General features: G+C 66.7%; 49 protein-coding genes and 1 pseudogene (2 of these 50 cut by a window edge). 22 read left to right on the forward strand and 28 right to left on the reverse strand.

Translation table 11 applies throughout. From position 1 onward, the window contains the following. The 6 genes from C7R54_RS24790 to C7R54_RS24815 all read left to right on the forward strand — a co-directional run. A protein-coding gene (locus C7R54_RS24790) for an ABC transporter ATP-binding protein (RefSeq protein WP_129153410.1) crosses the window boundary here: on the forward strand, window positions 1–462 show its final stretch. It extends 624 nt beyond the left edge of the window; the window shows 462 of its 1,086 coding nt (coding positions 625–1,086); its start codon lies off the left edge, out of view; the stop codon is at window positions 460–462. Window positions 463–528: 66 nt separating this feature from the next. Further along, entirely contained in the window at window positions 529–1,425 is an 897-nt protein-coding gene (locus tag C7R54_RS24795) for a TonB family protein (RefSeq protein WP_129153412.1), read from the forward strand. Continuing rightward, the gene (gene aroE / locus C7R54_RS24800) at window positions 1,422–2,291 is read left to right on the forward strand and encodes a shikimate dehydrogenase (protein WP_129153414.1); all 870 of its coding nucleotides are present in this window, start codon (window positions 1,422–1,424) and stop codon (window positions 2,289–2,291) included. The genes C7R54_RS24795 and aroE overlap by 4 nt, the downstream gene beginning before the upstream one ends. 6 nt (window positions 2,292–2,297) lie before the next feature. After that, window positions 2,298–3,032, forward strand: coding sequence for a monofunctional biosynthetic peptidoglycan transglycosylase (gene mtgA / locus C7R54_RS24805; RefSeq protein ID WP_129153416.1), 735 nt, complete (start codon window positions 2,298–2,300; stop codon window positions 3,030–3,032). A gap of 192 nt (window positions 3,033–3,224) precedes the next feature. After that, window positions 3,225–4,403, forward strand: a complete 1,179-nt coding sequence (gene lptG / locus C7R54_RS24810; protein ID WP_129153418.1) for an LPS export ABC transporter permease LptG — start codon at window positions 3,225–3,227, stop codon at window positions 4,401–4,403. Further along, window positions 4,400–5,239: a symmetrical bis(5'-nucleosyl)-tetraphosphatase gene (locus C7R54_RS24815; protein WP_129153420.1), complete on the forward strand. Its 840-nt coding sequence runs from the start codon at window positions 4,400–4,402 to the stop codon at window positions 5,237–5,239. Before lptG ends, C7R54_RS24815 begins: the two co-directional genes overlap by 4 nt. A 25-nt stretch (window positions 5,240–5,264) precedes the next feature. Here C7R54_RS24815 and C7R54_RS24820 read toward each other — a convergent pair whose 3' ends face one another. From C7R54_RS24820 to C7R54_RS24835, 4 genes are all read right to left on the reverse strand, one after another. After that, entirely contained in the window at window positions 5,265–6,008 is a 744-nt protein-coding gene (locus tag C7R54_RS24820; RefSeq protein ID WP_129153694.1) for a lysophospholipid acyltransferase family protein, read from the reverse strand. A gap of 205 nt (window positions 6,009–6,213) precedes the next feature. Next, window positions 6,214–6,612 (reverse strand): Holliday junction resolvase RuvX, encoded by a 399-nt coding sequence (ruvX, locus tag C7R54_RS24825; RefSeq protein ID WP_129153422.1) that lies wholly within the window; start codon window positions 6,610–6,612, stop codon window positions 6,214–6,216. Then, a complete protein-coding gene (locus C7R54_RS24830) occupies window positions 6,605–7,198 on the reverse strand; it encodes a YqgE/AlgH family protein (RefSeq protein ID WP_129153424.1) in 594 nt (197 codons plus the stop codon). Before C7R54_RS24830 ends, ruvX begins: the two co-directional genes overlap by 8 nt. Before the next feature lie 79 nt (window positions 7,199–7,277). Next, entirely contained in the window at window positions 7,278–7,442 is a 165-nt protein-coding gene (locus C7R54_RS24835; protein WP_094856060.1) for a rubredoxin, read from the reverse strand. A 199-nt stretch (window positions 7,443–7,641) separates the two neighbouring features. On the opposite strand from C7R54_RS24835, the gene thiD reads away from it, so the two are divergent. The 3 genes from thiD (at window position 7,642) to hemL (ending at window position 10,480) form a co-directional block, all read left to right on the forward strand. Continuing rightward, window positions 7,642–8,451 carry a bifunctional hydroxymethylpyrimidine kinase/phosphomethylpyrimidine kinase gene (gene thiD / locus C7R54_RS24840; protein ID WP_129153425.1) on the forward strand — a complete coding sequence of 270 codons (810 nt, stop codon included), beginning with the start codon at window positions 7,642–7,644 and terminating at the stop codon, window positions 8,449–8,451. Beyond that, window positions 8,448–9,110: a thiamine phosphate synthase gene (gene thiE / locus C7R54_RS24845; RefSeq protein WP_129153427.1), complete on the forward strand. Its 663-nt coding sequence runs from the start codon at window positions 8,448–8,450 to the stop codon at window positions 9,108–9,110. The genes thiD and thiE overlap by 4 nt, the downstream gene beginning before the upstream one ends. Window positions 9,111–9,178: 68 nt before the next feature. Then, window positions 9,179–10,480 (forward strand): glutamate-1-semialdehyde 2,1-aminomutase, encoded by a 1,302-nt coding sequence (gene hemL, locus C7R54_RS24850; protein WP_129153429.1) that lies wholly within the window; start codon window positions 9,179–9,181, stop codon window positions 10,478–10,480. Between the two features lie 93 nt (window positions 10,481–10,573). On the opposite strand, the gene siaD is transcribed toward hemL, so the two are convergent. Genes siaD through siaA form a run of 4 tightly spaced genes read right to left on the reverse strand, consistent with a single transcriptional unit; the run spans window position 10,574 to window position 14,346 of the window. Further along, window positions 10,574–11,368 (reverse strand): biofilm regulation diguanylate cyclase SiaD, encoded by a 795-nt coding sequence (siaD, locus tag C7R54_RS24855; RefSeq protein ID WP_129153431.1) that lies wholly within the window; start codon window positions 11,366–11,368, stop codon window positions 10,574–10,576. Beyond that, complete coding sequence (siaC, locus tag C7R54_RS24860) at window positions 11,368–11,742, reverse strand: biofilm regulation phosphoprotein SiaC (RefSeq protein WP_129153433.1); 375 nt, start codon at window positions 11,740–11,742, stop codon at window positions 11,368–11,370. Before siaC ends, siaD begins: the two co-directional genes overlap by 1 nt. 31 nt (window positions 11,743–11,773) lie before the next feature. After that, window positions 11,774–12,316, reverse strand: a complete 543-nt coding sequence (gene siaB / locus C7R54_RS24865) for a biofilm regulation protein kinase SiaB (protein ID WP_129153435.1) — start codon at window positions 12,314–12,316, stop codon at window positions 11,774–11,776. 41 nt (window positions 12,317–12,357) lie between these two features. Continuing rightward, the gene (siaA, locus tag C7R54_RS24870; protein WP_129153437.1) at window positions 12,358–14,346 is read right to left on the reverse strand and encodes a biofilm regulation protein phosphatase SiaA; all 1,989 of its coding nucleotides are present in this window, start codon (window positions 14,344–14,346) and stop codon (window positions 12,358–12,360) included. A gap of 411 nt (window positions 14,347–14,757) precedes the next feature. Here siaA and C7R54_RS24875 point away from each other — a divergent pair, with 411 nt between their 5' ends. From C7R54_RS24875 to C7R54_RS24890, 4 genes are all read left to right on the forward strand, one after another. Beyond that, window positions 14,758–15,801: a hypothetical protein gene (locus tag C7R54_RS24875; protein WP_129153439.1), complete on the forward strand. Its 1,044-nt coding sequence runs from the start codon at window positions 14,758–14,760 to the stop codon at window positions 15,799–15,801. 263 nt (window positions 15,802–16,064) lie between these two features. Further along, window positions 16,065–17,291, forward strand: a complete 1,227-nt coding sequence (gene argJ / locus C7R54_RS24880; RefSeq protein WP_129153441.1) for a bifunctional glutamate N-acetyltransferase/amino-acid acetyltransferase ArgJ — start codon at window positions 16,065–16,067, stop codon at window positions 17,289–17,291. Between the two features lie 81 nt (window positions 17,292–17,372). Next, on the forward strand, window positions 17,373–18,239 hold the full coding sequence (locus tag C7R54_RS24885; RefSeq protein ID WP_129153443.1) for an ATP-binding protein: 867 nt from the start codon (window positions 17,373–17,375) through the stop codon (window positions 18,237–18,239). After that, a complete protein-coding gene (locus tag C7R54_RS24890) occupies window positions 18,232–19,227 on the forward strand; it encodes a Nudix family hydrolase (RefSeq protein ID WP_129153445.1) in 996 nt (331 codons plus the stop codon). Before C7R54_RS24885 ends, C7R54_RS24890 begins: the two co-directional genes overlap by 8 nt. A gap of 65 nt (window positions 19,228–19,292) precedes the next feature. Here the strand turns inward: C7R54_RS24890 and C7R54_RS24895 are convergent, their stop codons facing one another. From C7R54_RS24895 to C7R54_RS24925, 7 genes are all read right to left on the reverse strand, one after another. Continuing rightward, window positions 19,293–20,765 carry an efflux transporter outer membrane subunit gene (locus C7R54_RS24895; protein WP_240039716.1) on the reverse strand — a complete coding sequence of 491 codons (1,473 nt, stop codon included), beginning with the start codon at window positions 20,763–20,765 and terminating at the stop codon, window positions 19,293–19,295. Then, window positions 20,765–23,881, reverse strand: a complete 3,117-nt coding sequence (locus tag C7R54_RS24900) for a multidrug efflux RND transporter permease subunit (protein ID WP_129153448.1) — start codon at window positions 23,879–23,881, stop codon at window positions 20,765–20,767. The genes C7R54_RS24895 and C7R54_RS24900 overlap by 1 nt, the downstream gene beginning before the upstream one ends. Next, window positions 23,878–26,988, reverse strand: a complete 3,111-nt coding sequence (locus C7R54_RS24905) for an MdtB/MuxB family multidrug efflux RND transporter permease subunit (protein WP_129153450.1) — start codon at window positions 26,986–26,988, stop codon at window positions 23,878–23,880. The genes C7R54_RS24900 and C7R54_RS24905 overlap by 4 nt, the downstream gene beginning before the upstream one ends. After that, window positions 26,985–28,391 (reverse strand): MdtA/MuxA family multidrug efflux RND transporter periplasmic adaptor subunit, encoded by a 1,407-nt coding sequence (locus C7R54_RS24910; protein WP_129153452.1) that lies wholly within the window; start codon window positions 28,389–28,391, stop codon window positions 26,985–26,987. The genes C7R54_RS24905 and C7R54_RS24910 overlap by 4 nt, the downstream gene beginning before the upstream one ends. Before the next feature lie 261 nt (window positions 28,392–28,652). Beyond that, entirely contained in the window at window positions 28,653–29,405 is a 753-nt protein-coding gene (zapD, locus tag C7R54_RS24915) for a cell division protein ZapD (RefSeq protein WP_129153454.1), read from the reverse strand. 55 nt (window positions 29,406–29,460) lie between these two features. Beyond that, the gene (gene coaE / locus C7R54_RS24920) at window positions 29,461–30,105 is read right to left on the reverse strand and encodes a dephospho-CoA kinase (protein ID WP_129153456.1); all 645 of its coding nucleotides are present in this window, start codon (window positions 30,103–30,105) and stop codon (window positions 29,461–29,463) included. Window positions 30,106–30,165: 60 nt separating this feature from the next. Continuing rightward, window positions 30,166–31,014 (reverse strand): prepilin peptidase, encoded by an 849-nt coding sequence (locus C7R54_RS24925; protein WP_129153458.1) that lies wholly within the window; start codon window positions 31,012–31,014, stop codon window positions 30,166–30,168. 217 nt (window positions 31,015–31,231) lie between these two features. Here C7R54_RS24925 and C7R54_RS24930 point away from each other — a divergent pair, with 217 nt between their 5' ends. After that, window positions 31,232–32,011, forward strand: coding sequence for a copper resistance protein NlpE N-terminal domain-containing protein (locus C7R54_RS24930; protein WP_129153460.1), 780 nt, complete (start codon window positions 31,232–31,234; stop codon window positions 32,009–32,011). Window positions 32,012–32,029: 18 nt separating this feature from the next. Here C7R54_RS24930 and C7R54_RS29080 read toward each other — a convergent pair whose 3' ends face one another. From C7R54_RS29080 to C7R54_RS24950, 4 genes are all read right to left on the reverse strand, one after another. Further along, window positions 32,030–32,419, reverse strand: coding sequence for a LuxR family transcriptional regulator (locus C7R54_RS29080; protein ID WP_240039700.1), 390 nt, complete (start codon window positions 32,417–32,419; stop codon window positions 32,030–32,032). Between the two features lie 93 nt (window positions 32,420–32,512). Then, entirely contained in the window at window positions 32,513–33,355 is an 843-nt protein-coding gene (gene panC / locus C7R54_RS24940; RefSeq protein WP_129153461.1) for a pantoate--beta-alanine ligase, read from the reverse strand. A gap of 36 nt (window positions 33,356–33,391) precedes the next feature. Next, window positions 33,392–34,279: a segregation and condensation protein A gene (locus tag C7R54_RS24945; RefSeq protein WP_129153463.1), complete on the reverse strand. Its 888-nt coding sequence runs from the start codon at window positions 34,277–34,279 to the stop codon at window positions 33,392–33,394. Window positions 34,280–34,296: 17 nt separating this feature from the next. Beyond that, the gene (locus C7R54_RS24950) at window positions 34,297–34,485 is read right to left on the reverse strand and encodes a DUF3460 family protein (protein ID WP_129153465.1); all 189 of its coding nucleotides are present in this window, start codon (window positions 34,483–34,485) and stop codon (window positions 34,297–34,299) included. A gap of 373 nt (window positions 34,486–34,858) precedes the next feature. On the opposite strand from C7R54_RS24950, the gene C7R54_RS24955 reads away from it, so the two are divergent. From C7R54_RS24955 to C7R54_RS24965, 3 genes are read left to right on the forward strand one after another with little or no spacing between them, the layout of a single operon-like run. Further along, window positions 34,859–36,265, forward strand: coding sequence for a DHA2 family efflux MFS transporter permease subunit (locus C7R54_RS24955; RefSeq protein WP_192903739.1), 1,407 nt, complete (start codon window positions 34,859–34,861; stop codon window positions 36,263–36,265). Beyond that, window positions 36,255–37,775, forward strand: a complete 1,521-nt coding sequence (gene glpK / locus C7R54_RS24960; RefSeq protein WP_129153469.1) for a glycerol kinase GlpK — start codon at window positions 36,255–36,257, stop codon at window positions 37,773–37,775. The genes C7R54_RS24955 and glpK overlap by 11 nt, the downstream gene beginning before the upstream one ends. After that, the gene (locus C7R54_RS24965; RefSeq protein ID WP_377815416.1) at window positions 37,772–39,178 is read left to right on the forward strand and encodes an MFS transporter; all 1,407 of its coding nucleotides are present in this window, start codon (window positions 37,772–37,774) and stop codon (window positions 39,176–39,178) included. The genes glpK and C7R54_RS24965 overlap by 4 nt, the downstream gene beginning before the upstream one ends. A gap of 9 nt (window positions 39,179–39,187) precedes the next feature. Here C7R54_RS24965 and C7R54_RS24970 read toward each other — a convergent pair whose 3' ends face one another. Further along, complete coding sequence (locus C7R54_RS24970; protein ID WP_129153470.1) at window positions 39,188–40,078, reverse strand: LysR family transcriptional regulator; 891 nt, start codon at window positions 40,076–40,078, stop codon at window positions 39,188–39,190. A gap of 222 nt (window positions 40,079–40,300) precedes the next feature. Between C7R54_RS24970 and C7R54_RS24975 the strand changes: the two genes are divergently transcribed. Next, window positions 40,301–40,966, forward strand: a complete 666-nt coding sequence (locus C7R54_RS24975) for a peroxiredoxin-like family protein (protein WP_129153472.1) — start codon at window positions 40,301–40,303, stop codon at window positions 40,964–40,966. An 11-nt stretch (window positions 40,967–40,977) separates the two neighbouring features. Here C7R54_RS24975 and C7R54_RS24980 read toward each other — a convergent pair whose 3' ends face one another. From C7R54_RS24980 to C7R54_RS25000, 5 genes are all read right to left on the reverse strand, one after another. Further along, window positions 40,978–41,982: a Bug family tripartite tricarboxylate transporter substrate binding protein gene (locus C7R54_RS24980; RefSeq protein ID WP_129153474.1), complete on the reverse strand. Its 1,005-nt coding sequence runs from the start codon at window positions 41,980–41,982 to the stop codon at window positions 40,978–40,980. 278 nt (window positions 41,983–42,260) lie between these two features. After that, window positions 42,261–43,001 (reverse strand): amino acid ABC transporter ATP-binding protein, encoded by a 741-nt coding sequence (locus C7R54_RS24985; RefSeq protein WP_129153476.1) that lies wholly within the window; start codon window positions 42,999–43,001, stop codon window positions 42,261–42,263. A gap of 59 nt (window positions 43,002–43,060) precedes the next feature. Further along, window positions 43,061–44,158, reverse strand: coding sequence for an amino acid ABC transporter permease (locus tag C7R54_RS24990; protein WP_129153478.1), 1,098 nt, complete (start codon window positions 44,156–44,158; stop codon window positions 43,061–43,063). Window position 44,159: 1 nt separating this feature from the next. Beyond that, window positions 44,160–45,350 carry an amino acid ABC transporter permease gene (locus tag C7R54_RS24995; RefSeq protein WP_129153480.1) on the reverse strand — a complete coding sequence of 397 codons (1,191 nt, stop codon included), beginning with the start codon at window positions 45,348–45,350 and terminating at the stop codon, window positions 44,160–44,162. Between the two features lie 158 nt (window positions 45,351–45,508). Next, on the reverse strand, window positions 45,509–46,525 hold the full coding sequence (locus C7R54_RS25000) for an amino acid ABC transporter substrate-binding protein (protein WP_129153482.1): 1,017 nt from the start codon (window positions 46,523–46,525) through the stop codon (window positions 45,509–45,511). Between the two features lie 174 nt (window positions 46,526–46,699). Between C7R54_RS25000 and C7R54_RS25005 the strand changes: the two genes are divergently transcribed. The 3 genes from C7R54_RS25005 to cheD all read left to right on the forward strand — a co-directional run bounded on the left by C7R54_RS25005 (window position 46,700) and on the right by cheD (window position 49,176). Further along, entirely contained in the window at window positions 46,700–47,416 is a 717-nt protein-coding gene (locus C7R54_RS25005) for a cell division ATP-binding protein FtsE (protein ID WP_129153484.1), read from the forward strand. After that, complete coding sequence (locus C7R54_RS25010; protein WP_129153486.1) at window positions 47,413–48,321, forward strand: cell division protein FtsX; 909 nt, start codon at window positions 47,413–47,415, stop codon at window positions 48,319–48,321. The genes C7R54_RS25005 and C7R54_RS25010 overlap by 4 nt, the downstream gene beginning before the upstream one ends. A gap of 207 nt (window positions 48,322–48,528) precedes the next feature. After that, the gene (cheD, locus tag C7R54_RS25015; protein WP_129153488.1) at window positions 48,529–49,176 is read left to right on the forward strand and encodes a chemoreceptor glutamine deamidase CheD; all 648 of its coding nucleotides are present in this window, start codon (window positions 48,529–48,531) and stop codon (window positions 49,174–49,176) included. A gap of 100 nt (window positions 49,177–49,276) precedes the next feature. Here cheD and C7R54_RS25020 read toward each other — a convergent pair whose 3' ends face one another. Further along, window positions 49,277–52,942 (reverse strand): indolepyruvate ferredoxin oxidoreductase family protein, encoded by a 3,666-nt coding sequence (locus C7R54_RS25020; protein ID WP_129153490.1) that lies wholly within the window; start codon window positions 52,940–52,942, stop codon window positions 49,277–49,279. Window positions 52,943–53,160: 218 nt separating this feature from the next. Between C7R54_RS25020 and C7R54_RS25025 the strand changes: the two genes are divergently transcribed. Continuing rightward, complete coding sequence (locus C7R54_RS25025; protein WP_129153492.1) at window positions 53,161–54,303, forward strand: A/G-specific adenine glycosylase; 1,143 nt, start codon at window positions 53,161–53,163, stop codon at window positions 54,301–54,303. A gap of 38 nt (window positions 54,304–54,341) precedes the next feature. Here C7R54_RS25025 and rodA read toward each other — a convergent pair whose 3' ends face one another. Both rodA and mrdA read right to left on the reverse strand, forming a co-directional pair. Beyond that, window positions 54,342–55,478 carry a rod shape-determining protein RodA gene (rodA, locus tag C7R54_RS25030; protein WP_129153494.1) on the reverse strand — a complete coding sequence of 379 codons (1,137 nt, stop codon included), beginning with the start codon at window positions 55,476–55,478 and terminating at the stop codon, window positions 54,342–54,344. A 554-nt stretch (window positions 55,479–56,032) separates the two neighbouring features. Continuing rightward, window positions 56,033–57,671 (reverse strand): annotated as a pseudogene (gene mrdA / locus C7R54_RS25040) (penicillin-binding protein 2) (its annotated part continues 257 nt past the right edge of the window); the annotation flags it as partial.

Here is a 57,671-nt window from a genome sequence, read left to right on the forward strand (position 1 = left end):
ATCCTGCTGCTGAACAACGGCCGTATCGAGCAGCAGGGCACGCCTCAGCAGATGTACGGCGCGCCGCGGACGCTGTTCTGCGCCGAGTTCATGGGCAGCAACAACCGCATGAACGGCCGCGTCGCCGAAGTCCGCGACGGCCAGGCGCGTATCGAAGGACAGGGCTGGAAACTATGGGGCAAGGCCGCGGAGGGGTTGAGCGTCGGCCAGGACGCGACCGCCGTCATCCGGGTGGAACAGGTGCGCCTGGCCGATGACCCGGAAGGCAATCATCTGGACATGCAGCTGATGACCGGGATGTACCTGGGCGACCGCTGGGAGTATCTTTTCCGGACCCCTGGCGACGAGTCGGTGAACGCCATGGCCCTGCGCGCCTACGGCCACGAAAGCCGCTCGTCCGGGACCTGCCGCCTGGCGCTGCCGGCATCGCAAGTCTGGGTATTCCCGCAAGCATCGAAATAGGCGGGGAGGACGCCGGCCCGGCGGGCAGCGGTCCGTAAATCCGCAAAACGGGCCTAAAATGCCCGCGTGCAACAGACTCTGCCCTCCTCCTCCCTGACCCGATCCGCGCGCTGGCTGAGCGCGCGGGCGCAGCATTACCTGTGGATCGGATTGGCGATCTCGCTTTTCATCCACGCGCTCGCGCTGGCGTTGCGGTTCGCGCCGCCGCGCCCCTCGCATCCGCCCGCCGAGTCGCTGGAAGTCATCCTGGTCAATACGCGCACGGAGAACGCGCCGGCGCATGCCGACGCGCGCGCCCAGGCCAATGTCGAGGGGGGCGGCGATGCGGACAAGGGCATGGCGCAATCGCCGCTGCCGCAATCGGGCGACGCGCCCAACGCCATCGTGCTGGAAGCCATGCGCAAGCGGCAGACGGAACTGGAAGCCGAACAGCAGCAATTGCTGACCCAATTGATGGCGCGGACGCAGGCCGGCCCTGCCCACCAGCAGGGCGAACCCACGCGGCAGCCGGCCGCGCCGGGCCGCGATGACCTCGACCAGGACAGCGTGCTGCAGAACGCCCAGGTGGCGGCGCTGTCCCAGCGCGTGCAGGCCTACAACAAAAAACCGCGCCGCGCCTTCGTGGCGCCCGCGGCGGAAGCCTCGCGTTTCGCGCCCTACCTGGACGCCTGGCGCAACCGGGTCGAAACCATAGGCACCCAGTACTATCCCGATGAAGCGCGCGGCAAGATCTATGGCTCGCTGCGCATGACAGTCTATGTGCGCGCGGACGGCAGCGTGGCGGATGTCGAGATCGACAATCCCTCGCCGCAGGCGGTGCTCAACCAGGCGGCACGCCGCATCGTGCAATTGTCCGCGCCGTTCCCGCCGTTCCCGCCCGAGATCGCCCGTGACACCGATGTCCTGGCCATCACGCGCACCTGGAACTTCGTCAACGACACCTTGGAAACCCACGCGCCATGATCGCCCCGTCCTCCCAACCCGGCCGCTACGCCGTCATCGGCAATCCGGTGGCGCACAGCCGCTCGCCGCAGATCCATGCCCTGTTCGCGCGACAGACCGGCATCGACCTGGAGTACGGTCTGCTACCGGCGCCGCTGGACGGGTTCACCGCCGCCGTGCGGGATTTCTTTGCCCAGGGCGGACGCGGCCTGAATGTGACCGTGCCCTTCAAGCAGGAAGCCTGGCAGCTGGCCGCGGCCAACCTGAGCGACCGCGCCCGCCTGGCCGGCGCGGTCAACACGCTGTGGCAACGCGATGGCACGCTCCATGGGTGCAATACCGATGGCGTCGGCCTGGTACAGGACCTGCGCCGCCTCGGCGCGGACCTGCAGGGTGCCCGCCTGCTGCTGCTGGGGGCCGGCGGCGCCGCGCGCGGCGTGCTGCAACCCCTGGCGCTGGCCGGCTGCGCCCGCCTGCACATCGTCAACCGCACCGCCGACCGTGCGCGCGAGCTAGCCAGCGACTGGCTGCGTGCCAGCGGGTCGACCAGCCCGGCCGTCAGCGCGGGCGGCCTGGACGAAGCGGCGTTGGGCGGCCCCTGGGACGTCGTCATCAATGCCACTTCCAGCAGCCTGTCCGACGCGCCGCCCGACCTGCCCGCCGGCCTGTATGCGCCCGGCGCGCTGGCCTACGACATGATGTACGGCGCCCAGCCGACTGCCTATATGCGGCAGGCTGCCGCCGACGGCGCCGCGCAGTGCGCCGACGGCCTGGGCATGCTGGTGGGCCAGGCCGCCGAAAGCTTCTACATCTGGCACAACGTGCGCCCCGATCCGGAGCCGGTACTGCAAACCCTGCGCGCGGCCCTCGCCGCCCCGGCTCGCTGAACACGCATGGCGACGCGCCGCCCCGCAACCGGCCACTGGACCATCAAGCGCATCATCCTGGCGTCGCTAATGGCCCTGCTGTGCCTCGCGATCCTGTACGAGCTGTGGCTGTTTTGCATGGTGGTCTGGTATGCCCACCATAACCCGGGCAGCAGTGCGGTCATGCGCGAACAGCTGGCCGAACTGCGCAAGGACGACCCGCGCGCCACGCTGAAATTCACCTGGGCCGACTATGACCGGATCAGCGCCAACCTCAAGCGCGCCGTGGTGGGGTCCGAGGATGCCAATTTCCTCGAACACGACGGCGTCGAATGGGAAGCCATGCGCAAGGCCTGGGAATACAACCAGAAGCAGGCGGAACTGGGACGCGCCAAGATGCGCGGCGGGTCGACCATTACCCAGCAGCTGGCCAAGAACCTGTTCCTGTCGGGGTCGCGCACCTATCTGCGCAAGGGCCAGGAGCTGATCCTCACGTTCATGATCGAACGGGTCATGACCAAGCAGCGCATCCTGGAACTCTATTTGAATATCGCCGAATGGGGCGTGGGCGTCTTCGGCGCCGAGGCGGCTTCCCAGCATTATTTCAACACCAGCGCGGCGCGGCTGGGCACGGCCCAGGCAGCGCGCCTGGCCGCCATGCTGCCCAACCCCCGCTATTACGACAAGCATCGCGGCACGGCCTACCTGAACTCCCGCACGGGCATCCTGCAACGCCGCATGCCCCAGGTCGAAATACCGTAACAGGCGATGGGCGCGACCGTGCATACAGCGCCTGGGCGTTTTGCATAAACGCCGTCCAGGCGGATATCACTGTCCCGGTCCATGCCGGCCGGCCCATAAGCCCTGCATATTTGTTAAGCTTCCCGCTTTGGCGGCTCGTCTGCGTGTGCGGCGACCGTCCGGCTGAGATTATTCCCGCGATACCCGTTTCCGATGCGCACCGCCCGCCGTTACCTGGCTCGTGAAATCTACCGCTCCTGCACCGTCGTGCTGCTGGCGCTGATCGGTTTGTTCACATTCTTCGCGCTCGTGGACGACCTGGACAACCTGGGTGGCAAGTTCACCATCTGGGCCCTCTTCTACATCCAGGCGCTGGCCTTGCCCACACGGCTCTATGACCTGCTGCCGATAGGCTTGCTGATAGGCGCCATCCTGGCGCTCGCAAGCCTGGCCCAGCGCAACGAGCTGGTCATCCTGCGGGTCTCGGGCGTCAGCGGCATGCGCCTGCTGGGCATGTTGTGGATCGTCACCATCCCCCTGGTCATCGGCGCCACCATGCTGTCGGAATGGGTAACGCCGGCCGCCGAAATCAGGGGCGGCGAGGCCAACCTCGTCTATCGCGGCAAGGCCGGCAACGGCCGGCTGGAAAGCGGCTATTGGTTCAAGGAGCCGACCCCGGACGGCGGCAGCCGGACCATCAATATCCAATCGCTGGGCGGCAGTGGCGAAGTCACGGACATCACCCTGTACGAGTTCCGCAAGGACCAGGAACTGATCGCCCTGTCCAAGGCCGAACGCGGCGTGTTCTCCAACGGCACCCTGGTCATGGAAAACGTGACCGAGAACCGCATCTCGGCGGATGCCGTGGACGCGCTGGACAAGGCCGAGCCGCCCAAGGAGCCGATACAGCAGGTCATCAAGCTGCCGCGCCGCGTCCTGTCCACCACCTTGACGGCGGAGCGCCTGCTGGCGCGCGTGCTGACGCCGGAACGGATGTCGGTGGCCACCTTGCTCGATTACATCGATTACCTGCGCCACAACAACCTGCAATACGACCGCCAGGTCGTCGCGCTCTGGCGCAAGGCCGTCTACCCCTTCACCCTGCTGGTGATGATGACCATCGCTGCTCCCGTGGCGTTCATGCAAACGCGGCGTGGCGGCGTCGGCGCCAAGGTCTTCATCGGCATCCTGGTGGGCGTGGCCTTCTTCATGGTCAACCAGCTGGCCCTGAACGTCGGCATGCTCAGCCATTGGCCGCCCTGGCTCACCGCGCTGGGCCCCAATGCGGCGGCCCTGCTGCTCGCCTTCGGCGCCCTGACGATGATGGAATACCGGCATGCGATCTCGCGCAATTTCGCGCAGCGAGCGCCCTGGAGCAAGTCGCCGGTATGAAGGGCCATGACATCTGGATGATCGGCGACTTGCAGGGATGCTGCGAGCCGCTGGGCAACCTGCTGTCGCAGGCGGAGCTCAGGGAAGATCCGCAAGCGCAGTACTGGTTCGCCGGCGACCTCATCAACCGCGGTCCGAAGTCGCTGGCGACGCTGCGGCGCGTGATGGCGCTGGAAGAGCGCGCCGTGGCGGTGCTGGGCAACCACGACCTGCACCTGCTCGCGGCGGCGGCCGGCGTGCGCAAGCCGGGCAAATCGGACACCATCGACGAAATCCTGTCGGCCCCGGACGCCAAGCAGCTGATCGACTGGGTGCGCCATCGTCCGTTGGCGCACTTCGCCTACGACCACCTGATGGTGCACGCCGGCACGCTGGCGAAATGGGATGTGGCCAAGACCCTGTCCCTGGCCAGCGAAGTGCAGGACGCCCTGCGCGGCCCCAACTGGCAACGCGCGCTGCAGAAGATGTACGGGAATCAGCCGGTGCGCTGGGACGACCAGTATCGCGGCGGCAAGCGCATGCGGGTGATCATCAACGCCTTGACGCGCATGCGCCTGTGCACGATGTCGGGCCATATGGAATTCGCCACCAAGGTGGCGCCCGGCGCGTGGCCGCCTGGCCTGATACCCTGGTTCGACGTGCCCAAGCGCGCCACCAGCGACATCACCGTGGTATTCGGCCACTGGTCCACGCTGGGCCTGCTGCTGCGCAAGGACGTCATCTGCCTGGATACGGGCTGCGTATGGGGCGGCAAGCTGACGGCGCTGCGCATGCGCGATCGCAAGCTGGTGCAGGTGGCTTGCGGCAAGGGCCTGGATCCGTTGGCCGACGGTTGACCCGCCCCGCGGGTCCGCCCCGGCGTCAGAGCAGGTGCGAACGTATGCCCTCGCGGGCGCGGCGCGACAGCTCCAGGCGCGACACGGGCGTCCCGTCGGGATTCTCCTGCGCCAACGGCGGCAGATAGACCACTTCCACCGCCAGCCCCCTTGTGCCCAGCACGCGCCAGAGATTGGCGACCAGCGATTCCTCGCCGACGAAGGCGGCAAAATGATCCCGCTGGCCATTGCGCAGAAAGCGCAGGGCCAGGGGCTGTATCGTCACGTTGGCCTGGCGCGCCGGCTCGAACAGGCTGGCGTGGAAAGGCAGCAGGTCGTATCCCTCGGTGGTGGTGCCCTCCGGGAACAGGCCCACGGCCTCCTTGCGCGCAAAGCGCCGCTGCATCGCCGCGCCCACCGTCTGCACCGCGTGCCGCTGGCCGCGTTGGATGAACAAGGTGCCGGCGCCGGCCACCAGCCAGCCCACCACCGGCCAGCGCCGGATTTCGGCCTTGGCCACGAAGGCGGTGGGCCGCACGGCATTGATCACGAAGATGTCGATCCATGACACATGGTTGGCCACCAACAGCACCGCCTCGTGCAAGCGCGGCGTGCCGCGCACCATCAGGCGGATGCCACAGGTGCGCATGAGGCAACGCGACCAGGTCCGATTGAGCAAAGCCCGGCCTGCCACGCCGATGAAGGGATAAACCGTGCCGACCAACACCAGCCCCACCAGGACCAGCAGGATCACCACCACGCAGCGGGGAATGAATCGCAACAACCGCATCGTCATGGCTGGGCGTCCCGGCGCGCAGCCTGCCGGCGCAAGGCGCTCGGCGCAAGTCGGTCGGGAGGGGTATACAGGCAGCCGGGGTCCAGGACGGTCATGGGGTGAATAAAGAAATATGGGGCGGCCGAGCCGGCGGCTCGCCGGGCGCAACCATAACACGACGCGGCGTCATCAAGACGGCGCGGGCCGTGGCCGGCCCCCCTTACCCTGGCAGGGCGTCCAGATAGCGTTGCAGAATCACCGCGGCTGCCATGGCATCGTCGTCGGCATGAGTGCCCAGGAGGGCCTGGGCCTGCATGCTGGATCCCCGCTCGTCGACCAGTTCCACCGCCACGCCGTAACGGCCGTTGAGCTGGTTGGCGAAACGGCGGCAACGCGCGGTCGCCTCCTGCTCGCCCCCGTCCGCCGTCAAGGCCAGGCCCACCACCACGCGCTGCGGCTGCCATTCCCGCAGCAGGGCCTCGATACGGGCAAAACGCGGCGCGCGCGCCTCGCCATAGATGATTTCCAGGGGGCGCGCCTGCCGCGTCAGGGTATTGCCGATGGCAATGCCGATCTTCTTGGTGCCGTAGTCGAACGCCAGCAGGGTTTCGTCAGGCATGGCCGGCATCGCCCGCCAGCATGACGGGATCGATACCCAGCAGCTTGAGGGCCGCGGGGTAACGCTCTTCCGGCGGCACGTCGAAGATGATATGGGGATCGGCCGACACGCTAAGCCAGGCGTTGCGCGCCATTTCGCTTTCCAGCTGGCCGGCGCCCCAGCCGGCATAGCCCAGCGTGACCAGCATCTGCTCGGGGCCGTTGCCGTCGGCCACGGCCTGGAGGACGTCGCGCGAGGTGGTCAGGGCCAGCCCTCCCAGCTTGATGCTGGAGTTGTAGTCGCCCGGCGGCATATGCAGCACGAAGCCGCGGTCGGTCTGCACGGGACCGCCGAAGAACACCGGCGTCTCCTTGACAGGGCCGATTTCCAGCGTCAACTCGATACGCTCGAAGAGCGTGCCCAGGGTGAGATCGGTGGGACGGTTGATCACCAGGCCCAGCGCGCCCTTGGTCGTGTGCTCGCAGACATAGATGACGGAACCCGCCAGGCTGCCTTCGACCATGTTGGGCATGGCCATCAGGAATTGATTGGAGAAGTCGACCGACGGAGAATCGCCGGGAACATCGGAGTGGCTGTCGTCAGTCATGGCGTATTCCTAAAAGGTGACGCACCGCGCCGGGACGCGCAGGGCTGCCGGAGCGAACCGGCGCAACGCGGATGCCCAATCAGATTTCCATCAGTTCGAAATCTTCCTTGCGCGCGCCACATTCGGGACAGACCCAGTTGGGCGGGACGTCTTCCCAGCGCGTGCCGGGGGCGATACCCTCTTCAGGCAGGCCGGTAGCCTCGTCGTACACCCATCCACAGATCAGACACATCCAGGTTCTCATAGTTCTCTCAGGCTTCCAAATCGTTTTCAGTCATGCGTGCCGGTCATACTTGCCCGTCCGAGTCCCCATTTTCGGATGGGCATCGGCAACGCGGCTGGCACGATCAATTAGAATGGGGTCGATCTTACCGAAACCCAATAGGCATTAGTCTGACTCAGCAGAAAAAATCCCAGGCCTGCCTTTTTGATTCGCTGTACACGTGACTGCCGCAACTCCTCCCATCGTTCTCATTTTTGGCCCCGCCGACCCCACGGGATCCGACGGCCTGCCGGCTGACGCCGTGACGTGCGCCCGCATGGGTTGCCACGGGCTGGCGGCGATTACCGCCATTACCGTGCAGGACACCGCGGTCATGGAGGAAGTCCACCCCATTTCCCCGGAATTGCTGGACGACCAGGCGCGCTGCCTGCTGGAAGACATGCCGGTGCAAGCCATCAAGGTGGGCGGCCTCTACAGCGCCGAATGCGCCAGCGCGGTCGCGCAGATCGCGGCCGACTACAGCCAGGTGCCGCTGGTCCTGCACCTGGGACAGCGCACGCCGCCCCCGGCCGACGCCGCCGACCAGGACGATGCCGACGACCTGCTGGCCGCGACCCTGGAGCTGGTGTTGCCGCAGGCCGACGTGGTCGTGGTCGAGCATGCCCGGCTGGCCCAATGGCTCAGCGACGGCACCCTGGAAATCGGCGAAGCCACGTCGGCTGCCCATGCCATGGTGGGCGCGGGCGCCAAGTGGGTGCTCGCTCTGGGTGCGCCGCTGCGACCGGGCCATGCCGTCAACCTGCTGGTCGGGCCGGAAGGCGCAACCACCAATTGGCCCTGGCAAGCGCCCCCCGACCGCGGCAGCGACAGCGGCGGCCTGCTGGCCACCACGCTGGCGGCCTGCCTGGCGCAGGGCATGGAAGTGCCCGACGCCGTGGAAAAATCCCTTGAGCTGGCCGATGCGGCGATCGCGGCCAGTTTCCTGCCCGGCATGGGCCGGCGCATTGCCAACCGGACACTCGCCCGATGAAAGCCCAACGCTTCCCCAGCGGCCTGTACGGCGTGACGCCGGAATGGGACGACACTGCACGCCTGCTGCGCGCGGTCCAGCAAGCCGCCGCCGGCGGCATGCGCGCGCTGCAATTGCGGCGCAAGGACATCCCCGCCGCGCAGCGGCGCGAGCAGGCGCAGGCCCTGGCGCCCCTGTGCCGCGAACTGGGCATCATTTTCCTGATCAACGACCATTGGGAACTGGCGCTGGAGATCGGCGCCGACGGCGTGCACGTCGGCCGCGATGACGCCGCCGTTGCCCAGGTGCGGGCGCAGGCGCCCGACCTCATCATCGGCGCATCCTGCTACAACGACATCCAGCGCGGGCACGACCTGCTGGCGGCGGGCGCCGACTACATCGCCTTTGGCGCCGTCTTCCCTTCCCCGACCAAGCCGCACGCCGTGCGCGCGCCCCTGGCCTTGTTGACGGAGGCACGCGCGCTGGCCGAGGAACAGCCCGCGCCGCGGCCCGCCGTGGTGGCCATCGGCGGCATTACCCCGGAGAACGCGCCGCTGCTGGCGCAGGCGGGCGCGGACGCCATCGCGGCGGTCAGCGGCCTGTTCGAGGCGGCCGACGTCGCGGGCACGGCTGCCGCCTATGCCCGGCCCTTCCTGCCCAAGGGCAGGCCGCAGCCCTAGTCCATTTACATTGCAGGCCCGGGCGGCGCGTCCGCCTGGCCGCCCATCATTCAGCGAGATTCACCGCCATGGCCACCAACGCCGAACTTTTCGAACGCGCCTCCCGCAGCATTCCCGGCGGCGTCAACTCGCCGGTCCGCGCTTTCCGCTCGGTCGGCGGCACGCCGCGCTTCATCGCCCGCGCCGTTGGACCCTATGTCTGGGACGCGGAAGGCAAGCGCTATATCGACTACGTCGGGTCCTGGGGCCCGGCCATCCTGGGGCACGCCCATCCGGACGTGGTGCGCGCGGTGCAGGAAGCGGCGGTGCATGGCCTGTCCTTCGGCGCGCCCACCGAAGCGGAAATCGAATTGGCCGAATTGCTGATCCAGCGCTTGCCGTCCATGGAACAGGTGCGCCTGGTCAGCTCCGGCACCGAAGCGACCATGACGGCCATACGCCTGGCCCGGGGCGCCACCGGCCGCAAGAAGATCATCAAGTTCGAAGGCTGCTACCACGGCCACGCCGACAGCCTGCTGGTGAAGGCCGGGTCCGGCCTGCTGACGTTCGGCAATCCCACCTCGGCCGGCGTGCCGGCGGAATTCGTCGAACACACGCTGGTCCTGGACTACAACGATCTCGACGGCGTCGGGGCGGCCTTCGAGGAATATGGCGAGGATATCGCCTGCATCATCGTCGAGCCGGTGGCCGGCAACATGAACCTGGTGAAGCCGCGCGCCGGCTTCCTGGAGGGTTTGCGCGAACTCTGCACCCGCCACGGCGCGCTCCTGATCTTCGACGAGGTCATGACCGGTTTTCGCGTCGGCCCGCAAGGCGTGCAAGGGCTGACCGGCATCAAGCCCGACCTCACCACGCTGGCCAAGGTGATCGGCGGCGGCATGCCCGTGGGCGCCTTCGGCGGCAGCGCGGACGTCATGCGCCATATCGCGCCGCTGGGCGGTGTCTACCAGGCGGGTACCCTGTCCGGCAACCCGGTGGCGGTGGCGGCCGGCCTCGCCACGATGCGCCTGATTGCCGCGCCCGGTTTCTACGAGCACTTGACCGCGCAAACGCGCAAGCTGGCCGAAGGCCTGCAGTCCCGCGCCCGCGCGGCCGGCCTGGCCTTCAGCGCCGACGCCATCGGCGGGATGTTCGGGATGTATTTCTCGGCCCACGTGCCGGCGTCCTTGGCCGAGGTATCGGCGGCCGACGTCAACGCCTTCAAGCACTTCTTCCACGCCATGCTGGACCGCGGCGTGCATTTCGCGCCGTCGGCGTTCGAAGCCGGCTTCGTTTCGGCCACGCACGATGACGCCGTGATCGAGGAAACGCTGGACGCGGCGGAGGCGGTATTCAAGGATATGAAGCAGGTGCCTGAAATAGGTGCCTGAAGCAGGTTCCTGAAGTAGGTGCCTGAAGCAGGTTCCTGCAGTAGCGCCTGGAGCAGGCCTGGACTGGCCTGCCCGGCTCCGGGCTGACGGCCCCTAGTTCTCGGTTTCCAGGGCCACGCGATCGCGCCCGGCCTGCTTGGCCAGGTACAGGGCCCGATCCGCGCGGCTCAGCACGGTGGAGATATTCTCGCCCTGCTGGTAGCGCGCCATGCCGACGCTGACCGTCAACGTCAGCGCTTCGCCGTCCATGTCCAGCTTCTTGCGGCGGACCGCGTCCAGCATGCGGTCGATGATGGCCTCGCCCTCGCTCAGCTTGACGCCGGGCAAGAGCACCAGGAATTCCTCGCCGCCCCAGCGCGCCACATCGTCGGTATCGCGCACGCTGGTGCGCATGATTTCCGCCAGCTCTATCAGCGCGCGGTCTCCCGCCTCGTGGCCATAGCGGTCATTGATGCGCTTGAAATGGTCCACATCTAGCATCGCCACCACGAAACCGCCGTCATACTCGGAGGAGGGATCGGCCAGGTCCTTCAGGCGCTCCATCAGGGCGCGGCGATTCAGCAGGTTGGTCAGCGGATCGCGGCTGGAGGACTCCTTCAACGAGGCATTCATGTCGCGCATGAGTTCCTGGTAGCCGTCGGAAATACGCACGATCTTGGCCAGCCGGCGCAATTCGCGATCGAAGCGATCGACCAGGCCCCGCTCGCGCTGGCGCGCCATCGACTGGAATGCGTCGGACAGATACGAAATACGCTCCAGCCGATCGAGCTGGTCGTTCGTATGCTGCCAGAGATCGGCCAGTGCCTCGCGCAGGGGATGTTCCTCATAGGCCGGATCGGCCAGGAGAATTTGTATCCGCCTTTCGAGGTCCTGGTAGCGTTTCTTCATCACCGGCTTACGACATCAAAGGGAAAGCTGCAATCCTCCTTGAACTCCTCGGCCAGTTCGCCGACGCGCTCGTTACGCGCATCGTAATACCAGGTGACCGACACCGGACGATCCTGAGCGTGAGCCGCTTCGAGCAGGTCGAAGATATCCATCACGGCCTTGACGCTGCTGGTGTTCAGGTACTGCAATTCGAGCGACAGGGCCAGCGGCGACTGGCTCGCGGCGAGATAGTCGTCGACCCATTGGATAACGGGGCCGAACAGTTCGAACGAATTCTCGGGATAGGAATCTCCACGCAATACGAGCACACCGCGGGAAGCGTCCGTCTCGATCGCGGGCGTCGACTGCGTGGCGGGGATATTCAAGTCATTCATGTGGGTAGTCTTCGAGAGTAGCCGGTACGAATCAGATGACAACGCTCAGGCTGAAAAAACCGCGACCATCGCCATGCGGGCTCAGGGTGGCTTCGATGCCGGCGGTCGCCCGGCGCGCCAGGTCGATCAGTCCCAGCCCGGCGCCGGTGGCCGCCGATGGATCGCGCGGCTGGCGCAGCTGTGTCTTGTAGACAGCCTTCAATTCGGCCTTGTCCATGCTCGCAAGTTCCGCGACGCGCCGCACCAGGCGCTCGCCATCGGCCAGCTCCACGCGGTTGCCGACCGTCACCGTATATCGCCCTTCGGGGTCCCGCGCGATGACGACCGTGGCCGCCGCGTCCGTATCGCCGTAGCCGTTTTTCAGGGCGTAATTACGGATGTTCTGCGTCATTTCGATGTACGCGGAGAAGACATCCATGGCCTCCGCCGGGCGCGCCTGGTCGATTTCGAGGTAGTTTTTCAGCGCATTGCCGATTTCCTCGATAAGGCTGCGCGAGATCGGACCATTGAAGCACAACAGGGTACGGTCCTGGTTGAATCGCTCGCGCAGCGCGTAGAGGTCCGAAGCATTCATAAGAGGTAGAGATCCGTGGCTGGATTGTTTCGAGTTATTCGCTATTCGAACCGGAAAGACAATATCGTAATGTCATCGCGTTGCGGCAGATTGCCCCGATATTCGGCCAAAGCCTGCTCGAAGGCATCGCACTGCTGCGACAAGGGCAAGCGGGCATTTTGCCGCAGCATTTCCGCGAAGCGCGTGCCGCCGAACCCGTAGCCCAGCTCGCCGCCCGCCTGGTCGAGGAAACCGTCGGTGGTCAGGTAGAAGGTCGAGCCCTGCGTCAGCGGCAATTCAAGGTTCGTATAGTCTCCCTGGCGCTTTTCACCCAGGGCGCGGCGCACTCCCTTGTGTTCGCGGCAGACATCGCCATTGCTTTCGTACAACGAAATCTTGGCGCCGGCGAACAGCAAACGGCCATGCGTGCGATCAATATAAACCAGACCGGCGTCGGTGCTGGTCGCCACGCTGTCGGGGAACTGGGCATCGCGCAACATCGCGCGGATCGCCCGGTCGGTGCGGACCAGCACCGCGGCCGGATCGGCCGGGCCGACCTCGGCCAGCGCGACATCGACGGCGGCGCGCACCAGCATCGTCATCAGCGCGCCGGGAACGCCATGTCCGGCGCAGTCCATCACACCCAGCAGGAAGTTCTCGCCATCGGCGCGGAAGACATAGAAATCGCCCCCCACGACGTCGCGCGGCTTCCACATCACGAAGTGCCGCAAGCCCATCGATTGCGCCATCTGGCGGTCGGGCAGGATGGCTTGCTGGATCAGGCTGGCGTAGTCGATGGAGTCGCCCAGCTTCTTGTTGACGGCGGCCATCGCACGGTTGGCGGCTTCCAGCTCGACCGTGCGCTCGCGCACCTTGCTTTCCAGTTCGGCGGTATGGCTGCGCACCTTCGCCGCCATGACGCCGAAGGCGCGGCTGAGATCGCCGACCTCGTCGGCGCCGCCCGCCGGCAAGGTCACGTCGTAGCGGCCGTCGGCGATGGCCCGGGCCGATTGCTGCAGGTTGCGAATGGGCCGCAGCACCAGGCGGTTGACCGCCAGGCCGAAGGCCAGCAGCAGGCCCCCCACCAGCAGCAACAGCGCCACCATCGCCGGCCAGACCCAGGTCATGTCGACGACACGGGCCGCGTGCAGGTCGACCGCCCCCAGCACATACCAATTCAGTTCCGGCACATAGGCCACCGAGACCAGCTGCCGCTTGCCTTGCAGGCGCAGCCATAGCGTGTGCGCGTGCGCCGGCTCGCGGCGGGCCGTGTCCATCGCCTGCTGCAATGCCGTCTTGTCGGCGGCGCCGCCGATCATGCTGTAGATCTTCGCGTTGTCGCCGGCCGCTATGGCGCCCGAGTTGTAGGCAATGCGCGCGGGATCAGGGTGCGCCTGGATGGCGCCCTGCGCGTCGATGATCATGGGGGTCACGCCAGGCTCGCCGCTGCCGACGAACTCACGCAGGAAATCGCTCAGGTCCAGGCCGGCGCCTGTAATGGCCACCGGCTTGCCGGCCTCGCGCACGATGATGTTGAACCACACCCGCGTGACATGCAGCTTGGCGTCCGGATTGACGTTGATGTTGTAGGCCGCATCCGACTTGATACTGCTGTAGAACCAGTTGTCGTTGGGATCCTGCGCGCTAAGCGTGTAGCGAGGCTGGTCCGAGTACGGCTTGTCGTCGTCGTTGAAATAGTAGTTGCCGCTCTTGGCGACGATGAGGAAATACGAGTGGGAACGGAAGTCACGCCGATAGCCTTCCGCCTCGCGGAAGAACATCGCGCGGCGCGCCGGATCGTCCTCGTCCTGCAGCCATAACCGCGTCACCTCTGAATAGGCCAGGCGCTGCGACAGCGCCAGTTCGCGCGACACCGGGGCCAGGATGCGCTGGCGGCTCAGCAGGGCGAAGTTGTCGGCATAGGCGCGGCCGAAGTGCTCGCGCACCTGCTCCATCGCGTGCCATCCCAGGAAAACCGTGGGTATGAGAGCCAGCAGACATGCCAATATCAGCGCGAGCAAGGACTTTGCCCGCAACCCCAACTTCGCCATTGTGGAAATTCTCCGTGTGCCGCCACACAGGATGCATACCCGCCGTGACCGCACCGCCCGGGCGTCAGTTACAAATATCGGCTTGACTGTCCTGTGATTGACAAATCGCCAGTGCCAGCCGGTCCATAGCCCGCACACAGATTGTCATAAAAGCGCATAGTGTAGAAGGGCCTAGTCCGAAATACCACTTGAAAAGGGGGCAAGGTCTGCGCTGAATCAAAGATTTCGCAAAGTGCGACGCCGCGAGCGCCCACGGATCACAATATTTCAAATTGAAACTTTTGTATTTCTTCCCATGATCGGGGTACTGTATCGCCAGTGCCCTGCGCGGCGGCCGGAACGCTTACACTGCTGTCCATGGCCCGCCCGCGTCGCGGACTGTTCATTCAACCGACTTTTTCGCCCCTTCCGATGATTCCGGTCGCGCTGCCCGGCGGCAACTTCTATCCGATGCTCATTGCGTCGTTGATATGCCTTGCCACGCTGCTGACCTGGATCGCCATCCTCTGTACCACCCCCTCGGCACGGCTGCGGGTACGTGAACACCCGCGCAAGAGCCTGGCCGTCATGGGGCTGCTGGCCCTGGTGGGCGCCGTTTTCCCCGCCGGCCAGGCGCAGCGCTGGCTGGTGGCGCGCGCCGCGGCGGAAGACGAGACGCGCCGCACGCTGGTGCTGGACCACGGCGCCGAACTGGACGGCATCGCCATGCCCGCCAACACCCGCCTGCTGCTGAAGACGCCCGGGCAGCTGGCCACCTTCGAACAGGCCAGCTTCCCCACCGCGGTCACCATGGACGGCGCCCGTATCAAGCAGCTGCGCCGCTATGTGCGCGGCGACGGCGCGGCGGCCACGGTCATCGGCGCCTCGGCCGCCATTTCCCAGGATCAGGACATCCACGGCTGGCGTTGCAGCCACGGGCATCTGGTCGAATTCCGCGTATCGGCGACCGACAAGCGCCTGCATTTCAGCAGTTGCCACCTGGCGAGCGGCAATCAACTCGACAAGCAGGCCATTCCGGCAGGCACCTGGGCCAGCCTGCGCACCGGTACCGCCGCGGCGGGCGACCCCAGCCTGGCCGAGGGCTGGCTGCTGCGCACGGACGGCAGCGAAGCCATGCTGGTCCAGGGCCTGCCCCTGCTCAAGGTCGAGTTGCGGCTGGACCCCCAGCGCAAACTGCAGTCTTTTGAAGGCGCGCTATCGCAGCCTTTCATCCTGGGCCCCATGACCTACCCGCCAGGCACGCGGGTGGCGACGGCGGGTCCGTCGCTGGTGGGCGCGCAGGCTGGCGACCTGGTCTTCAGCCCGTCGCGCGGCCGTTCAGCCCGGCGAGACGGCGGCCAGGACGTTGCGGCGGGCAACTCCGTGCTGCAGGCGCCGGACGGCAAGTTGCGGGCCGTACTGAGCAATCGGGCCGCTGGCGTGCTGGACTACGCCTCGATCGGCCTGACGCCTTGACGACGCCCTGACGCCCCCTTGACGAGGTCTTGTCGGTGGCCTTGTCGGTGGCCTTGTCGGTGGCCTTGTCGGTGGCCTTGTCGAAGCCCCCGACGGAGGCTTTGACGGACCTTTGTCGCGGCCCAGGACCCGGCGTTCCATGCGCTGCGCGACAAAGCGGGCGTAGGTCGCGACGATGGCCGCCGCAAAACACTGGGATAATAGGCGTTTTCCCTGCGACAGCCGGACCGCCGCGCGCGGCCCGCCAACTCGAGACTAGCGACATGGCCGTCAACCTGCAAATCCCCACGGAATCCGACATTTATCCCGTTCCCGGCATTGAAATCGGCGTTACCGAAGCCGGTATCCGCAAGGCCGGCCGACGCGACCTGACGGTATTCCGCCTGGCCCCGGGCACCAGCGTGGCGGGCGTGTTCACCCGCAATCGCTTCCGCGCGGCGCCGGTGCAGGTGTGCGAAGCCCATCTCGCGGCGGGCAAGCAGATCGCCGCCCTGGTGATCAACACCGGCAATGCCAACGCCGGCACGGGTAGCGACGGCATGCAGCGCTGCAACGACACCTGCGCCGAACTGGCCAGGCTGCTGAACGTGCAGGCCGACCAGATCCTGCCCTTCTCCACCGGCGTCATCCTGGAGCCGCTGCCCGTCGACCGCCTGGTGGCCGGCCTGCCCGCCGCCATCGCCAATCTGGGCCCCAACAATTGGTTCAGCGCCGCCCACGGCATCATGACCACCGATACGCTGCCGAAGGTCGCGTCGGCACGCCGCCAGATCGGCGGCAAGACCGTCACGTTCACGGGCATCAGCAAGGGCGCCGGCATGATCCGGCCGAACATGGCGACCATGCTTGGCTTCCTGGCCACCGACGCCGGCATCGCCCCTGACCTGCTGAAGCGGATGGCCCGCGAGATCGCCGACGTGTCCTTCAACCGCATCACCGTCGATGGCGACACGTCCACCAACGACTCCTTCATCATCATGGCGAGCGGCCAATCGGGGCTGCAGGTCGACAGCGCCAGCGACGCCGCCTACGCCGAGCTGCACCAGGCCCTGTCGGCCGCCGCCGCCGAGCTGGCGCAGAAGATCGTGCGCGACGCCGAAGGCGCCACCAAGTTCATGACCATCCGCGTGGAAGAAGCGGGCAACACCGAGGAAGCCCTGAAGGTGGCTTATTCCGTAGCCCATTCGCCGCTGGTCAAGACCGCCTTCTATGCTTCCGACCCCAACCTGGGCCGCATCCTGGCGGCGATCGGCTATGCCGGCATCGACGACCTGGACACCTCGAAGCTGCGCCTGTGGCTGGACGATGTCCTGGTCGCCACCGCCGGTGGCCGCAACCCCGCGTATCGCGAGGAAGACGGCCAGCGCGTGATGAAGCAAGCCGAGATCCTGGTGCGCATCGCGCTGGGCCGCGGCTCGGTGACGGACACGGTCTACACCTGCGACTTCTCGCACGACTACGTCAGCATCAACGCCGATTACCGCTCCTGAACGACGTCTCCCCGGGGGCGGTTCGGGAACCGCTTCCGGGGTCGACCTGCCCCCGGACCTGCCCCGACCCTGGACATCGAAGTGACCGTCACCGATTTCACCACGCTGATCTCCCGCGCCGAACGTGTGTTGGCGCAACTTGAAGCCTACCTGCCGCCGGCCCCGCCGGAAATCGACTGGTCCGCCCGCGCCTTTCGCTGGCGCCGGCGCGGTTCGCGCGGCTGGCTGGACGCGGTGCGCCATGTGGCCCGCATCGACATGGCCGACCTGCAGCATATCGAGCGGCAGAAGGACATCATCGACCGCAATACCCGGCACTTCATCGACAAGAAGCCGGCCAACAACGTGCTGATGACCGGCGCGCGGGGCACGGGCAAGAGCTCCCTGGTGAAAGCCATGCTGGCCGCCTACGGTGACCGCGGCCTGCGCCTGATCGAGGTGGACAAATCCGACCTGGGGGACCTGGCCGACATCGTCGAACTCGTCGGCGCGCGCCCGGAACGCTTCATCGTCTTCTGCGACGACCTGTCCTTCGAGGAAGGCGAAGCCGGCTACAAGGCGCTGAAGTCGGTGCTGGACGGCTCGGTGGCCGCGTCGGGCGACAACGTGCTGATCTACGCAACGTCCAATCGCCGCCACCTCATGCCCGAATACATGAGCGAGAACCTGCAGGCCAGGCATCAACCCGACGGCGAAATCCACCCCGGTGAAACGGTCGAGGAAAAAATCTCCCTGTCCGAGCGCTTCGGCCTGTGGCTGTCGTTCTACCCTTTCCGCCAGGACGACTACCTGGACATCGTCTACCACTGGCTGCGCGAACTGGGCTGCCCGGAAGAACATGTCGTGCCCTCGCGCACCGAGGCCCTGCAATGGAGCATCGAACGCGGTTCGCGTTCGGGCCGCGTGGCGTTCCAGTTCGCGCGCGACTGGGCGGCCCGCCATGCCTGAGCAGACCCACGCCGACAACGTCCTCGATGTGGCGGCGGGCCTGATCCTGCGCCCCGATGGCCAACTGCTCCTGGGCCAGCGTCCCGAAGGCAAACCCTGGTCGGGTTGGTGGGAATTGCCAGGCGGCAAGCTGGAACCGGGGGAAACCGTGTTGCAGGCCCTCGCGCGCGAGCTCGATGAGGAATTGGGCATCCAGGTCACCGAGGCCACCCGCTGGGTCACCTACGTGCATGCCTATCCGCATACGACCGTGCGCCTGGCTTTTTGCCGCGTGACGAAATGGGAAGGCGAACCTCGCGGCCGGGAAAACCAGCGCCTGGAATGGGTGGATCCTGCCCACGCCACGGAAGTCGGCGACGTGCTGCCGGCCACATTACCGCCCTTGCGCTGGTTGCAGTTGCCCGGGACCTACGGCATCAGCAATATCGGCCGTCCGCAAGACCTGCCCGCCTTCCTGCAGCGCCTGGACGCCGCCCTGGCGGACGGACTGCGCCTGGTGCAACTGCGCGAGCCGGGTTGGCCTGACGGGCCGGACGCGGCGTCCCTGCAAGGCGCGCTGCAAGCCGTCCTGCAACGCTGCCGGCGCGCAGGCGCCCAGGTGCTGGTCAACAGCGCGCACCCCCGCGCCTGGTGGGCCCAGGCCGACGGCGTGCACCTGCGCAGCGCCGATGCCGCCGCCATGGTGGGACAGGCGGCGGCGTTGCGTGCCGCGCTGAGTCCGCAGGCCAGGATAGGCGTGTCCACGCACGACCGTGGCCAGGTCGCCATCGCACGCGAACTGGGCGCGGACTTCGTGGTCGCCGGCCCGGTTGCCGCCACCGCCAGCCATCCCGGGGAGGCCGGCGTGGGCTGGGACGGTTTCGAAGCCATCATCGCCGATGCCGGCGTACCGGCCTATGCCATCGGCGGCCAGGGGCCGGAAACGCTGGCAAGTGCGCGGGAACACGGCGCCCACGGCGTGGCCGCGATACGGGCGGTGTTTAGATAACAAAAGGCCACATAAAAAAGCCACATGAAAAAAGCCACCCCGGGGTGGCTTTTTGCTGCTATCCATCATTTTTCCGCCGCCAGCTTGGGCTGGACATTGCCGTCCCAGCCGCCGCCCAAGGCGGCGGCAAGCTGCACGCTGGCAATCAGGCGGTCGCCCACCAGGCTGATGGCATTGCGCTCGGTCGACAACGCGGTAGCCTGCACGGTGGCGACGCTGAGATAGTCGATCAAGCCCTGCTCGTACTGGTTGCGCGTGTACAGCAGCGACTGCCGCGCGGACTCCAGGGCGCGCCGCTGCACCACCTGCTCGTTCGCCAGCACGCGCAACTGGATAAGATAATCCTCCACTTCGCGCAATGCGCCCAGCACGATCTGGCGATACGCGGCGGCTTGCGCGTCGTAGGCCGCGCGCGCCGAATCGATCTGCGCGTTGCGCAAGCCGCCGTCGAACAAGGTGGCCGCCAGGGCGGGACCGATGGACCAGTAGCGCGCCGGCGCCGTCAGCCATTGCGCGAATTCGCCACTGCGAAAGCCGCCGGTGGCCGACAGCGTCAGGTCGGGGAACCAGGCCGCCACGGCGACGCCGATCTGCGCATTGGCCTGCGCCGTGCGACGCTCGGCTCCCGCCACATCGGGACGACGCTCCAGCAGCTGCGAGGGCAGGCCCATGGGAATATCCGGCACAGGCTGCTTGAAGGGCTGCGCCTGCAGCGCGAACGTGGAAGGCGCCACGCCCATCAACACGGCGATGGCATGCTCATACTGGCCGCGCTGCCATTCGAGGTCGACCAGGTTGGCGCGCGTGTTCTCCAGCTGCGTCTGCGCCACCGCCACGTCGGCCTTGCCCGCCACTCCGACGTTGAAGCGGTTCTGCGTCAGGGTCAGGGACCGTTCGTAGGCGACCACGGTCTCCTCCAGCAGGCGCTTCTGTTCATCCAGTATGCGCAGCCGGAAGTAGTCCTGCGCCAATGTGCTCTGCGCGCTCAGTCGGGCGGCGGCGAGATCGGCGGCGCTGGCCTGGGCGCCGGCCTGGCTGGCCTCGACATTGCGGCGTATGGAACCCCACAGGTCGGCCTCCCAATTGACCGTACCGCCCAAGGAAAACGTATTGCTCACCGAACCGGTGCCCGTACTGCCGCTGCCGGTGCCGCCGCCACTGCCGGCGCGGCTGACGCCGGCGTTCGCGCCCACGGTCGGGAAAAAGGACGCGCGCGCGCCGCGCACCAGCGCCTGCGCCTGGCGGTAGTTCGCCTCGGCCTGCACGATGTCCAGGTTCGCCGCGTTCAGGCGGTCCATCAACCCATCCAGCACCGGGTCGCCGTAGACGTGCCACCACGCGCTGTCCAGCGCGATGCCGGGCCGCGCGGGCGTCCAGCCGGGCGCACCGGCCTGGGTTTCCTTGAACGCCGCGCCGACCTCCACGCCGGGACGCACGTAGTCCGGGCCCACCGCGCACGCGCCCAGCGCGCCACACAGGACCAGCGCGGGCAGCAGGCGCGCGGCGCGCGTATACGAAGGAGGAAAGGAAAGGCGCATCATGAATAATCGGAAGTGATCGCCACGGCGCGGGAAGCCTGGCGGCGCCGCGCCCAATGGCGCAGCCGGTCGAGATACAGGTAGATCACGGGCGTGGTGTACAGCGTAAGCAGTTGGCTGACCACCAGCCCGCCGACGATGGTCACGCCCAGCGGCTGGCGGAACTCGGCGCCGGTACCCGTGGCCAGCACCAGGGGCAAGGCGCCGAAGATGGCCGCCATCGAGGTCATCAGGATGGGCCGGAACCGGGTCAGGCAGGCCTGGAAAATGGCGTCGCGCGGGTTCAGGCCATGGCGCCGCTCGGCGTCCAGCGCGAAGTCGACCATCATGATGGCGTTCTTCTTGACGATGCCGATCAGCAGGAAGACGCCGATCAACGCGATGATGGAGAATTCCATGCGCACCAGCAGCAGCGCCAGCAAGGCGCCGATGCCGGCCGACGGCAGCGTCGACAGGATGGTCAGCGGATGCACGAAGCTTTCATAGAGCATGCCCAGCACGATATACATCGTGACCAGCGCCGCCAGGATCAACCAGGGCTGTTGCGCCAGCGTCTGCTGCAAGGCCGCCGCCGTGCCCTGGAAGCTGGCCTGGATCTGGTCCGACGGCAGGCCGATGCGCGCCACGGCAGCGTCGACCGCCGCGCTGGCCTGCCCCAGGGAAACGCCCGGCGCCAGGCTGAAGGAGATGGTGTCCGCCACGAACAAGCCCTGGTGCTGCACGCTCAACGGCGCGGATCCGACCTGGAAACGGGCGAAGGCGGCCAGCGGCACGCGCGCGCCGCTGCTGGTGACGACGTCGATGTTCTTCAGGGACTCGGCGTTTTGCGCAAAACGCTGCTCCACGCCCATCACCACATGGTATTGGTTCAGCGGGCCATACATCACGGAAACCTGCCGCTGGCTGAAGGAGTTGTTCAGCACCGCGGAGATATCGGCCATGTCCACGCCCAGCCGCGTGGCGGCATCGCGATCGATGACCAGGTCGACTTCCTGCCCCTTGTCCTCGACGTCCGTATCGACGTCGACCAGTTCCGGCAGGGAGGCCAGGGCCTGCTGGACGCGCGGCATCCAGGTTCGCAGCAGCTGCAGGTCGCCCGCCATCAGGGCATAGTCGTAGGACCCGGTGCTGCTGGAACGGCCGCCGATGCGGATGTCCTGCTGCGCCACCAGGAACATGCGCGCGCCGGGAATGCTCTGCAAGCGTCCGCGCAGGCGGTCGATCACCGTGTCCGAGGACACGCCGCGTTCGGCCAGCGGCTTGAGCTGGATCTGCATGAAACTGCTGTTGCTGCCCCCGCGCCCGCCCGCATAGCCCGTCATGCTCTGCACGGCGGGGTCCGCCTGCACCACCTTGCGCATGTATTCCAGCTTGGGCAGCGTGGCCTGGAAGGACGTCCCCTGGTCCACGCGGAAAAAGCCCAGCAATTGGCCGGTATCCTGCTGCGGAAAAAAGCCCTTGGGCACGTGCACGTACAGATAGACGTTCAGGCTGATCGTGACGAGCAGCACGAACACCATCAGCAAGCTGTGCTGCAGCGTCCAGGCCAGCGTGTCCTCGTACAGCTTGCCCAGCCAGGCGAAGCCCCGCTCGGACCAGCGCGCCAGCCGTCCCGGCGGACGCTCCTCGCGGCCGGCTTCCGGGCGCAGCATGCGCGCGCACATCATGGGCGTCAGCGTCAACGACGTCACCAGCGACACCATGATGGACGCCGACAGCGTGACGGCGAACTCGCGGAACAGGCGCCCCACCACCCCGCCCATCAACAGGATGGGAATGAAAACCGCGACCAGCGACAGGCTCATCGACAGGACGGTGAAACCCACTTCGCGCGCGCCCCGCAGCGCCGCCCGCATCGGCGTCATGCCGCGCTCCACATGGCGCATGACGTTTTCCACCACCACGATGGCGTCGTCGACGACGAAACCGGTAGCCACGATCAGCGCCATCAGCGAGATGGTGTTCAGCGTGTAGCCGCACAGGTACATGATGGAGAACGTGCCAACCAGCGACACCGGCACGGCGATGCTGGGGATCAGCGCCGCGCGCCAGCTGCGCAGGAATACCAGCACCACCATCATGACCAGCAGCACGGCGATGATCAGCGTCATCTCCGCCTCGTGCAGCGAACTGCGGATGCTGGGCGTGCGGTCCTGCGCCACGCGCAGGTCGACGCCACCCGGCATCTGGGCCGCCAGCTGCGGCAGCTGGGCGCGCACCGCGTCCACCACGTCGATGATGTTGGCGTCCGCCTGGCGCCGCACGATCAGCAGGATGGACTTGTCGTTGTTGTAGAACCCCGTCTGGAACAGGTCCTCCACCGAATCGGTGACGTTGGCGACGTCCGAGAGGCGCACCGCCGCGCCATTCTTCCACGACACGATCAGCGGCTTGTACTGGTCGGCCTTGCTTAGCTGGTCGCTGGCCATGATGACCCAGTGCTTGTCGTCGGTCTCGACGAAGCCCTTGGGGCGGTTGGCATTGGCGTTGGCGAGCGTGGTGCGCACCTCGTCCAGCGAAACGCCCTGGTTGCTGAGCGCGCCGGGCAGCAGTTCCACCCGCACCGCGGGCAGCGAGCTGCCGCCCACGGTCACGTCGCCGACGCCATCCACCTGCGACAGCTTCTGCGCCAGGATGGTGGACGCCAGGTCGTACAGCTCGCCCTGGGTGTGGGTGGGCGAGGTCAGCGCCAGCGTCATGATGGGCGCGTCCGAGGGATTGGCCTTGCGGTACGTCGGATTGCTCTTCAGGCTGGTGGGCAGCAAGGTGCGCGAGGCATTGATGGCGGCCTGCACGTCGCGCGCGGCGCCGTTGATATCGCGCTTGAGGTCGAACTGCAGCGTCACGCGGGTGGTGCCCTGGGTGCTGCTGGACGTCATTTCCGTGACGCCGGCGATCGATCCCAGGGCGCGCTCCAGCGGCGTCGCGACACTGGATGCCATCGTTTCCGGACTGGCGCCCGGCAGCTGCGCCGTCACCGAAATGGTGGGAATGTCCACCTGCGGCAGCGGCGCCACCGGCAACAGCGCGAAGGCCAGCGCGCCAGCCAGCACCACCGCCAGGGAGAGCAGCGTGGTGGCCACCGGCCGGACGATGAAGGGCGCCGACAGGATCATCGCGGCACCTCGGCCGCGTCGCTACCGCGGCGCGCGCGACGGGCGCGCCAGCGCTGGCCCATGCGATCGAACATCAGGTAGATGACCGGCGTGGTGAACAGGGTCAGCAGCTGGCTGAACAGCAAGCCGCCCACCATCACCAGCCCCAGCGGCTGGCGCAGTTCAGAGCCGGTTCCCGTCGACAGCATCAAGGGCACGGCGCCGAACAGTGCCGCCAGCGTGGTCATGAGGATGGGTCGGAAACGCAACAAGGCGGCCTCGTGGATGGCCTCGCGCGGGGCCAGGCCGCGCTTGCGTTCGACATCCAGCGCGAAGTCGATCATCATGATGGCGTTCTTCTTGACGATGCCGATCAGCAGGATGATCCCGATGATGCCTATCATGTCCAGTTCCTTGCCGGTCAGCAGCAGCGCCAGCAAGGCGCCCACGCCGGCCGACGGCAGCGTCGACAGGATGGTGACCGGGTGGATGAAGCTTTCGTACAGCACGCCCAGCACGATATACATCGTGACGATGGCCGCGAGCACCAGCCACAGCGTGCTGGTCAACGAAGACTGGAACGCCGCCGCCGCGCCCTGGAACCGGGTCTCGATGCCGGCCGGCAGGCCCAGTTCCTGCTCGGCGGCCTGGATGGCCTTGACCGCGCCCGACAGCGACGCGCCCCGCGCCAGGTTGAAGGACACGGTCACCATCGGGAACTGGTCGAGCCGGTTGACGGCCAGCACCGTGTGGCTTTCGGAGATGTGCGCGACGCTGGAAAGCGGCACCTGGGCGCCGCCCGCCGTAGGAACGTAGATCTGCGACAGGGCATCCGGGCCGCGGCTGAACTGCGGCATGACCTCGAGGACGACACGGTATTGCGCCGACTGCGTGAAGATGGTGGAAATCAGCCGCTGCCCGAAAGCGTCGTACAAGGCCTCGTCTATCGTCGCCGCCGTAATGCCCAGGCGGGACGCGGCGTCGCGGTCGATATCGACATAGGTTTGCAGCCCCTCGTCCTGCAGATCGTCGGTGACGTCGGCCAGCTCCGGCAGGCGCGACAGGCGCTCGATCACCTTGGGCGTCCACTCGCTGAGCACCTTCAGGTCCGGGTTGGACAGCGTCATCTGGTACTGCGTGCGGCTGACGCGGTCCTCGATCGTCAGGTCCTGGACCGGCTGCATATAGGTGGTCATGCCCTGCATGCCGGCCAGCGACTCGCCCAGGCGCGCGATCACGTCGGCCATGGCGTCGCGGCGCGATTCGCGCGGCTTCAGCACGATCTGCATGCGTCCCGCGCTGACGGTGGAATTGCTGCCATCCACGCCGATGAAGGACGATATGGTGGCCACATCCGGGTCGGCCAGGATGATCTTGGCCGCTTCCTGCTGGCGCTGGGCCATGGCCGAGAACGAAATGCTTTGCGGCGCCTGGGTGATTGCCTGGATGATGCCCGTGTCCTGCGGCGGGAAGAAGCCCTTGGGCACCATCAGGTAAAGCAGCGCGGTCAGGACGAAGGTTCCCAGCGCCACCAGCAGCGTCAGCGGCTGGTGATTGAGCACGACCTTGAGCAGGCGGTCATAGCCGGCGATCAGCTTGTCTATCATGGCGCCGGTGGCCCGGTGGAAGCGGCCATGGCGGCTTTCGGACTCGGGTCGCAGCAGGCGCGCGCACATCATCGGCGTCAAGGACAGCGACACCACCAGCGATATCAGGATGGACACCGCCAGCGTGATGGCGAACTCGCGGAACAGCCGTCCCACCACTTCCGTCATGAAGAGCAGGGGAATCAGCACGGCGATCAGCGAGAATGTCAGCGAGATCAGCGTGAAGCCGATCTGCCCCGCGCCCTTGAGCGCCGCCTGCAAGGGCGTCTCGCCCTCTTCCAGGTGGCGCGCGATGTTCTCGATCATGACGATGGCGTCGTCGACCACGAAACCGGTGGCGATGGTCAGCGCCATCAGCGTCAGGTTGTTCACCGTGAAGCCAGCCAGGTACATGATGCCGAACGTGCCCACCAACGAGAGCGGCACCACCACGCTGGGAATGAAGGTGGCCGTCAGGCTGCGCAGGAACACGAACGTCACCATCACCACCAGCGCGATGGACAGGAGCAGTTCGAATCGCACGTCGCTGATGGAATCGCGGATGGTCTGGGTACGGTCCGCCACCACGCTCACGTCCAGCGTGGCCGGCAGGGCCAGGCGCAGCTGCGGCATCAAGGCCTGGATGCGGTCGACCACGTCGATCACATTGGCGTCCGGCTGGCGCTGCACGTTCAGCAGGATGGCCGGCTTGTCGCCCGCCCAGGCGGCCTGCCGGATATCCTCGGCGCCCTGCACGGTCTGCGCGACGTCCGACAGGCGCAGGGGGGCGTTGTTGCGATAGGCGATGATCAGGTCGTTGTAGTCGAGCGGCGTCTTCAGCTGGTCATTGGCGTTGATGGTGGTCGAGCGCATCGGCCCGTCCAGGTTGCCCTTGGGCTGGTTGACGTTGGCGCCGACGATCGCGGTGCGCAGGTCCGACAGCGACAGGCCATTGCCCGCCAGCGCCTGTGGATTGACGCGCACGCGCACGGCCGGCCGCTGCCCGCCGGCGATGCTGACCAGGCCCACGCCCGGCACCTGGGACAGCTTCTGCGCCATGCGCGTTTCGACCAGGTCGCGCACCTGCGGCAGCGGCATGGTGGGCGAACTGATCGCCAGCGTCAGCACGGGCGCGTCGGCGGGGTTGACCTTGTTGTAGGTCGGCGGCACCGGCAGGTCGTTGGGCAACAGGTTGGACGCCGCGTTGATGGCGGCCTGCACCTCCTGCTCGGCCACGTCCAGCGATAGATTCAGGCTGAACTGCAGGGTGATCACGGAAGCGCCGCCCGAACTGGTGGACGACATCTGGTTCAACCCCGGCATCTGGCCGAACTGGCGCTCCAGCGGCGATGTCACCAGCGAGGTCATGACGTCCGGGCTGGCGCCCGGATACAGGGTCACTACCTGGATGGTCGGATAATCGACCTCGGGCAGCGCCGCCACCGGCAGCAGCCGATAGGCGATCACGCCCGCGATCAGGATGGCCACCATCAACAGGGTGGTGGCCACCGGCCGCAGGATGAAGATGCGTGACGGACTCACGGCGTGGTCCTGGCCGGCACGGCGGTGCTGGCGCCCGGCTCCGCGCCCAGCGCGGCGCCGGGCGTGGCGGGAATGGTGCTGGTGGGATCGGTGACCACTTCCACCTTGGCGCCGGCACGCAGGCGGTCGGTGCCTTCGGTGACCACGCGGTCGCCCGGCTTCAGGCCGTCTTCGATGGCGACCATATCGTTGTTGACGGGGCCCAGCTTCAGCTGGCGCACCACGACGGTGTTGTCGGGTTGCGCGACGAACACGAACGGTCCCTTGGAACCCCGCTGGACGGCGCCATTGGGAATGACGGTCACGCCCTTGCGCGTCTCGACATGCAGGCGCACGTTGACGAACTGGTTGGGGAAGAGGATGTCGTCGGTGTTATCGAAGCGCGCCTTCAGTTTCAGCGTGCCGGTGGTCACGTCTATCTGGTTGTCCAGGGTCTCCAGCGTACCGGAGGACAGCAGCTTGGTATTGGCCCGGTCGTAGGCGAAAACTTCCATGGCATGCCCGGCGCGCAACTGCTCGCGTACCGCCGGCAGCTGCGTTTCGGGCAGGGTGAAGACCACCGCGATGGGCTGCGTCTGCGTGATCACCACCAGGCCGTTGGTATCGCCCGAGGACACGAGGTTGCCCTGGTCCACCTGGCGCAGCCCCAGGCGTCCGGTAAGGGGCGCGGTGATACGCGCATAGGTCAGCTGCAAGCGGGCCGAATCGACGTTGGCCTGGTCGGTCTTGGCCGTGCCCTCGTATTGGCGCACCAGCGCGGCCTGGGTGTCGACCTGCTGCTTGGCGATGGATTCCTGCTTCAACAGGGCCTGGTAGCGCGCGAGATCGCGGCGGGCGTTGTCCAGCTGCGCCAGGTTCTGGGTCTGCGTGCCGAGGGCCTGGGCCAATTGGACCTCATAAGGCCGGGGATCGACCTGCGCCAGGACGTCGCCCGCCTTCACATACTGGCCTTCCTTGAAATTCACCTTGACCAGTTCGCCGTCGACCCGGCTGCGCACGGTCACGGTGTTGTAGGCGGTGACGGTGCCCAGGGCAGGCAGCGAAATATCCATGTCCTGGGTGGCGGCGGTAAAGACACGCACGGGTACCGCGGCTTCGCCCATGCCGGCGCCGGCCGGGCCGGCGGCCCGGCCGCCCGGGCGCGGGCCTCGGCCCGCGCCACCCTGGGCACCCTGCTGCTGCCCCTGGGCCCCGGCCGCCTGGGGCGTCCCGCCCGTGGGTGCGCCCGTGGCGCCCGGGGCGCTGGCGGCTGCATGCTGGCCATTGCGCGGCCCCCTTCCCCCCTGGTTGGCCGGTCGCAGGACCAGCCATGCGATACCGGCCACGATCAGGACGACTATCGTCCAGCCGATCACGCGGCGGCGTGTGCGGGCGGACTTGGTGGCGGCAGTAGGTTCAACCATTTGATGGGCATCCGACGTCTATTCGGCAAAAAGAGCCGCTATTGTCCATCAATGCCCCGGGTTTTTATATGTAGGGGTCTGAGATTTGAAATCGACCGCAACAGGATTTGGGCGCGAAATGGGGCGCCATCAGCAATCCGACAGTCTTTTCACTATTAATTTACGAAATCCGGGGCGATTCCAGGGTCAAGGTGCGCCTGCCCGCAGCGGAAGACGCCAGCCCGATCGCGCCCTGAACAAGGCGCCGCGGCCGGCCGCGGCTCAGGTGCTGCAAAGCGACATCTGGAACGTGACGTCGCGGTTTACCTGCTGTGGCTTCAATTCGCCGCCCTGGGTAGAAAACCTTATCCAAATCATGTACTTATTGGCGCTTATCTCGGGAAAGACGCCAACCTCGTCCGCGACCCAGACGCGCAGCAGCTGGTGGGAACGACCACCGAGCATTTGCTGGAACGCGCCTTGTTCGGCCGTCGCTTCCTGCTTGCGGCCGGACTCGCGCAGCAGGCGCAAGCCTATGGTCACGCCTTCGCTCAGGGGCTTGAGGGGAGCGATCCAGGCCTGCAGGTCGGCGCAGCGTGCCTCTTCGGGCTTGTGCTGCCAGGCATGGTAGGAGGGCATTTCGATCTGCGTGGCCCCGCCCGGCACCGCCAGGCGGCCACGCAGGCTCACCAGCCATTCGTTTTCGCGCAGCGGCTGGCCCGCCTTGCCCTGGGTGGACAAGGCGCTGGTCGTCCTTTCCATTTCGCGCAGCATGCCCTCGAGCGCATCTTGGGACACGCCCGGATGATCGCGCAAGGCCGCCAATTGCAGACGCTGACGCTCCATGTCCTGCAATACCGAAGTCTTGATGTCGGTACGCTCGATGGCATCGAGAATATCGAATATGGTCGCGACTGCGATCTGATGATTCTTGGCGTCGCCGGGCCGGGCGAAATAGAACAACCGGTCGAAGAGGTATTCGAGGCGCAGGTATGCCCGGATACGCTCGTTGAAGGGATATTCGTAAAGAATCACGCTCGATACAGGTCCGTCATTAAACCGGCCACGGCCGGAATGGTTTGGGGAAACATCATGCGCCGCGATTCATGGACGCCGCCAACATGCACCACTGTTCATGCAGGATTTTCGCCCGCGCGCGCAATTGTTCCGGCGAGGTCGCGCCGTCGTTGAGAATCACGTCGTGCGCGGCCGCCAGGCGGGTTGCCCGCGCGACCTGTGCCGCCATAATACGCTGGATGGTGGATATCGTCAGCCCACTACGCGACTGCACGCGGGCAATCTGTGTATCGGGATCGCAATCGATAACGCATATGCGATCGACACGCTGCGCCCACCGTCCCGACTCAATCAGCAAGGGCACGACGAAAACCACGTAGCAACCCTGGGCCGCCACGGCTTGCGCTTCGACATGCTGGCCGATCAGCGGATGCAGGATAGCCTCCAGCCGCGCGCGCGCTTGCGCATCCCCGAATACCTGTTCTCGCATCCAGTCGCGGTCCAGCGCCCCATCGGCGCGGCGCGCGCGCGGGCCGAAGGCCTGCTCGATGGCCGGCATCGCGGCGCCGCCTGGCGCCGTCAAGCGATGAGCAATCTGATCGGTATCGATCACGCTGGCGCCCCACTCCGACAAGAGATCCGCAACACGGCTCTTGCCCGAACCGATGCCGCCGGTCAGGCCGATTTTCAAACGCGGAGGGGATGCGGTGGAACTCATGGCGGTGTGTGTGTTTGCGTCTGGTTACCCATGGTTGCGCTTCTGCTTTCCGGCAGGGGGCTAGAAAGGCCAGCCCGTCGAAATGCCGCTACCGAACAATGCCACGATACCAGCCGCCGCCAGGTAAGGGCCGAAGGGTTGCGGCTGGCCACGCCGCGCGCGCCGCGTGGCGATCAGCAACAGGCCCACCAATGCGCCGGCCAGGGACGCCGCCAGCAGCATCAGCGGCAGCGCCGCCAAGCCCAGCCAGGCGCCCAGGGCCGCCAATAACTTGAAGTCGCCGTAGCCCATGCCCTCGCGCCCGGTCATCAATCGATAACCGTGGAACAGCAGCCACAGCATGCCGTAGCCCACGGCCGCGCCCAGCACGGCCTGGCCCGCGGGCGCGAACGTGCCGGCGACATTCACCAGCAGGCCGGCCCACAACAGCGGCAGGGTGATGGCGTCCGGCAGCAGGCCGGTGTCCATGTCGATCCAGGCCAGGGCCAGCAAGGCCGCCACCAGCAGCATGGCCCACAAGGCCTGGGCGCCCGGGCCGAAGCGCCAGACGCAGGCGGCGAAGCCCACGGCCGTCAGGCATTCCAGCGCCGGGTAACGCCATGCGATGGGCTGGCCGCAATCGGCGCAACGGCCTCGCAGCAGCAGCCAGCCGACCAGCGGCAGCCGGCGCCAGCCCGTGATCGGCGCCTGGCAGGCAGGGCAGCGACTGGCGGGCCGCCACAGGCTGGGACGTTCCTCGTCCACCGGCATGTCCTCGCCGCGCCACTCGCGGAATTGCGCCTCCCAGTCGTAGTCCATGATCCGGGGCAGGCGTTCGACGACCGTGGTGAGCCAGGACCCGACGACCAGGCCCACCAGGGCGGCCAGGCAAATCGCGCTCGTCATGTCGATGGCAGGTGTGGACTGCATGTCGCTCCTTGAAGGGCCGTTGCGGCGGCCGTCGACGCGCATTATTCAGCCAGGCGCCCGAATGTCAAAATGCCGCGACACCCGGCGGCCGCGGGACTCGCTGCGTCGCCATGGACACAGCCATCCGCCGGCGAGGGCGCCCGGTCAAAATACCGTCGCCCGCAGTGTCACAATCATGCGTAGAATTACCTTTAACTTTTTGATTCCTGGATACATCATGCCCGCCGCGCTCGAACCTCTCACGCCTGCCCCAGTTTCCGCACGTACGAGCCTGACGGCCGCCAGTGTCATCGCCCTGGCGGTGCTGGGTCCACTGACTGGCTGCGCCCAGCAACGCGAGCCCGGCTACTACGATCCGCCGGCTGCCAGCACCCAGGGAGACGCACAATACAATGCCACCGGGGCCGGCTACCGCCCGGTGGTCCGCGCCCCTTCGCAATTGCAGATCGACCTGAAGCCGCCCACGCCCAGCCAGCAGCAGCAAGCCGCGGCGCAGCAACAACGCGCCATGCAGGAAGGCCATGTGGCCGAGGACGGCCAGCCCGCGCCGGTTGCCGTCGCCAGCGCCGACACGCCCGCGCCCCCGCCGGCCGCGCAGCCGGGCAGCAAGCTGGTGCCCCAGCCGCAGACCTACATGGGCACCCTGCCCTGTTTCGCCGCCGGCCTGAACTGCGAAGCCCAGCGCATCACCCTGACGTTGGCGCCCAATGGTCGTTGGCGCGGCCGTTCCGCCTACCTGGCCGACGCCGCCAACAAGGAAAAATCGGTTGCCGAACAAGGGTGCTGGGAAGCCACCGACGAGAAGCCGCCACGCGTCTTCCTGACGAGGGCCGACGGCAGTTCGCGCGCCGAATTCGTGGTCGCGGCCAATAACGTGCTACGCCTGCGCGCCCTGGCCGGTGTCGCGCCGAATTTGAACTACACGCTGACGCGCCAGCCCGACATCGATCCCATCGACGAGCTGTCCAAGCAGACCGCGCCGAAGTGCGGTAGCTGAATGCGGTAGCGCCCTGTCCTACTCCCGCGCCCTCCGGTGCGGGCATACCCGACAGGCAAGCTCCATGGTGGAACGCACCCCCATCTTGCGCAGGATATTGGCGCGATGGGCTTCCGCCGTGCGCGACGATATCGACAGTTCGATGGAGATGTACTTGTTGGACTTCCCGCTGACCAGGTAAGGCAGGATATCCCTTTCGCGGCGCGTGAGATTTCCCTGGGGCGGGTAGCCGTCCGGACAGGTCACGAGGCCGGAAGACCCGGCCGATGCGCCGACAGATGAGCCGGCGGATGCGCCGACCGATAAGCCAACTGATACGCCAACAGGGCCGGCCAAGCGCAGAGAAGCGCGCGGAGAAGCGGGTGCGGGCATCGCCGCCACATGCGCCACATGCATACGAGCCATCATGCTGTCCTTCCTCCATGTCAGGTGGAAGGCAGTCTTGCATGCCCCCGCAGGGCCGGGAAGCTGCCAGAACTTACAGGGGTGGACAGCGGCGTCCTACAGCTCCAGGTTGTCGATCAGGCGCGTATTGCCCAGCTTGGCGGCCGCCAGGACCACCAGCGGTTCGCCCGTCTGGAAGTCGGCGCTGTCGGGCGCCTTCAAATCGCGTTGGCGACGCAGCGACATATAGTCCACCAGCCAGCCGCGCGCGGCCAGGGCGCCGGCGGCTTCCTGCTCCAGGGCCGCGACGTCGTGCTGGCCCGCCGCCACCTGCTGGCGCATGGCCTGCAACTGGGCGTACAGCCGCGGCGCCTCGGCGCGCTCGGCGTCGGTCAGGTAGCGATTGCGCGAGGACAGCGCCAGGCCGTCGTCAGCCCGCACCGTTTCATGCGCCAGCACCTCGACCGGCAACTGGAATTGGCGGCACATGGCGCGCACGATCATCAATTGCTGGTAATCCTTCTTGCCGAACACCGCCACGCGCGGCTGCACGCAGGAAAGCAGCTTCAGCACCACCGTGCAGACGCCCTTGAAAAACCCAGGCCGGAATTCGCCTTCCAGGATGTCGCCCAGATCATCGGGCGGCTGCACCCGATAATTCTGCGGCTCCGGATACATCTCTTTTTCGTCCGGCGCGAACAGGACGTACACATCGCGCTCGCGCTCCAGCTTTTCGATATCCTCGGCCAGCGTACGGGGATAACGGTCGAAATCCTCGGAAGGACCGAATTGCAGGCGATTGACGAAGATGCTCGCCACCACGGGATCGCCATGCTGGCGAGCCAGTTTCATCAGCGCCAGATGGCCCGCATGCAGGTTGCCCATCGTCGGCACGAACGAAACGCGCGTCTGCCCGCGCAAGTGGTCGCGCAGCTCCTGGATGGTGTGTACGACTTTCAAGAATGTCTCCGGATAAGGCCGCGGCCTGGAAAAAGCTCAGGCCGCCTGCGCCACGCTGGTATAGGCCAGGCGGACGTAGATGGGCGCGTAGGGCTCGGCCTGGGTGATTTCCAGCAGCGACTCGCGCGCCAGCTCCAGCATGGCGATGAAGTGCACGACCACCACCGCCGCCGGCGCGCCTTCGTCCAGGCGCTCCATGAACATGTCGGTGAACTCCATGAAGCGCACGTCGTTGAGGCGCCGCAGCATGTGGGTCATGTGGTCGCGCACGGACAGCTGTTCGCGCGTGATGTGATGGTGCGCGTTGAGCTTGGCGCGCTTCATGATGTCGGCCCAGGCCTGGCGCAGGTCTTCGGGGCTGACATCCGGCATGGCGCGTTCGACGGTGAGGTCGGCCACGGCTTGCGCGCGCGAGAAATCGCGACCCAGCTGCGGCAACGCGTCCAGCTTTTGCGCCGCCAGCTTCATTTGTTCGTATTCGAGCAGGCGCCGCACCAGTTCGGCGCGCGGATCCTCGACTTCCTCGCCGGTATCGCTTTTCTTCACCGGCAGCAGCATCCGCGACTTGATCTCGATGAGCATCGCCGCCATGAGCAGGTATTCCGCCGCCAACTCCAGGTTGTGCACGCGGATCTGTTCGACATACGACAGGTATTGCCGGGTGACATCCGCCATGGGGATGTCCAGCACATTGAAGTTCTGCTTGCGGATCAGGTACAGCAACAGGTCCAGCGGCCCCTCGAAGGCCTCCAGGAAGATTTCCAGCGCATCGGGCGGGATATAGAGATCCTGGGGCAGCTTGAACAACGGCTCGCCGTACAGGCGCGCGAACGCCACGCTGTCGACGACGTCGGGCGTGCTATCCACGGAGGGTTCCACCAGCGCGGCCAGGTCCGAACCCGGCACGGAGGGATGCTGCGGCATGGCCGGGACTGAGCGCGTCAGTCCGCTGCGTAGACGTAAGGCTTCTGCTGCACGCGGGCGGCGCGGAATCCCTCGAGCAGTTCGGGATCCTGCGGCTTGTCCCAGAGCAGCCCGCGACCTTCGCGCTGGCGCTTTTCGACATCGGGATGGGCCTGTTTGTATTGCTTCAGGAACAGGGTGATCTCGGACTCGTAGGTTTTGGCCATGGCACCAATGGTGGTGGGTGGGTTGGTGGGTTGTATTGCCGCCAGTTTACTTCACGGCGGCCCAAGTCGGCGGTCCAAGCCGGCGACCCGACTGCCTGGGCCGGCCAGTTCCCTGCCCGGACAGGCGGCCCCGTCCCGCGCCGTCCCGGCGCCGGGGCGTCCTACCCGCCAGCCGTGTCCACCCAATGGACACCCCGTCCCCCCGGACACCTCCCGTCCGCCAGGCGTTAAGCAGTCCGCCAGAGGCCCCGGTTTACAATACGCAAGCTCACGCCGTCGCCCTCCGCCGCGCCATCCCGTCTCCATGTCCGCCTCGTCCTCAGCCATTTCCGCCGCCCCAGACCAAGACCCTGATGCCTTGCGCGCCGCCCGCATGATCCCCTTTATCGTGGGCTGCGCGCTGTTCATGCAAATGCTCGACGCCACGGTGGTGGCGACCGCCCTGCCGGCCATGGCCGCCTCGCTGTCTTCCACGCCGGTGCGGCTGAACGTGGCCATTACGTCCTACCTGCTGGCGGCGGCGGTGTTCGTGCCCATCAGTGGCTGGGCGGCCGACCGTTTCGGCGCAAGGCGCGTATTCATTGCCGCCATCGTCCTGTTCACGCTCAGTTCGGTGACCTGCGCCATTTCGCAAGACCTGGCGCAACTGGTGCTGTCCCGCATCGCCCAGGGGATAGCCGGGGCCATGATGGTCCCCGTGGGCCGCATCATCCTGCTGCGGCTGGTGCCCAAGGAAGACCTGCTCAAGGCCATGTCCTTCCTGTCCATCCCGGCGCTGCTGGGACCGGTGATCGGGCCGCCGCTGGGGGGCTTCCTGGTCACCTACGCATCCTGGCACTGGATTTTCCTCATCAATGTCCCGATGGGCGTGTTCGGCATCGCGCTGACCCTGCGCTACATCAAGGAAGTGCGCGACGCCGATCCGCCCAGGCTGGACTGGCTGGGCTTTTTCCTCAGCGCCATCTGCCTGGCCACGCTGGTGACCGGTTTCGAGGCCGTGGGGCGAGACGTCATGAGCAGCGGCGAGTTGATGGGCGTGATCGCGGTGGGCCTGGTTTGCGGCTTCTGGTACGTGCGCCACTCGCGCTCGATCGACTACCCCATCATCGACCTGTCGCTGATGCGCATCCCCACCTTCGCCATCTCCACCCTGGCCGGCAATCTCTGCCGGTTCACGGTGGGCGCCACGCCCTTCCTGCTGGCCATGCTGCTGCAGATCGGTTTCGGCCTGTCGCCGTTCTCCGCCGGCATGATCACCTTCGCCGGCGCCGCGGGCGCCCTGTTGATGAAGTTCGTGGCCACGCCCATCGTGCGCCGCTACGGCTTTCGCCGCGTGCTCACCATCAATGCCCTGCTGACCGGCGCCTTCATCGTGGCCTGCGCCCTGTTCCGCCCCGGCACGCCTGCCTGGCTGATGATCCTCATCCTGCTGATCGGCGGCTTCTTCCGGTCGCTGCAGTTCACCGGCGTCAACACCCTCACCTACGCCGATATCCCGCCGCAGCTCATGAGCCGCGCCAGCAGTTTTTCCGCCATGGCGCAGCAGCTGGGCATCAGCCTAGGAGTGGGCGTCGCCGCGGTGACCCTGAACGTCAGCATGGCCCTGCGGGGAGCCGATACACTATCGGTCGGAGACACCGTCAGCGGTTTCATCGTCATCGGCATCCTGTGCGCGTTGTCGTATTTCTCTTTCCGCCGCCTGGAGCCCACCGCTGGCGACCAGGTGAATGGCCGCAACCGCAAGGCGGCCGGAAGGATGAACAACGACAATGAAGAATGAATACATTCTTGCCCTGGACCAGGGCACCACGAGTTCACGCGCCATCCTGTTCGACCGTGCCGGCGTAGTCCGGGCCACGGGCCAGCGCGAATTCCGCCAGTACTATCCCCAGCCGGGCTGGGTCGAGCACGATCCCGAGGAAATCTGGCGCAGCCAGCTCGCCGTCGCGCGCGAAGCCTTGCGCAACGCCGGCGCCACGGCCGCGGACATCGCCGCCATCGGCATCACCAACCAGCGTGAAACCACGCTGATCTGGGACCGTCGCAGCGGCGCGCCGCTGTCGCGCGCCATCGTCTGGCAAGACCGCCGCACCGCGCCCCGCTGCGACGAACTTCGCGCGGCCGGACACGCGGACTGGCTCCAGCAACGCACCGGCCTGGTCCTGGACGCCTATTTCTCCGGCACCAAGCTGGCCTGGCTGCTGGATAACGTGCCCGGCGCCCGCGCCGCCGCCGAGCGGGGCGAAGTGGCCTTCGGTACCGTGGACAGCTGGCTGGTGTGGCAATTGACCGGCGGCCAGGTGCATAGCACGGACCCCGGCAATGCCTCGCGCACGCTGCTGTTCGACATCCACAAGCAGGACTGGAGCGACGAACTGCTGGAACGCCTGGACATCCCGCGCAGCGTGCTGCCGTCCCTCGCGCCCAGCAGCGGCGTCATTGCCCACTGCCTGCCGGAATATTTCGGCGGCCCCATCCCCATCGCGGGCGTGGCCGGCGACCAGCAGGCGGCCACCTTCGGCCAGGCCTGCTTCCAGCCGGGCATGGCCAAGAACACCTACGGCACCGGCTGCTTCATGCTGATGAACGTGGGCGGGCAGGCGGCCCGGTCCGGCCACCAACTGCTGTCGACCGTGGGCTGGGGCCTGCCCGGCGCGACGCCCTGGAAGACCACCTACATGCTGGAAGGCGGCGTATTCATGGCCGGGGCGGCGGTGCAGTGGCTGCGCGACGGCCTGGGCATCATCCCGAAATCGGCCGACGTCGAAGCGCTGGCCGGCAGCGTGCCGGACGCCGACGATGTCTTTCTGGTGCCCGCCTTCGCCGGCCTGGGCGCGCCGCATTGGGATCCCTACGCGCGCGGCCTGCTGATCGGCCTGACGCGCGGCACCACGCGGGCGCACGTGGCGCGCGCCACGCTGGAATCGATCGCGCTGCAAAGCACCGAGCTGCTGCAGGCGATGAACGCCGACAGCCCCGCCCCGCTGTCCGAGTTACGGGTGGATGGCGGCGCGGCGCGCAACGACCTGCTGATGCAGATCCAGGCCGATCTCCTGGGCGTGCCCGTGGTCCGGCCCCGCGTCGCGGAATCGACCGCGCTGGGCGCGGCGGGCCTGGCCGGCCTGGCGGTGGGCTTCTGGCAGGACCAGCACGAATTCGCGGCGCAATGGCAAGCGGAACGCCGTTTTGAACCCACGTGGTCGGACGACCGGCGCCAGGCACGGCTCGAGCGCTGGCGCCAGGCCGTGTCGCTGAGCAAGGGCTGGGCCAAGGGCAAGCAGCAACCGTGACTCCGCATCGCAACTTCCGGGTCATCGCGATGGTGGTGGCCACCACGCTGTTCATGCAGAACATCGACAGCACCGCCATCGCCACCGCGCTGCCCGATATGGCGCGCGACCTGAACGTCAACGCGGTGCACCTCAGCGCCGCGATCACTTCCTACCTGGTGGCCATGACGGTGTTCGTGCCCGTCAGCGGCTGGGTCGCCGACCGCTACGGCGCCAAGCGGGTCTTCATGTCCGCCATCGCGCTGTTCACGGCATCGTCCTGCGCCTGCGCGCTGTCGGGCGGGTTGGGATGGCTGATCGTCGCGCGCATCCTGCAAGGGATCAGCGGCGCCATGATGGTGCCGGTGGGCCGCCTGGTGCTGCTGCGCGGCGTCCGACGCGAGGACCTGCTGTCGGCCACCACATGGCTGTCCATGCCGGCGATGCTGGGGCCCGTGATCGGGCCGCCGCTGGGCGGCTTCCTGACCGATACGTTCTCGTGGCGCGCGATTTTCTGGATCAACCTGCCCATAGGGCTGCTCGGGATGGTGCTGGTGGCGCGCCTGATTCCACCCAGCGAGACCGAACGGCCGCCCGCGCTGGACGTGCCTGGCATGACACTGGTGGGCGCCGCGTTGAGCATCTTCATGGTCGGCGTGGAAACCGTGGGCCGCGGCATCGTGCCGGACGCCTGGTCCTGGCTGGCCATCGCGGCGGGGCTGGCGCTGTTCGGCCTGACCATCTGGCATTGCCGCCGGGTGGACCACCCGGCCCTCGACTTTTCCCTGCTGTCCATCCCCACCTACAAGGCCTCGACCGTGGCCGGCAGCCTGTTCCGCGCGGGCGCGGGCGCCATGCCTTTCCTGGTGCCCATCACATTGCAGCTGGGCTTCGGCCTGTCCGCCTCGCGCAGCGGGCTCATCTCCTTCGCCAGCGCCATCGGCGCATTCTGCATGCGTCCGATGACGCAATTCTTCCTGCAGCGCTTCCGCGTGCGCAGCATCCTGCTGGGCGGGACATTCGCGTTCGCCGCCATGCTGGCCGCGTGCGCCACGCTGACGCCGGCCTGGCCGGAGATGGCGATATTCATACTGCTGGTCTGCGTGGGGCTGGCGCGCTCGCTGAACTTCGCGTGCATGAATGCGCTGGCCTATGCCGACGTGCCGGGAGAAAAGCTGTCCGCCGCCACGTCTTTCTTCGGCATGGCGCAGAACTTGCCGCGCGCGGCGGGCGTGGCCCTGGCGGCGGGCGTCATGCAACTGTCGATGAGCCTGTCGGGCCGCACGCACGCGGAGCACTTCGATTTCGCCTGCGCCTTCCTGGCCATCGCGGCCATGGTGCTGGCGTCGGCGCCCATGCTGGCCGAACTCAAGCCCGAGGCCGGCGCGGGAATCTCGCGCGGACGCAAGCCCAAGGCGGCCTGAGCGTCGGTCTCAGGCCGGCAGCGTTCCGCGCATCAGCCCCTCGACGAACTCGGCGAACGCGCGCGCCTTCGCGGTGGCAAGACGTCCAGTGGGAAACACCGCCCATAGGTCGATGTCGGGAAGCGACCAGTCCTCCAGCAAGCGGAGTATCCGGCCATCGGCCAACTCAGGCGCAAACATCCAGTCGGAAGCGATTGCCAGGCCCATGTCCGCCAGCACCGCGGCACGGATACCTTCGGCTGCGCTGAATCGGGCTCGGCCACGTACGAGCACCGACGTCTCGGCGCCTTCACGGCGGAAGGCCCATACGTTGTTCAACTGGCTGAAGACGACTGTTTCATGATCCGCCAGGTCGGCAGGAACGCGCGGGGTGCCTGCTCGCTTCAGGTATTCGGCCGTGGCGAGCACCGACCGGCGCGATGACGCCAGCTTGCGCGCCACGGTCCCCGAATCGGCCAACGCCCCCATCCTCAGCGTAACGTCGATGCCTTCGGCGATCAGGTCAATCGTGCGGTCGTCCAGCACCACGTCCACCTCCAATCCGGGATGCGCGGCGAGAAACCGCGGCAGATGCGGGATGACGTGCAGCCGCGCGAAGGTGGGGGCGGCCGAGATGCGCAGCCGGCCGGATAGTCCTACTCCCTCTCCCCGGGCGGCCTGGTCGGCCTCGTCCGCCTCCTGGATGGCCGCACGCGCGCGCTCATAGAAGCGCAAGCCTGCCTCGGTGGGCGCCAGCCCATGGGTGGAGCGCAGCAGCAACTTCACCCCCAGCCGCCCCTCCAGTTGCGTCACCATCTTGGAGACCGCCGGTTGCCCGACCTGCAGCACCCGTGCGGCCCCGGAAAAAGAACCCGCGTCCACCACGTGCACGAAGGTAGTCATTGCCAAAAACCGGTCCACGTCATTCCTTCAAGGAATAGACATTATAGCTATCGGCCATCTGCCATTCCCTCAAAGGCGGGTCCAGAATCCCATTGCGTCTCGCTGAAACGTGCTACCCCAAAAGGCAAATCAGCGCGGCCGACGTCGCAGTTTCGATGCTGCCTTCGCTTGAGTTCTCGCAAGAAGCAGCCTCAAGGACTGCTTCGTCCTTTTTCAATTTACCTTCCCAAGGAATCCACGATGTCGCTGCAAGACCAACTCGATGCTTTCAAAGCTGATTTCGAGGCAGGCAAGCCCCCATACAGCGTACCGCGCCCGGTGATCGACACCATGCATCGCGCTACGGCAGAACTTATCGCGTCCGGGGCGGCAGGGCGGGCGCTGAAAGCCGGCGAGCAGGCTCCGGCCTTCACGCTCGACGACCAGGACGGCAAACCGGTGTCCTCCGCAGGCCTGCTACGGCAGGGGCCTTTGGTGGTGACGTTCTACCGTGGCGTCTGGTGCCCGTATTGCAATATGGAGCTGCAAGCAATACAGGCCGCGTTGCCGGAGATCCACGCGGCGGGCGCCAGTGTCGTGGCCATCTCGCCCCAGTTGGCGGCCAACAGCCGCAAGTCGCGGCGGCAGAACCAGCTGGACTTTCCGATCCTGTCGGACACGCGCAACGATGTAGCCGCGGCATTCGGCCTGCGCTTCGCGTTGCAGGACTACCTGGTCGATCTATACAAGTCGCTGAAGAACGACCTGCCGGCATTCAACGGCGACCCAAGCTGGACGCTGCCCATGCCGGCCCGCTACGTCATTGCGCCCGACGGCACCATCGTCTACGCCGAGGTCAACCCCGACTACACGCGCCGTCCCGATCCGTCGGAAATGCTGCCGGCCATACGCAAGGCGGCAGCCTGAACCCATCGCGATCAGTTGAGCTTGGCGCCCGACAGCTTGACGATTTCCTTGTACTTGTCCTTCTCGCGGACCACGAAATCGGCGAATTCCTTTTCGCCCATGGGCTTGATTTCCGAGCCCATGGTCAGCAAGCGCTGGCGCACATCCGGCTGCAGCAGGGCCTGGCTATAGGCCTTGTTCAGCTTGTCCACCACGGGCGCGGGCGTGCCGCCGGTAGTGAAGACGCCGAACCAGGTGCCCAGGTCGAAGTCCTTGATGCCGCTTTCCTGCACCGTGGGCACGTCGGGCAGCAGGGAGGAACGTCCCGTGGTGGTCACGGCCAGGGCCTTGACCTTGCCATCCTTGATCAGCGGCGCCGACGCGGCCAGGTTGTCGAACATGAAGTCCGACTGGCCCGACAGCAGCGCCAGCTGTGCCGGCGCGGCGCCCTGGTAGGGGATGTGTTCGACATTGATGCCGGCGCGCGCCTTCAGCAGTTCACCGGCCAGGTGTCCCGCGCTGCCATTGCCGCCGGAGCCATAGTTCAGCTTGCCCGGGTTGGCCTTGGCATAGGCGATCAGGTCGCTCAGCTTCTCGATGTGGTTCTTCTTGGCGAAGTCCTGGTTCATGACCAGCACGTTCGGCACCGAGGCGACGATGGTGACCGGCGCGAAATCCTTGATGGGGTCGTAAGGCAGGTTGGCGAACAACCAGGGATTGATCGCGTGGGTCGCCACCGCGCCCATGACCAGCGTGTAGCCGTCGGGATTGGCCTTGGCGGCCAGGTCGGCGCCGATGTTGCCGCCCGCGCCGGCGCGGTTCTCCACGATCACGGGCTGGCCCAGCGAATCGCGCACCTTCTCCGCCAGCAGGCGGGCCATGGTGTCCAGCGGACCGCCGGGGGGATACGGCACGATGAAGCGCAGGGGCTTGCTGGGATAGTCGGCGGCCTGGGTCAGGCCTGGCGCGATGGCGGCCAGCGCCAGGGCGCTGCCCAGGAGAATGCGGCGCAGCGCGCCCCATGCAGGAATGGCCATGATGAGCTCCTCTTCTCGGATTGCATTTTGTAAGCAGGGCGTAGCATAACCCGGCCCATACGGCGTCAAAACGCCGGATAGGCCCGTGTTGCAAGAAACCCGGCGTTCTGGCGCGCCGGCACAACAGCGCGTGGCAACAGGAAGAAGAGGCAGTCGCCCCGGACAGGCTGGCGCCCTGCCCCGGCGACAGACCCTGGCCCGTCACCGTCGGACGGGCCGCCGCCCCAAGGGGGCCAACCCCAAGGGGGCCAACCCCAAGGAGGTCAACCCCAGGGCGGTCAATGCAGGATCTGGCTCAGGAAGAGCTTGGTGCGCTCGTTCTGCGGATTGTCGAAGAACGCGTCGGGGGCGTTCTGCTCGATGATCTCGCCGCGGTCCATGAAGATGACGCGATTGGCCACCTTGCGCGCGAAGCCCATTTCATGGGTCACGCACAGCATGGTCATGCCGCTTTCCTGGGCCAGCGTCACCATCACGTCCAGCACTTCCTTCACCATTTCCGGATCCAGCGCGGAGGTCGGCTCGTCGAACAGCATGACCTTGGGATTCATGCACAGCGACCGCGCGATGGCCACGCGTTGCTGCTGGCCGCCGGAGAGCTGGCCCGGGAATTTCTTCGCCTGGTCCGGGATGCGCACGCGCTCCAGGTACTTCATGGCGGTGGCTTCGGCCTCGGCCTTGGACTTCTTCAGCACCCACACCGGGCCCAGCGTCAGGTTCTCCAGCACCGTCAGGTGGGGGAACAGGTTGAAGTGCTGGAACACCATGCCGACGTCGCGGCGGATGGTCTCGATATTCTTCAGGTCGTTGGTCAACTCGGTGCCGTCGACCACGATCTGGCCCTGCTGGTGTTCTTCCAGCCGGTTGATGCAGCGGATCATCGTCGACTTGCCCGACCCCGACGGGCCGCAGATGACGATGCGTTCACCGGGTTCGACGTTCAAATTGATATTGCGCAGGACGTGGAACTGTCCGTACCACTTGTTGACGCCCTGCATGCGGATAATGGCCTCGGCCATGAGCGTGCTCCCCTGGAGGCGGGCGCATCCCACCGGATGCGCTCCGCGAAATTAGCGAATTAACGTTCGTGTCCGCGCCGCAGCCGGCGTTCGAGCGCCTGGCTGTACTTGGACATCGAAAAGCAGAAGATGAAATAGATCAGCGAGATGAACACGTAGGCCTCGACCCCGAAGCCGCGCCAGGCGGCGTCCGACAGCGCGGCCTTGGCCGCCAGCGTCAGGTCGAAGATGCCGATGATCACCACCAGCGACGTATCCTTGAACAGCGCGATGAAGATGCTGACCAGCGGCGGGATGACGATCTTCAGCGCCTGCGGCAGGATGATCTTGCGCATCTGCTGCCAGTAGGTCAGGCCCAGCGAATCGGCGCCCTCGTACTGCCCTTTGGGAATGGCCTGCAGCCCGCCCCGCACGGTCTCCGCGATATAGGCCGCGGCGAACAGGATGATGGCGATCTGCGCGCGCAGCAGCTTGTCGATGGAGAAGCCTTCCGGCAGGAACAGCGGCAGCATCACCGAGGACATGAACAGCAGGCTGATCAGCGGCACGCCGCGGATCAACTCGATGTACACCACGCACAAGGCCTTGATCGCCGGCATCTTCGAACGTCGCCCCAGCGCCAGCAGCACGCCGAAGGGAAAGGCGAAGGCGATACCGAAGGTGGCCAGGATCAGGGTCAGCGGCAAGCCGCCCCAGCGGGCGTTTTCCACCGGCGTCAGGCCCAGCACGCCCCCCCACATCAGCACGGCCACGAGCGACAGCCCGACTACCCAGACCCACAGCAGCCAGGGCTTCCAGAAGCGCCGCACGGCGCTGCATACGATCACGCCGATCAAAACGAAGGTGGCGACCAGGGGGCGCCATTGCTCGTCGTAGGGATAGGTGCCGAACAGGATCAGCCGGTGTTTTTCACGAATGAAGGCCCAGCAGGCGCCGCCCGATGCGCGGCATTCCTGCGCCGTCGAGGCCGAGAAATTGGCCTTGATGAACAGCCATTCGATGGCGGCGGGCACGCACATCAACAGGGCCCAGACGATGAGCACCGTCAACAGGATGTTCAGCGGCGAGGAAAACAGGCGGGTATGCACCCAGGCCCACGCGCCGACCTGGTTCGACGGCGGCGGCAGGGCTTCGGTGGGAGTGTGGGAGCCAGCCATATCAACGCTCCACCAGCGCGATGCGCTTGTTGTACCAGTTCATGAAAATCGAGATCGACAGGCTGACCGTCAGGTAGGCGGCCATGATGATGAGAATGCCTTCGATGGCCTGGCCGGTCTGGTTCAGCGTGGTGTTGACCACCGATACGATGTCCGGATAGCCGATGGCCACCGCCAGCGAACTGTTCTTGGTCAGGTTCAGGTACTGGCTGGTCATGGGCGGGATGATCACGCGCATGGCCTGCGGCAGCACCACCAGGCGCAGCACCAGGCCGCGGCGCAGGCCCAGCGAGCTGGCGGCCTCCGTCTGGCCGTGGCTGACCGCCTGGATGCCCGAGCGCACCACCTCGGCGATGAAGGCGCCGGTGTAGATGACCAGGCCCGCCAGCAGGGCCGTGAACTCCGGCGACAGCGTCATGCCGCCCTGGAAGTTGAAGCCCTTGAGCACCGGCACGTCCAGCGTCAGCGACGCGCCGCTGATCAGCCAGCCCACCACCGGCAGGGCGATGATCAGGGCGATCGCCCAGCGGGTCAGCGGGAAAATGCGGCCGGTTTTCTCCTGCCGCTTGTTGCCCCAGTGAGCCAGCGCGACGATGGCGACGATGGCCACGCCCAGCCCCGCCAGCATCCAGTCCACCGCATCGCCTTGCAGGGCGGGCAGCTTGAGGCCGCGATTGGAAATGAAGACGCCCGGCAGCGGCTGGTGCGCCTGGCGGGGCCCCGGCATGTTTTCCGTGATGATGGCGTACCAGAAAAACAATTGCAGCAGCAGCGGCACGTTGCGCATCACCTCGACATAGACCGAGGCCAGCTTGGCGACGAGCCAGTTCTTGGACAGGCGCCCGATCCCGACCAGCGTGCCCAGGATGGTGGCCAGCACGATGCCGATCACGGCCACGCGCAACGTATTGAGCAGGCCGACAAGGATGGCGCGCCCGTAAGTGTTGGCGGGCGTGTAGTCGATGGAGGTCTCGCCGATGGCGAAACCGGCCTCGCGGCCGAGGAAGCCGAAGCCGGTGGCGATATTGCGCACCGCGAGGTTATGCAGGGTGTTCGAAACGAGGAACCAGATCACCCAGGCGACGGCTGCCAGCGCGACGACCTGGTAGACCAGGGCGCGCAGGCCTGGATCGTTCCAGGACAGCTTGCGCGGCGGCGGCCCGGCGGGCGGAGTTTGGGAAGATGTCGTCATTGCGTATCCGCATCCAGGGCAGGTTGAAAGCGGTAAAACCGGAGTCCGGCAAAAACAAAGGCGGCCGCGCCGCCGCGCGTGGACTGGACGGTCCGCGATGGGCCGGGCGGCGCGGTGGCCAGGCGCCCGTCATGCGACGGGCGCCTTTCAGCCGGCAATCAGCGTACCGGCCAGCCGTACATCAGGCCGCCTTGCTGCCATTGCGCGTTCAGGCCACGCTGCAGCTTCATCGGGCTGGCGCCGCCCAGGTTGCGTTCGAAGCTTTCGCCATAGTTGCCCACGCTCTTGATGATGTTGTAGGCCCACTTGTCGTCCACGCCCAGGTTCTTGCCCATGCCCGGGGTCACGCCCAGGATGCGCTGCACGTTGGGATTGCTGCTCTTGAGCATTTCGTCGACGTTCTTCGAGGTGATGCCATATTCCTCGGCTTCCAGCATGGCATTCAGCGCCCAGCGCACGACGTTGAACCACTGCTCGTCGCCTTGGCGGACCATGGGACCCAGCGGTTCCTTGGAGAAGTTCTCCGGCAGAATGACGTACTTGTCCGGATTCTCCAGCGTGGTGCGGGTCGACGCCAGCTGCGACTTGTCGGTGGTGAACGCATCGCAGCGGCCAGCCGAGAAGGCGCGCACGATTTCGTCGTACTTGTCAATGACCACCGGCTTGAAGTCGATCTTGTTGGAACGGAACCAGTCGGCCAGGTTCAGTTCGGTGGTGGTGCCGGGCTGCACGCAGACCGTGGCGCCGCCCAGTTTCTTGGCGCTGTCCACGCCCAGGTCCTTGGAAACCATCACGCCCTGGCTGTCGTAATAGTTGACGCCGGTGCCTATCAGGCCCAGCGTGGTGTCACGGGTCAGGGTCTGGGTGGTATTGCGGGTAAGGACGTCGATTTCGCCGGACTGCAAGGCCGTGAAGCGCTGCTGCGTGTTGAGCGGCGTCACCTTGAACTTGCTGGCGTCATTGAACATGGTGGAGGCGATGGCGCGGCACAGATCGACGTCGAGGCCTTTCCATTCGCCCTTGCTGTCGGTTGCCGAGAAGCCGGGCACGCCGGTCGACACGCCGCATTGAACGAAACCTTTCTTTTTTACGTTGTCGAACGTCGTGCCGGCGTGAGCAGCGCCAGATACGGCCAGGAAAACAGCCGCGGCTGCTGCGATCTTGAAGGTTTTCATACGGTTCTCCGTGGAATTTTAGGAATCTGCGAACGGCGCCGGAGCATACCGCCCACAGAATGCGTGGTCGATGGTAGCGTTAGGTTAAATATAGGGACATGCGGGAAATCCCTGTCGGAAAATACTCGCCATACTGGCACACGGTAATATTGCGGCTACTTGCATTTATTCGCCATGATCGAATTCCAGCACGTCTTCAAATCCTATGGGCGCGGCCGCAATATCCTGGCCGACATCAACTTCCGCGTGACGGCGGGTGAATTCGTGTTCGTTTCCGGGCCATCTGGCGCGGGCAAGTCCACGCTGCTCAAGCTGATCGGAGGACTGGAGGCGCCCAGCCGCGGCTCCATCCAGGTCAACGGCCAGCGCCTGGACAAGCTGCCGGCGCGCGCCCGGCCGTATTTGCGTCGCGCGGTGGGCGTGATCCTGCAGGATACCCACCTGCTGTACGACCGCAGCGCCTTCGAAAACGTCATGCTGCCGCTGGCTGTCACCGGCCAGCCCTGGGATTCGGCCGCCAGCCGGGCCCGCGCCGCCCTGGACAAGGTGGGTTTGGCGGGCAAGGAGAGCATGAATCCGATCGAGTTGTCCGGCGGCGAGCAGCAGCGCCTGGCCATCGCCCGCGCCATCGTCAACCGGCCGGCCATACTCATCGCGGACGAACCGACGGCCAACCTCGATCACGACACCGCCTTGCGCATCATGAACGTATTCCGGGACTTCAACCGCGTGGGCGTCACCACCCTCATCGCCTCGCATGACGTCGAGCTGATGGCGCAGTATGCCCAACGCGTGCTGCGCATCGACCCAGGCCGTTTCGCCGATTCGCATCCGACGCCGGCGACGCGCCCGGCGGCGGCGACGGCGGCGGCCGTCGAGGAGCAAGCATGAGCGCCTGGCTGCGACAACACCGCTACGCGCTGGGTATCACCCTGCGCCGCATGCTGGCCCAACCGTTTTCCTCCGCCGCCAACCTGCTGGTGATGGCGCTGGCCCTGGCCCTGCCCATCCTGGGCGGCGCCATCCTGGTGTCCGTGCAGCCGGTGGCGCGCCAGGTGTCGGTGGCGCCCGAATTGACCGTATTCGTCAAGCTGAACGCGCCCGCCGGCACCGCCGACGCCATCGCCAGCCGCATACGCAAGGACTTCGATCCACAGGTGCGCAATGTCCGGGTGATCGGGCGCGACAGCGCCCTTGCGGAATTGCGCCGCAATCCCGCCTGGTCCGACGCCCTGGCGGTGCTGCCGTCCAATCCTCTCCCCGACGCCGTCGTGGCGACCTTGCGCGATGGCGACGGCCTGGCCGGCATCGCCAACGATCTGGCGGCCACCTGGCGCACCTGGGACCAGGTGGAGCAGGTACAACTGGACAGCCAATGGGTGCAGCGGCTGGAGGCGCTGTTGCGTTTCGGCCGCATCGGCCTGGTTTTCCTGGCGGCCTGCGTGGCCATGGTGGTGCTGGCCACGGTCTTCAACACGGTGCGCATGCAGGCGCTGTCGCAACGCGAGGAAATCGCCGTGGCGCGCCTGGTCGGCGCGACGGAATCCTTCGTGCGGCGTCCCTTTCTTTACCTGGGCGCCTTGTCCGGCGCGGTGGCCGCCCTGCTGGCGATAGGGGTGGCCGCGCTGGCCCTCACGCCGCTGAACGACGCCATGTTGTCGCTGGCGCGCAGCTACGGCGCGGACTTCGCGATCCGCCTGCCCGACCTGCCCTGGCTGGCGGCGGCGGTGGTGGGGGCCGGCGTGCTGGCCGCCCTGTCGGCGCGCTGGTCAGTCAAGCGCAGTACGCGCTTTTAAGCCGCTTAATCGGGGTAATCAACCCGGCGACGGCATGCAATATTGTTCGCGAACCGTGGCACAAAGGCGTGCCGGCGGGTTCGCGCGTCTCCTTCACGTCAAAAAGATGTCACCCTTGTTGGCCGCGCGGGCCGTATAATTTCGATATCTTTGTAAAGTTTTGAAACTTTCACCCTTTTTTTGTCCACGTTTCCGTGAAGCGCTTCCATGACGACTGCCCGTGACGCCCGCGCGACGCGCCACTATTTCGACAGTACGTTCAATTGCCAGGCCATGAAGGTCCTGCCGAATGAGTACTACGTCACTGGCGAGAACCTGATGATCACGACGGTGCTCGGTTCGTGCGTGGCTGCGTGCATACGCGACCCGCAGACCGGGGTGGGCGGCATGAACCATTTCATGCTGCCGGAGGGCGACAGCCAGTCTCCCGCTTCCGCCACGATGCGCTATGGCGCGTTCGCCATGGAAGTGCTGATCAATGAATTGCTGAAGGCCGGCGCCGCCCGCGAACGGCTGGAAGCCAAGGTCTTTGGCGGCGGCGCGGTGTTGTCGGCCATGCAGCAGATGAACATCGGCGAGCGCAACGGCCAGTTCGTGCTGAACTACCTGAAAACGGAAGGCATACCGGTACGGGCCCAGGACCTGGGCGACGTCTACGCACGGCGGGTCAATTTTTTCCCCCATGACGGCCGCGTCATGCTGCGCAAGATGGATTCGCGCACCCGCGCGGGCGAGGTCATCGCCAAGCGCGAAGTGGCGGTGGCCCAGACCCTGCAAGAAAAAACGGTCGCCAAGCCGCGCGTGGAACGCTTTGCCATGCCCGTGCGGCGCAAGGTCAACGCCCCGGCGACCTGATCGCGCGGCGGCGCCAGGCCGCCGCGGACTTGCTGTCATCCCGTTCGATCGCGGCGCCGACAGTGGCGCCGGCAGTGACTCCTTGCCGTCGCCATCCCCATCACGCAGCGCGCGCGCCGCCACCGATTTCCCGCACCGGCGCCGAGAACTTTTCCAGCAGCGCCGCCCGTTGCCCGGCCGCCTTCTCCATCGCGGCTTCCTTGATGTGCCCGTAGCCGCGTATCTGCTCCGGCAGGCTGGCCAACGCCACCGCGGATTCCAGGTTGCCGCGATCCAGCTTGGGCAGGATGGCACGCACGAGGGTCTCCCGGTACTCCCTGGCCAGGGCCCTTTCGGCCCGCCGTTCCGCGGTATGGCCAAAAGGATCCAGGGGCGTGCCACGCAGGAAGCGCAAGCGCGCCAGCAGGCCGAAGGCCTTGAGCATCCACGGTCCATAAGACCGCTTGACCAGGTGCCCCTGCGCGTCGCGTCGGGCGAAGAGGGGCGGCGCCAGATGGAAGTTCAACTTCCAGTCGCCCTCGAACTGGCGCTGCACCGCGGCCAGGAACTCGCCGTCGGTATAGAGACGCGCCACCTCGTACTCGTCCTTGTACGCCAGCAGCTTGAAGTAATAGCGCGCCACGGCTTCGGTAAGGCGGGCCGTGCCGGTGGCGGCCTGCTCGGCTTGGGCGACCTGTTCCACCAGCGCCTCGTAACCGCGCGCATAGGCGGCGTTCTGGTATTGCGCGAGAAAATCGCTGCGCGACCGCACCAGCGCCTGCACCGCGCCCGGTAGCCGGTAGGCCGCCGGCGTGCCTGCCGGCGCGGCAACGCCGTCGGCGGGCGCGCTCGAACGCGCGCCACGGCGGATCTCGATGACTTCCGCTCCTTCCGCATCCAGGCGCGTGCCCGCGCCCCCGGCAGGAGCCTGGACCAGCGCCTGCACGGCGTCCAGGTCCTGCGCGGCGCGCCGGCCCCACGCGAACGCCGCCTGGTTCCTGGCGACCTGTTGGCCATTGAGCTCGATGGCGCGCAGCAGGCTTTCGGCCGACAAGGGGATCCAGCCCTTCTGCCACGCATAGCCCAGCATCAGGGGATTGGCGTAGATGGCGTCGCCCAGCAGGCCCACCGCCAACTCGGCGGCATCCATGGCGTGGACATTTTCGGCGCCGCAGGCACGCCGCAGGTCGTGCAGCAGGTCGCTGCCGGGCAGGTGCCAGTCCGGATTGCCGACAAAGGCCGCCGTCGGCGCGACATCGCTATTGAGCAGCAGGCGGGTGCGATCGACGCGCATGCGGGCCAGCGCGTCCTGGCCGGTCGCGACCACCAGGTCGCCCGCCAGCACCACATCGGCCTCGCCCATGGCCACCCGCGTATTGAGCAGGCCGTCCGGCGATTCGGCCAGCACGACATGCGAATGCACGGCGCCGCCCTTTTGCGCCAGCCCGGCCATGTCCAGCACCGAGCAGCCCTTGCCTTCGATGTGCGCGGCCATGCCCAATAACTGGCCTATGGTGACCACGCCCGTGCCGCCCACCCCCGCTATGAAGATGCCATACGCGCGGTGCAGGTCGGGCAGCGTGGGCGCCGGCACGCCGGCGTCGATGGCGCCTTCCTGCGCCAGCGCCTTGGGCTGGCGCAGCTTGCCGCCTTCGACGGTAACGAAGCTGGGGCAGAACCCCTTGAGGCAGGAAAAGTCCTTGTTGCAGCTCGATTGATTGATGACCCGCTTGCGGCCGAATTCCGTTTCCAGCGGCTCGACCGACAGGCAATGCGATTTTTCCGAGCAGTCGCCGCAACCTTCGCATACCCGTTCGTTGATGACCACGCGGCGCGCGGGGTCGGGATACGCATTGTGCTTGCGGCGGCGGCGTTTCTCCGTGGCGCAGGTCTGGTCGTAGACCAGCACCGAGACGTTGGAATATTCGCGCAGCTCGCGCATCACCGCGTCCAGGTCGTCGCGATGGCGCACGGGCACGCCGGGCGCCATGTCCTTGATGCCGTGGTACTTCTCCGGCTCGTCGGTGACGACCACGATTTTCTCTATGCCCTCGGCCGCCATCTGCCGCGTGATCATGGGCACGCTGATGGGCCCGTCCACGGGCTGCCCGCCGGTCATGGCCACGGCGTCGTTGAACAGGATCTTGTAGGTGATGGGCACCTTGGCGGCCACCGCCGCCCGTATCGCCAGCAGGCCGGAGTGGTAATAGGTGCCGTCGCCCAGGTTGGCGAAGACATGCTTCTCGTCGGTGAAAGGCGCCTGGCCTATCCAGGGCACGCCCTCGCCGCCCATCTGCGTGAACACCTGGGTGTTGCGGCCCATCCACGTAACCATGTAGTGGCAGCCGATGCCCGCCATGCCGCGCGAGCCGTCCGGCAGGCGGGTCGAGGTATTGTGCGGACAGCCGGAACAGAACCAGGGCTTGCGCTCGGCCACCACGCGCGGCCGCGCCAACGCCCGCTCCGCGGCGTCGATGACCGCCAGGCGTGCCTCGATGCCGGCGCGCACGTCGTCCGGCAACTCGAAGCGCAGCAGGCGCGCACCGATGACCTTGGCGACGATGGCGGGCGAGAATTCGTAATGCGCGGGCAGCAGCCAGTTTCCTTGCGGCACCGACCATTCGCCGCCATCCTTGTCGTCGAACTTGCCCACCACGCGCGGGATCTTGCGGCCGGTGCCTATCCAACCGAACAACTCTTCCTTCAACTGGTATTCCAGCACCTGGCGCTTTTCCTCGACCACCAGGATTTCATCCAGGCCCTCGGCGAAGCGCTGCGTTCCGGTCGCCTCCAAGGGCCAGACCATGCCCACCTTGAACAACCGCACGCCGATACGCCGGCAGACATCATCGGTCAGGCCCAGGTCCGCCAGCGCCTGGCGGGTGTCCAGGTAAGCCTTGCCCGACGTCATGATGCCGAAGCGCGCCCGGTCGGCCGGTACCTGCCAGAGTTCGCGGTTCAGGCCATTGGCGCGCGCGTACGACAGCGCGGCATATAGCTTGTAGTCGAGCAGGCGGGCTTCCTGCTGCAGCGGCGTGTCGGGCAGGCGGATGTTCAGGCCGTCGGGCGGCATCTGGAAATCTTCCGGCAGGATGATGCGCACGCGGTCGGCGTCGACGTCGACGGACGCCGACACCTCGACGATATCGGTGATGCACTTGATGCCGACCCAGACGCCGGCATAGCGGCTCATGGCCCAGCCGTGCAGGCCGAAATCCAGCACCTCCTGCACGCTGGACGGGAACAGCACCGGAATCAGGCAGGCCTTGAAGATATGGTCGCTCTGGTGCGGCAGCGTGGAGGACTTGGCCGGATGGTCGTCGCCCGCAACCACCAGCACGCCGCCATGGCGCGACGTGCCGGCGGCATTGGCGTGCTTGAAGACATCGCCGCTGCGATCCACGCCCGGCCCCTTGCCGTACCACATGCCGAACACGCCGTCGTAGCGCGCGCCCGGGAAGAGATTGACCTGCTGCGAGCCCCACACCGCGGTGGCGGCAAGATCCTCGTTGATACCCGGCTGGAACTCGACGTGATGTTCCTTCAGGTACTTGGCCGCCTTCCACATATTCTGATCGACCCCGCCCAGCGGCGAACCGCGGTAACCGGACACGAAACCGGCGGTATTCAAGCCGGCCCGCAGGTCGCGCACGCGTTGGAGCATGGGCAGTCGCACGAGGGCATGGATGCCGCTCATCCAGGCGCGGCCGGTATGGAGGGTGTACTTGTCGTCCAGCTGGACGGAGGCGAGCGCCGCGCGTTGCGCCGGCGTGAGGGGGGCGTTCATCTTGTCTCCAGTTTGTCGTGGATAGCCCGGGCCGGCGCAGCGTCAGCTCTTTTGGAGCATTGCGGACCGATCCAGGCGTTCGCTCTAGGCAGCCGGCGGCCAATGCCGAACAGGACTTGCCGATCAACTTGTTGTGTGACTCGGTTGTAACTCCAGGCTGGGGGTTCCGCAATAGGGGACGTCCCCGGCCAGGCGCCCCCGTGCTGCATAATCACGGCATGAATTTCGCCCCTCGCATCGTCGCCTGGCAACGCCGCCATGGCCGCCATGACCTCCCCTGGCAGAACACCCGCGACCCTTATCGCATCTGGCTGTCGGAGATCATGCTGCAGCAGACCCAGGTCAGCACCGTCATTCCCTATTACCAGCGTTTCCTGGAACGCTTCCCCGACCTGGCTGCCCTGGCGGCGGCCGACCAGGACGAGGTCATGCCCTACTGGGCCGGCCTGGGCTACTACGCCAGGGCGCGCAACCTGCACCGCTGCGCCCAGGAAATCGTGCGCGACTGGAATGGACGCTTTCCGCCGGACGCGGCGGGCATCGCCACCCTGCCCGGTATCGGCCGCTCCACCGCCGCCGCCATCGCCGCCTTCGCCTATGGCGAAACATCGCCCATCATGGACGGCAACGTAAAACGGGTGTTCACGCGGCATTTCGGCATCGCCGGCGATCCGTCCAAGCGCGAGGTGGAAACGCGCCTGTGGACCCTGGCGGAGGAACAGGTAGCGACGGCGCGCGCCGACGCCGCGATCCTGGCCGCCGTGGCGAGCGCCGCCGCGGCCACGCCGGAAGAGGACCCCGTCGCCGCCTGCATGGTCAACTACATGGCCAGCTACACCCAGGGACTGATGGACCTGGGCGCGACCCTCTGTACGCGCGGCAAGCCGGACTGTGCGCGCTGCCCGGTGCAGGCGACATGCGTGGCCCGCATCGAAGGCCGCCAGGCCGAACTACCCACGCCCAAGGCCCGCAAGGCGACGCCGGAACGCAGCACCGGCATGCTGGTGCTGCGCCACGGCGGCCGCGTGCTGTTGCAGCAGCGGCCGTCGCCAGGCATCTGGGGCGGTCTGTGGAGCCTGCCGGAATTCGATCCCGCGCAAGGCGCGGCCACCGCGTGCGAGACGCTGGGCGCCCAGGCGGGAGATCTGTGCGAGCTTGCGGCTTTCGCGCATACCTTCACCCATTTCCGCCTGCACGTGCGGCCCTGGCTCGTGACCCTGCGGCAAGCGCCGGCCACGGTCGCCGCGCCGCAACGCTGGGTGGACGAGGCGGAACTTGCCCAGGTCGCCCTGCCGGCGCCCGTGCGCAAGCTGCTGGATGGCCTCTTCGCGGCGGGCTTGCCGCACATGCTGCCGGCCTAGCGACTGGCGACCAGCGACCAGCGGCCGGCGGCCGGCGGCTAGGTCTTGGTCCCGCGGTACCGGTTTATGCTCATCAGCATTCCGCAGGCCACGCCCACCGTCAGCAGGGCCGTGCCGCCGTAACTCATGAAAGGCAGGGGCACGCCCACGACCGGCAGGATGCCGGTGACCATGCCGATGTTCACGAATACATAAATGAAGAACATCATGGTCAGCGCACCCGCCAGCAGGCGGCCGAACTGCGTGGTGGCGCGGGTAGCGATGGTCAGCCCCCGCGCGATCAGCAGGCCATACAGGACCAGGATCATGACGCCCCCGTACAGGCCGAACTCCTCCGCGTACACCGCATAGATGAAGTCGGTGGTGCGCTCCGGAATGAAGTCCAGGTGCGTCTGGGTGCCCTTCATGTAGCCCTTGCCATACAGCCCGCCGGAACCGACGGCGATCATGGACTGGATGGTGTGGAAGCCCTTGCCCAGGGGGTCCGAGCTGGGGTCCAGCAGCGTGCAGACGCGATGCTTCTGGTAGTCGTGCAGGATGACCCAATCGACGTCGGGCTGGCACAGCTGTTCCTCGTAGGACACCAGCGTGCCGATACCGATGGCCGCGGCCAGCACGACGGGTATCAGCAGCTTGAAGGACAGTCCGGCGAAATAGATGACGCAGAAGCCCGCGCCGAACACCAGCAAGGCCGTGCCCAGGTCGGGCTGGCGCACGATCAGGAAAAACGGCACCACCAGCAACGCGCCTGCCACCAGGAAGTCGCGTATGCGGACCTGGCCTTCATGGCGCTGGAAATACCAGGCCAGCATCATGGGCAGCGCGATCTTCAGCATTTCCGACGGCTGGATGCGTGTGAAGCCGAGATTGAGCCAGCGCGTCGCGCCCTTGCTGGTCTCGCCGAACAGGTCCACCCCCACCAGCAAGGCCACGCCCACCAGGTAGAAAGGCAGCGCAAGCCGCATCAGCAGAGGCGGCGGCGTCAAGGCCACGATCCACATGGCGAAGAACGCGATGAGGAAGTTGCGCGACTGGTCGGCGAAGCGCCAATCGGTGCTGCCCACGGCCGAGTGCATGACCGTCAGGCCCAAGGCGGTGAACATCACCAGGATGAGCAATAGCGGCCAATCGAACGCGGTAAAAATGCGCAGCAGGATAAGGGCGATGCGTTTCATTGACGTCCTTGTTGCGCGGCGCCGGCGGACGGCGGCGACAGTCTCGGCGCCGGCACCTCGCGCAGGCCGCCAACGCCGGCGCCATTGCGGCCCGTGCCGCTGCCGGCGCCACTGCCACTGCCATTGCCACTGCCATTGCCGGCGCCATTCGCCGCGCCCGGCGTCGCCCGTGGCAACACGCCACTGCCATAGCTGCCCAGTCCTGACCGCGTCTCCGGGTCCCGCAGCGCCTCCGGCGTGCGGGACGTACGGGGATTGCCGCCGGCGGAGGTGTTCGCGGCCCCATTGCCGCCGCCGCGCGCGCCGGGCGCGCCCGGCGCCATGCCTGCCGGCGAGATGCCACCCGGCCGCCCGGGCACGGGATCGTTGGGCGAGTCGGCGGGCACCGCCATATTGCGCGACGGCGCCACCCGGCCTACCGTCTCCGGCTGGCCGTCGTGACCGGCGTTGCCGTGCTCGCCAGGATCGTCCGCTTCGGTGTCCGCCACGGCGTCCGCCTTGCGCGCCACGGCCGCGGCGCGGCCGGCAACGGCGCTCAGGCCGGCATGATCGATGGCGGCGTTATCGCTGGCCGCCACGTTGGGCACGCGCGGCGGCTCCTGTCCATGGTCCCTCAGCAGCCAGTAGTCTTCCACCTTGCGGGCGATCGGCGCGGCGACGCTGGCGCCCCACCCCGCGTTCTCCACGATCAGCGCCACCGCGATGCGCGGGTGGTCCACCGGCGCGAACCCCATGAACAGGGCGTGGTCGCGCAGGCGTTCGTCCACCGCGCTGGCGCGGTAGCGCGCGCCGCGCAGGCTGTAGACCTGCGCCGTGCCGGTCTTGCCGGCCGCCTGGTAAGGCGTGCCGCGGAAAGCCTGGCGCGCGGTCCCTACCTTCACCACGTCTGCCATGGCGCCCTTGACCACCGCCAGGTTCTCCTTGTGCAACGGAATCTGGTAGTCGGGCGCATTGGGCGTGGGCTTGTACTTCCCCGTGCGGGGGTCCTCGATGGCGTGCACCAGGTGGGGCTTGCGATAGAGCCCGTCGTTGGCCAGGGTGGCCGTGGCTTGCGCCAGTTGCAGCAGCGTGAAGGCGTTATAGCCCTGCCCCACCGCCACCGAAATCGTCTCGCCGGCATACCAGCGCTGCTTGTCCTTGTCCTTGTACGCCTTGCGCTTCCACTCCGTGGACGGCAGCACGCCGCGCTTCTCGCCTTCCAGGTCGATGCCGGTGATCTGGCCGAACCCGAACTGCTTGGTGAAGTCGTGCAGGGCGTTGACGCCGATCTCCGGCCCCAGCGAAAAGAAATAAGTATCGGACGACACCACGATGGCCTTGTGCATGTCGGTCGGACCGAACACGGCGCCCGCGGCGTTGCGGAACTTCTGTCCGCCGAACTCGAAATAGCCGGGGTCGGGAATGCGGTCCGTGGCGCGGCGCTTGCCCAGTTCCAGGGCGGCCATGGCCACGAAGGGCTTGTAGGTGGAGCCGATGGGATACGTCCCGTACAGGGGGCGATTGATCAACGGATGGTCGGGCGAATCATTGAGCATGCGCCAGTTGTCGACGTCGATGCCGTCGACGAACAGATTGGGGTCGAAGGATGGCTGGGAAACGAACGCCAGCACTTCCCCGGTATCCGGGTCGATCGCCACAAGGGCGCCGCGCTGGTTGCCGAAGGCTTCTTCAGCCACCTTCTGCAGCCCCATGTCGATGGACAACTGGATATCCGACCCCGGCACCGGGTCGATGCGGCGCAGCGTGCGCACCGGACGGCCGCCGGCGGTCACCTCGACCTCCTCCAGGCCGGTACGGCCGTGCAGCTGGGTCTCCCAGGTTTTCTCCACGCCCTTCTTGCCGATGTTCTCGGTGCCCCGGTAATTACCCAGCTCACCCGCCGCGTCCAGGTCCTCGATATCGTTGTCCGCGATACGGCCGATATAGCCGACCACGTGCGCGGCCGATGTCCCTTGCGGATACTCGCGCACCCAGCGCGCGCGCAGTTCCACGCCGGGGAACTGGAAGGCATGCGCGGCGAACCAGGCGGCCTCGGTCTCGTTCAGGTTGTTGCGCAGGACCAGGCTGGCGTAGCGGCTGGACTCCGCCACCTTGCGCTTGAAGCGGCGCTGGTCGGCCGGGCTGATGTACACCACCTGGGTCATGGCCTGGAACAACTGGTCCAGGTTGCCGGCATTCGCCGGCACGACCTCC

Source organism: Achromobacter aloeverae, from assembly GCF_004121055.1.
Classification (GTDB): domain Bacteria; phylum Pseudomonadota; class Gammaproteobacteria; order Burkholderiales; family Burkholderiaceae_B; genus Bordetella_C; species Bordetella_C aloeverae.

Bases quoted from the DNA above. Each gene is read 5' to 3' on its own strand.
- siaC (WP_129153433.1), bottom strand. From the start codon at position 11,742: ATGAATGACTTGAATATCCCCGCCACGCAGTCGACGCCCGCGATCGAG.
- C7R54_RS24930 (WP_129153460.1), top strand. From the start codon at position 31,232: ATGCCCGCCGCGCTCGAACCTCTCACGCCTGCCCCAGTTTCCGCACGT.
- C7R54_RS24890 (WP_129153445.1), top strand. From the start codon at position 18,232: ATGCCTGAGCAGACCCACGCCGACAACGTCCTCGATGTGGCGGCGGGC.
- C7R54_RS24815 (WP_129153420.1), top strand. From the start codon at position 4,400: ATGAAGGGCCATGACATCTGGATGATCGGCGACTTGCAGGGATGCTGC.
- C7R54_RS24995 (WP_129153480.1), bottom strand. From the start codon at position 45,350: ATGACGACATCTTCCCAAACTCCGCCCGCCGGGCCGCCGCCGCGCAAG.
- siaD (WP_129153431.1), bottom strand. From the start codon at position 11,368: ATGAAGAAACGCTACCAGGACCTCGAAAGGCGGATACAAATTCTCCTG.
- siaB (WP_129153435.1), bottom strand. From the start codon at position 12,316: ATGAATGCTTCGGACCTCTACGCGCTGCGCGAGCGATTCAACCAGGAC.
- C7R54_RS25020 (WP_129153490.1), bottom strand. From the start codon at position 52,942: ATGAACGCCCCCCTCACGCCGGCGCAACGCGCGGCGCTCGCCTCCGTC.
- ruvX (WP_129153422.1), bottom strand. From the start codon at position 6,612: ATGCCTGACGAAACCCTGCTGGCGTTCGACTACGGCACCAAGAAGATC.
- argJ (WP_129153441.1), top strand. From the start codon at position 16,065: ATGGCCGTCAACCTGCAAATCCCCACGGAATCCGACATTTATCCCGTT.
- C7R54_RS24990 (WP_129153478.1), bottom strand. From the start codon at position 44,158: ATGGCTGGCTCCCACACTCCCACCGAAGCCCTGCCGCCGCCGTCGAAC.
- C7R54_RS24925 (WP_129153458.1), bottom strand. From the start codon at position 31,014: ATGCAGTCCACACCTGCCATCGACATGACGAGCGCGATTTGCCTGGCC.
- C7R54_RS25025 (WP_129153492.1), top strand. From the start codon at position 53,161: ATGAATTTCGCCCCTCGCATCGTCGCCTGGCAACGCCGCCATGGCCGC.
- lptG (WP_129153418.1), top strand. From the start codon at position 3,225: ATGCGCACCGCCCGCCGTTACCTGGCTCGTGAAATCTACCGCTCCTGC.
- C7R54_RS24955 (WP_192903739.1), top strand. From the start codon at position 34,859: ATGATCCCCTTTATCGTGGGCTGCGCGCTGTTCATGCAAATGCTCGAC.
- C7R54_RS24820 (WP_129153694.1), bottom strand. From the start codon at position 6,008: ATGCGGTTGTTGCGATTCATTCCCCGCTGCGTGGTGGTGATCCTGCTG.
- C7R54_RS24950 (WP_129153465.1), bottom strand. From the start codon at position 34,485: ATGGCCAAAACCTACGAGTCCGAGATCACCCTGTTCCTGAAGCAATAC.
- C7R54_RS25000 (WP_129153482.1), bottom strand. From the start codon at position 46,525: ATGAAAACCTTCAAGATCGCAGCAGCCGCGGCTGTTTTCCTGGCCGTA.
- hemL (WP_129153429.1), top strand. From the start codon at position 9,179: ATGGCCACCAACGCCGAACTTTTCGAACGCGCCTCCCGCAGCATTCCC.
- C7R54_RS24875 (WP_129153439.1), top strand. From the start codon at position 14,758: ATGATTCCGGTCGCGCTGCCCGGCGGCAACTTCTATCCGATGCTCATT.
- C7R54_RS24830 (WP_129153424.1), bottom strand. From the start codon at position 7,198: ATGACTGACGACAGCCACTCCGATGTTCCCGGCGATTCTCCGTCGGTC.
- siaA (WP_129153437.1), bottom strand. From the start codon at position 14,346: ATGGCGAAGTTGGGGTTGCGGGCAAAGTCCTTGCTCGCGCTGATATTG.
- C7R54_RS24835 (WP_094856060.1), bottom strand. From the start codon at position 7,442: ATGAGAACCTGGATGTGTCTGATCTGTGGATGGGTGTACGACGAGGCT.
- C7R54_RS24945 (WP_129153463.1), bottom strand. From the start codon at position 34,279: ATGCCGCAGCATCCCTCCGTGCCGGGTTCGGACCTGGCCGCGCTGGTG.
- rodA (WP_129153494.1), bottom strand. From the start codon at position 55,478: ATGAAACGCATCGCCCTTATCCTGCTGCGCATTTTTACCGCGTTCGAT.
- C7R54_RS25005 (WP_129153484.1), top strand. From the start codon at position 46,700: ATGATCGAATTCCAGCACGTCTTCAAATCCTATGGGCGCGGCCGCAAT.
- mtgA (WP_129153416.1), top strand. From the start codon at position 2,298: ATGGCGACGCGCCGCCCCGCAACCGGCCACTGGACCATCAAGCGCATC.
- thiE (WP_129153427.1), top strand. From the start codon at position 8,448: ATGAAAGCCCAACGCTTCCCCAGCGGCCTGTACGGCGTGACGCCGGAA.
- cheD (WP_129153488.1), top strand. From the start codon at position 48,529: ATGACGACTGCCCGTGACGCCCGCGCGACGCGCCACTATTTCGACAGT.
- aroE (WP_129153414.1), top strand. From the start codon at position 1,422: ATGATCGCCCCGTCCTCCCAACCCGGCCGCTACGCCGTCATCGGCAAT.
- coaE (WP_129153456.1), bottom strand. From the start codon at position 30,105: ATGAGTTCCACCGCATCCCCTCCGCGTTTGAAAATCGGCCTGACCGGC.
- C7R54_RS24980 (WP_129153474.1), bottom strand. From the start codon at position 41,982: ATGGCCATTCCTGCATGGGGCGCGCTGCGCCGCATTCTCCTGGGCAGC.
- C7R54_RS29080 (WP_240039700.1), bottom strand. From the start codon at position 32,419: ATGATGGCTCGTATGCATGTGGCGCATGTGGCGGCGATGCCCGCACCC.
- C7R54_RS24975 (WP_129153472.1), top strand. From the start codon at position 40,301: ATGTCGCTGCAAGACCAACTCGATGCTTTCAAAGCTGATTTCGAGGCA.
- glpK (WP_129153469.1), top strand. From the start codon at position 36,255: ATGAAGAATGAATACATTCTTGCCCTGGACCAGGGCACCACGAGTTCA.
- C7R54_RS25010 (WP_129153486.1), top strand. From the start codon at position 47,413: ATGAGCGCCTGGCTGCGACAACACCGCTACGCGCTGGGTATCACCCTG.
- C7R54_RS24985 (WP_129153476.1), bottom strand. From the start codon at position 43,001: ATGGCCGAGGCCATTATCCGCATGCAGGGCGTCAACAAGTGGTACGGA.
- C7R54_RS24895 (WP_240039716.1), bottom strand. From the start codon at position 20,765: ATGCGCCTTTCCTTTCCTCCTTCGTATACGCGCGCCGCGCGCCTGCTG.
- C7R54_RS24900 (WP_129153448.1), bottom strand. From the start codon at position 23,881: ATGATCCTGTCGGCGCCCTTCATCGTCCGGCCGGTGGCCACCACGCTG.
- C7R54_RS24910 (WP_129153452.1), bottom strand. From the start codon at position 28,391: ATGGTTGAACCTACTGCCGCCACCAAGTCCGCCCGCACACGCCGCCGC.